Genomic DNA, 47,832 nt, shown 5'->3' on the forward strand with positions numbered 1-47,832 from the left:
GAAGATCGCGCCGTTCTCGCCCTTGAGCCCACCCGTGCCCGCCGTGTTGTTGCCGGCATATCGGTCGCGGCGCGCGCGCATCCCCTGGAGCGCTGCGCGCGACCGGGGGACGTCGCCGCGGTCGCGGTGCTGGTCGAGGCGGGCCGCCACGCCGCGGCGCGCGCACCGGCGACGGCGGCGGAGCGGTTCGGCGCCGCGCTGCGGCTCCTGCCCGAGACGGCGGAGACGCTGCCGAGTCGGCTCGAGTTGCTGGTCGGCCTCGCGCAGGCGCGGGCGGCGACCGGGCAGCTCGAAGCGGCACTCGAGTCCTTGGACGCGGGGTTGTCGCTCGTCGGCCCGGAGCTCGCGCCGGTGCGCGCGCGGCTCGTCGCGGGCTGCGCGATGTGCGAGAACCTGCTGGGCCGGCACGCCGCGGCCCACGCGCGGCTGCTGAGCGAGCTGGCCGAGTTGGGCGAAGGCTCGTTCGCGGCCGCCGACCTGGAGGTGGAGCTCGCCGCCGACGCGCTCTACGACAGCGACTTCGCGGGCGTCGTGTCGTGGGCGCGGCGCGCGCGGACGACGGCGCTCGAGGTCGGCGTGCCCGGCTTCGCGGCCGTGGCGACGGCGCTGGAGTGCTTCGGCGCGCTGGGGCTGGGCGAGATCGCGGCCGCGCAGGCGCTGCGGGCGGACGCGTCGGCGCGGTTGGACGCGCTGGACGACGGGTCGCTGGCCGGGCGCCTGGACACCGCGTACTACCTCGGCTTCGCGGAGTTCTTCTGCGAGCACTACGACGACGCCATCCGCCACTTCCGCCGCGGGATCAGCGTCTCACGCGCGAGCGGCCAGGGCCAGTTCGTGATCCCGATGACGATCGGCCTCGCGCACGCGCTCGAGGTGCGCGGCCGGCTGCACGAGGCCGCCGAGCACGCCGACGCCGCCGTCGAGGGCGCGCGGCTGTGGGGCAACCCGCAGATGCTTTGCTTCGCCCTGACCGCCGACGCCTGGGTGAGCGCGCTGCGCGGTGAGCTCGACCGCGCGCGCTCCGCGGGCGCCGAGGCGCTGGCACTGCTCGACGGGCTCGACGAGAGCGTCCTCTCGCGTGCCACCCGCGTCCACGTCGCCGCCGCGCAGCTGGAGGCCGGCGAGCCCGAAGGCTGCCTCACCGCGATGAGCGCGGGCGGCGCGCCGGAGTTCCGCGGCGTCGAGCCGGGCCGCCGCGCGTGGCTCTACGCGATCCTCGCCCGGGCGGAGCTGGCCCTGGGCCGTCCGGAGGCCGCGCGCGACTGGGTGGTGCGCGGCGAGGCCGCCGCCGAAGGCCTGGGCCTCCCCTACGCCGAGGCCTCGGTCCTCTGTGCCCGCGCCCAGCTCGAACATAAAGGCCCTGGGTCTTTATCTTCCGCGGAAGTTAAACGTCCTGGACGTTTAAGTTCGGCGGCGGAGCTCGCGGACTCGGTCGGGGCGGTGATCCAGGCCTCCCGAGCGCGGCTGCTCGCGGGCCAGATCACCGGGGACGTCGCGTTGCTCCAGCGCGCGGAGTCCGACCTCGCGGCGTGCGGCGCGATCCGCCTACGCGACGAGGCCGCGCGCGAGCTCCGGCGACTCGGTGTGAAGACCGGGGCGCGGCGCCGGCGCGCGACCGGCACCGACGGGCTCGCGGCGCTCTCCGGCCGCGAGCGCGAGATCGCCGACCTCGTCGCGCTCGGCCGGACCAACAAAGAGATCGCGGCCGAGCTGTTCCTGTCGGAGAAGACGATCGAGAACCACATGACGCGCGTGTTCACCAAGCTCGGCGTGTCGCGCCGAGCAGAGGTGGCCACGGTCGTGGGTCAAGACCGGACTTAGTCCGGGGGTGCGGGCGGCTCTTCCTGCGGCGCGGGCGGCTCGTCCTCCGGCGCGGGCGATTCGTCCTCCGCTGCGGGCGGCTCGTCCTCGGGTGCGGGCGGCTCGACCAGCCGTGCGGGCTGCTCGGCCTGCTTGATCGAGAGCGACAGCCGGCGGCGATCCGCGTCGATCTCCAGGATCCGGACCTTGACGTCGTCACCCGGCCCGACGATCTCCCGCGGGTTCTCCACGTGCTGCTCCGCGAGCTCGGAGATGTGCACGAGACCCTCGACACCCTCCAGGATCTCCACGAACGCGCCGAACGCGACCACCTTGGTCACCGAGCCCTCGAGCTCGTCACCCACGTGGTAGGTGTCCACGACGCGCTGCCACGGGTCCTGCTGGGTCTGCTTGAGCCCCAGCGAGATGCGCTGGCGCTCGCGATCGATGTCCAGGACCTTGACCTCGACCGTCTGGCCGATGGTCAGGATCTCGCTCGGGTGGTTCACGTGCGACCACGAGAGCTCGGAGATGTGGATGAGCCCGTCGATGCCGTCCAGGTCCACGAACGCGCCGAAGTCGACGATGTTCGAGATCTGGCCCTCGACGATGAGCCCCGGCTGCAGGCGGTCCAGGATCGCCTCACGCTGCCCGCGGCGTTCCTCTTCCAGCACCGCGCGGCGCGAGAGGACGACGTTGTTGCGCGAGCGGTTGAGCTCGACCACCTTCGCCTCGATGGTCTGGCCCAGGTACTCGTCCAGGTTCGCGACGCGGCGGATGTCCATCAGCGACGCGGGCAGGAAGCCGCGAACGCCGAGGTCCACGATCACGCCGCCCTTGACGATCTCGATGACCGCACCGCTGACCGGCTCGCCGGATTCGACCGCGGCCTCGATCTTGCGCCAGGCACGCTCGAAGCGAGCGCGCTTCTTGGACAGGATCAGGCGGCCGTCCTGGTCTTCCTTGGTGAGGACGAGCGCGTCGATCTCCTCGCCGAGCTCCACCTCCTCATTGGGGTCGACCGACTTGCGAACGGAGAGCTCGTTGCTGAGGATGACCCCTTCGCTCTTGTAACCGACGTCGACGAGAACCTCGTCCTTGTCGATCCGGACGACCTTGCCGGTGACCACGTCGCCCTCTTCGAAGGGGACGATCGTGGCGTCATAGTTGGGGACGAGCCTGCCGTCGATCTCGAGCAGCAGCCCGTCTGAGCCCTCGACCACTAGGGCTTCAGGGATCTGCGGTGCTTGGAGTGAGGCTTCCATCGGGGCACGCAACGATAGAGACTCTCCGGCAGTTCGGGAGTGCTCGCGAGCCGTCGGGCCCCAGGAGTAGCGTCCGCGCCCATGTGGAAGCTGCGTCGCGAAGGTCAGATCATCGCCCCGGACGAGCGGTTGCCGATGCCGGCGATGTTCGGTCTCGGCGCCCAGCACGTGCTGGCGATGTTCGGCTCGACGGCGATCGTGCCGGTGCTGATCGACTTCCCGGTCAGCACCACCCTGCTGTTCTCGGGCATCGGCACGTTGCTGTTCGTGCTGATCACGGGCAACCGCGTTCCGAGCTACACGGGCTCGAGCTTCGCGTTCATCGCGCCGGTGATCGCCGCCAGCGCCGAGGGCGGTCCCGAGCAGGCGCTGGGCGGCATCGTCGCCGCGGGCGTCGTGCTCGCGCTGCTCGGCCTCCTGATCGACCGAGCCGGCTACCGGATCGTCGAGTTCCTGCTCCCACCCGTCGTGACCGGCGCGATCGTGGCGCTCATCGGCCTCAACCTCGCGCCCGTCGCCAAGGACCAGTTCTCCCAACAGGCCGGGATAGCCCTCTTCACGCTCGTCGCGATCCTGCTGGCCACCGTCGCCCTGCGCGGCCTCGCGCAGAAGCTGTCCGTCTTCCTCGGCGTCGCGGCGGGCTACGTCTTCGCCGCGATCCTCGGCAAGGTCGACTGGACCGCCGTCCACGCGGCGGACTGGGTCGGCTTCCCGGACTTCATGTCGCCGAGCTTCGACCTCAGCGCGATCCTGCTCGTCGTCCCCTCGGTCGTGCTCGTCCTGATCGCCGAGAACGCCGCGCACGTGAAGGCCGTCGCCGCGATGACCGAGCGCGACCTGGACCCGCTGATCGGCCGCTCGATCGCCGCCGACGGCGCGGCCACCACGCTCGCCGGCCTGTTCGGCGGCGTCGGCACCACCACCTACGCCGAGAACATCGGCGTGATGGGCCTCACCCGCGTCTACTCCACGCTCGCCTACATCATCGCCGGCTGCATCGCGATCGCCCTGGCCCTGCTGCCCAAGTTCGGCGCGATCATCTCGGCCATCCCGGTCGGCGTCCTCGGCGGCGCGGTCACCGTCCTCTTCGGCCTCATCGCCGTGCTCGGCGCCCGCATCTGGATCGAGGCCCGCGTGGACTTCCGCGACCCCGTCAACCTGGCCACGGCCGGCGTCGCCCTCGTCGTCGGCGCCGGCGACTTCACGCTGAACTGGGGCGACTACACGTTCGCGGGCATCGCGCTCGGCACGATCGCGGCGATCGTCATCTACCAGGTGCTCCGGCCGCTCGGCGAAGAAAGGTCTTCCCCTCCCATGGATCCAGGGCCAGGCCTGGGGTCCCGATGAGCGCCTCCTCGGCGCCGGTCCAGCCCTCGATCTCGACGACGATCGGGTCGCCGGTGAAGTTGCCGAGCACGAGCAGCTCCTCGCCGTCCAGCGAGCGCGTGAAGGCGTAGACGCGCTCGTCGTCCTCCAACCGCATGGTGAAGTCGCCGCGCGCGATGACCGGGAGGGAGTGACGCAGCTCGATCAGGCGGCGGTAGTGGTGGAAGACGGAGTCGGGGTCGGCGACGGCCGCCTGCGCGTTGATGGTGTCGTGGTTCGGGTTGACCGGGATCCACGGCTCGCCGAAGGTGAAGCCGGCGTGGCGGCCGGCGTCCCACTGCATCGGCGTGCGCGCGTTGTCGCGGCCCATCTTGCGGAGCGCGAGCAGCACCTCGTCCGCTGACGCGCCGGCAGCAACAGCCTCCGCGTAGTGGTTGAGGGACTCGATGTCGCGGAAGTCCTCGATCGTGTTGAAGCGGGTGTTGGTCATGCCGAGCTCTTCGCCCTGGTAGACGTAGGGCGTTCCCCGGTGCAGGTGCAGGACCGTCGCGAGCATCTTGGCCGCGACCACGCGGTGCTCGCCGTCGTCGGCGAACCGTGAGACCGCCCGCGGCTGGTCGTGGTTGTCCCAGTACAGGGAGTTCCAGCCGACGTCGGCCAGGCCGGTCTGCCAGCGGCCGAGCGAGCGCTTCAGATCGAGCAGCTGCAGCGCGTGGATGTCCCACTTGGAGTCCGGGCCCTGGTCGAGGGACACGTGCTCGAACTGGAAGACCATGTCGACCTCGCGCCGCGCAGGATCGGTGTAGAGCCGGGCCTCCTCGACGGAGACGTTCGGCATCTCGCCCACCGCCAGCAGCCCTTCCCGCCCCGAGAACACCTCACGGTGCATCTCCTGCAGGAACTCGTGGATGCGCGGGCCGTTGAAGTACACGTCGCGCTCGAGGTCCTTGGAGATGAGGTTGATGACGTCCATGCGGAAGCCGTCCACCCCGCGCTCGAGCCACCAGCGCATCATCGCGTGGATGGCTTCGCGGACCTCCGGGTTCTCCCAGTTCAGGTCCGGCTGCTTGCGCGAGAACAGGTGGAGGTAGTACTCGCCGGACGCCTCGTCGAACTCCCACGCCGGGCCGCTGAAGAACGACCGCCACTCGTTCGGCGGCGTCTTGCGCCACCAGTACCAGTCGCGCTTCGCCGGGTCGCGGAACCACGGGTGCTCGTCCGACGTGTGGTTCACGACGAGGTCGATCACGAGCTTCATCCCCCGTGCGTGCAGCCCTTCCAGCAACGCGTCGAAGTCGGCGAGGGTCCCGAACATCGGATCGACGTCCTGGTAGTCGCTGATGTCGTAGCCGTTGTCGTCCTGCGGCGAGGGATAGAACGGCGACAGCCACACGACGTCGACGCCCAGCTCCGCGAGGTAGTCGAGCCGGCCGATCACCCCGCCCAGATCACCGATCCCGTCACCGTCGGAGTCCGCGAACGACCGCGGGTAGATCTGGTAGACGACCGCGCTCTGGAACCACGACATGCGGCGGAGACTACGGCTCGAAGCGGAACCGGCGCACCGCCACGAAGAGCCCGACCGCCGTCCAGATCGCGATCGCCAGCAGGTCGCTGCCGTGGAGCTGGGACCCGCTCGTCCCGGGCACGAAGCACGAGCCGAACGCGTTGACGATGTGCGAGAGCGGGAAGAAGTGCGAGACCTTCACGAGCCAGTCGGGCGCGCCGTCCAGCGGGAACCAGATGCCGCTGATGAACGAGATCGGCAGGAAGGTCAGCTGCGCGACGGGCATCGCCTGCTCGGCGTTCTTCACCAGCGACGAGACCGCCACGCCCAGCGACGACAGGCACGCCGCGCCGAGCACCAGCGTCAGCAGCGCCGCGGGCAGCGTGCGCGCGTAGATGTCCACCCCGAACGCCGGCACGGACACGACGAACAGCAGCACGACCGCGCCGATGCCGGTGAGCATCGCGCCGGTCACCCACGAGCCGAGGTAGATCCCCATCGGCAGCGGCGTCGCGCGCACACGCTTGAACAGCCCCTGGTCGCGCGCGGTGGAGATGCCGAGGATGAGCGACGTGTAACACGCCGCGACAAGGCTGAAGATCGCGATCGCCGGCGTGTAGAACTGCGCGAAGCGGATCTTCTCGCCGTAGGCGTCGACCTCCGCGTTGCCGTTGAGCGCGCTGAAGAGCACGATCAGGATCAGCGGGAACGCGAACGTGAACACCAGCGCGCGCGGGTTGCGCAGCGTCAGGCGCATCCGGGTGGTGACCCACTGCTGCGTGAGGGCGATCATGCGGTCAGCTCCAGGTAGACGTCTTCCAGGGTCGGGCGGCCGACCGACAGGCCTTCGAGCTCCACGTCGTGGGCGGCGGCCCAGCCGAGCAGCGGCGCGAGGTCACGCGTCGGCGCGGACGAGGTGAAGGTCGCGATCCCTCGTTCCACGCGCGCACCCGCGGGCAGCGTGATGCCGGGCACGACGCGGAAGGACACGACGGTCGCCTCGCGCCCGAGCTTGTCGGGCGTGTCGTTGGCGATCACGGTCCCGCGCGCGAGCACGACGACCCGGTCGGCGAGGTGCTGCGCCTCGTCCATGTAGTGCGTGGTCAGCAGGATCGTCTTGCCGAGCTCGCGCAGGCCGTCGATCAGCTCCCACGACTGGCGCCGCGCCGCGGGGTCGAAGCCCGTCGTCGGCTCGTCGAGGAACACGAGCTCCGGGTCGCCGATGATGCCGAGCGCGAGATCTAGCCGGCGGCGCTGGCCGCCGCTGAGCTCCCGCGCCTTCGCCTCGCCGCGCTCCTCGAGCCCGACCAGGCCGAGCACCTCGTCCACGTCGCGACGCTGCGGGTAGGCGGCGCCGTAGAGCTCGAGCGCCTCGCGCACCCGGATCTCCTGGTCGAGCCCGGTCTCCTGCAGGACGACGCCGATCCGCTCGCGGAAGCCCCGTTCGCGCCGCGCCGGATCGAAGCCGAGCACGGAGACCGCGCCCGCATCGGCGCGCCGGTGTCCTTCGAGGATCTCGACGAGCGTCGTCTTGCCCGCGCCGTTCGGTCCCAGCAGGGCGAGCACCTCGCCGCGGGCGACCGTCAGGTCCACGCCGTCGAGCGCTACGTGCTCGCCATACGCCTTGCGCAGGCCGCGAACTCGGACGGCGTCGTCTCCCAAGCAGGGGGTCCGGGGGGCGGCAGCCCCCTGGGAGATCTCAAATGTCATGGCTGAGAGCATCGGTTTTGCAGGCCTCCTCGTCATCGGCGTCCGGGTCGAACTTGCGCCTCCACCCGTGGGTGGAGCGGGGATCAACCCTCGCGCCCATGAAGGAACCGCCGATGAGCCCTACCGTTCTGCAACGTGAAGGACGGACCGCCCATCGCGCTGAAGGCCATCGGGTTCATCGCCGCAGCGGCGGTGCTCGGCTCGACGCTCTTCACGGACCCGAAGCCGGGCCTCAGCGGCGACGGCCTGCTCGTCGCGTTCGCCTTCGTGCTGATGTTCGCCGGCCTCACGCTGGCGTTCCCGACGGTGCTCAAGCGCCCGGCCACGCGCCTCCCCGGCCTGGTGCTGACCGGCGTCGCCACGCTCATCTTCGCCTCCGTCCAGCCCGACAGCGCGGGCTACGCGGGCGTCTACTTCGTCGTCGTGATCGGCGGCATGGCACTCGGCCCGCGCGCCGCCGCGGTCATCTGCGGCGGCACGGTCGCGGGCATCGTCGCCATCCAGCTCATCGAGGGCGAGAGCCTGGCGCTCATCTCCGGCTTCCTGTTCAGCATCGCGCCGTGGTTCTTCGTCATGCGGCTGATCCGCCGGCTGATCGCGCGCACGGATGAACTGGCGGAGTCCCGCGCCGCGCACGCCGAGTCCGCCGCGCTGGCCGAAAGAGGCCGCGTGGCCCGCGAGCTCCACGACGTGCTCGCCCACAGCCTCTCCGCCCTCGCCCTCCAGCTCGAGGGCGCGCGGCTGCTCGCGCAGAGCAAGGACTCCGACCCCGAGGTCGTCGAGAGCCTGCAGCGCGCGCACCACCTGGCCACCAACGGGCTCACCGAGGCCCGCCAGGCCATCTCCGCCCTCCGCGGGGACGACCTGCCCGCGATCGAGGACCTCGCCGCCACGTTCCCCGGCGCGACCTTCAAAACCACCGGCACGCCCCGCGAGCCGACGTCCGAGGCCAAGCTCGCCCTCTACCGCACCGCCCAGGAAGCCCTCACGAACGTGCGCCGCCACAGCGCCTCAGAGCGCGTGGAGCTGAGCCTCGCCTACGCGCCCGACGGCACCACGCTGACGGTCAGCGACCATGGCGAGCACGCCCCGACCTCCAGCGGCCGCGGCTACGGCCTGACCGGCATGCGCGAGCGCGCCGAGCTGCTCGGCGGACGCCTGAACGCCGGCCCGACCCACGACGGCTTCCGGGTGGAGCTATGGCTGCCGGCGTAAGGGTCCTGCTCGCCGACGACCAGCGAGTGGTCCGCGAAGGCCTGGGCACGCTCCTCAACCTGCTCGAGGGGATCGAGCTCGTCGCCACCGCCGCCGACGGCGAGGAGGCGCTCCAGCTCGCGGCCGAGCACAACCCCGACGTCGTGCTGATGGATCTGCGGATGCCGCGCATGGACGGGACGGAGGCGATCCGGAGACTCGCCGCGCGCGGCACCGCGAGCATCGCCCTGACCACCTACGCCGACGACGCGTCCGTGCTCGGCGCGCTCCGGGCGGGCGCGCGCGGCTACCTCACCAAGGACGCCGGCGCGGAGCAGATCAAGGCGGCGGTCGAAGCGGTCGCCCGCGGGGAGGCGGCGCTGGACCCCGCGATCCAGCACCACGTCCTCGCCGCCGTCTCGACCCCCGCACCGCAGCAGGAGCTTCCGGACGAGCTCACGCCGCGCGAGGCCGAGGTGCTCACCCTCATCGCCGAAGGCCTGACGAACAGCGAGATCGCCGCCCGGCTCGTCGTGTCCCCCGCGACCGTCAAGAGCCACGTCAACCACCTGTTCGCCAAGATCGGCGCGCGCGACCGCGCGCAGGCCGTCGTCTACGCCTACGCGAACGGGCTGGCGAGCACGTAGACCTCGAGCCACGCACCGCCGGACTCCTCGAGCAGCTCGGCGGCCCGCGCGCGCATCCCCGCCGCCCGCTCGGCGTCCGCGAACGCCGCGAGCGCGTCGAGGAAGAAGCCGATGCTGCCGGTGTCGGACACGCGCACGGCGAGCTCGAGCCCTTCCGAGAGCGGCGCCGGATCGTGCTCCAGCACGGCCAGGTTGTAGAGCGAGATCAGCAGCGGCAGCGTGTCGTCGACGGCCCGGGAGATCTCCAGCGCCTCCCGCACGAGCGCCAGCGCCGCCGCGGGGTCGGGCGCGATCCGCGCGCGGAAGTTGAGCATCGAGGAGAGGAACCACTCGTCGCCGAGCGTGCGATAGAGGGCGATGCTCTCGTCGATCAGCGCCCGCCCGCGCCCGGGATCGCCGTCGAGCCCGGTCAGCAGCCCGAGCGCGCCGGCCGCGATCGCCACGCCCGCGTCGTCACCGGCCTCGCGGTACAGGTCGAGACCTTGGGCGAGCCACGGCCGTGCCGACTCGGTGTCGCCGACGCCCAGCGCGACCATGCCCGCGCCGCTCAGCGCGCGAGCCCGCGGGAACGACGCGAGCGGCCCGCTGCGCCGCGCCATCTCCGTGAACCACCCGACGCCCTCCTCGACGTGGCCGTAGAAGTACCAGAGCATCCACAGCCCCCAGCCCATCTCGACGGCGGCCTCGATCTCGCCGCGATCCAGGTTCCAGCGCAGCGCGGCCCGCAGGTTGTCGTGGTCGTCCTCGAAGCGCCGCAGCCACGCAAGCTGGTCCGGCCCCTTGAGCGCCGCCTCGCCCGCAGCGGCAAGGCGGGTGAAGAACGCGGCGTGCGTCGCCCGCACCGCATCGGCGTCGCCGCGGATGGCGAGTTGCTCGAGCGCGAACTCGCGCAGGCTCTCGAGCCGCGAGAACCGCGGCTGCCCGTCGCGCTGCTCGACCCGCACCAGGCTCTGGTCGACCAGCAGCTCCAGCCCGTCGAAGACCTCGCAGCCGTGCTCGACGAGCGCCTGGGCCGCCTCGAGGTCGAAGCCGCCGGCGAACACGCCGAGCTGCGCGAACAGCCGCTGCTCGGCCGGCCGCAGCAGGTCGTAGCTCCACGCGATCGTGTCCCACAGCGCCCGCTGGCGCTCCGGCGCGTCCCGCGCGCCCGACTTGAGCACGGCGAAGCGATCCTCCAGCCGCTGCAGCAGCGTCTTGACCCCGAGCACGCGCACGCGTGCGGCGGCCAGCTCGATCGCCAGCGGGATGCCGTCCAGCCGGCGGCACAGCTCGAGCACGTCCGCCGTGTTCTCGTCGGTCAGCGCGAAGCCCGGCTGGAGCGCCTGCGCGCGCTGCACGAACAGCTGCACCGCGGCCGCCCCGCTCCACCCTGACGGCAGCGGCGGCACCAGGTACTGATGCTCGCCGCGCACGTGCAGCACCGTGCGGCTGGTGACGAGCGCCTTCACGCGCGGCGCCGACTGGAGCAGCTCCGTCACGAACGGGGCCGCGGACGCGACGTGCTCGAAGTTGTCCAGCACGAGCAGCAGCGACCGCGTGCGGACGTAGTCGAGGAGCTCGTCGTGCTGCGGGCGCCGGCCCTGGCTGCGCAGCCCGAGATCCCACGCGATCCGCGCGACGATCTGCTGCGGGTCGCTGATGCGCGTGAGGTCGACGAAGCACGGGTCGCCGCCCTCCGCGGCGAAGCGGGTCGCGACCTCGAGCGCGAGCCGGGTCTTGCCGATCCCGCCGGGCCCGAGCAGCGTCAGCAGCCGCACGTCCTCGCGCGCGAGCACCGCGCCGATCTCGTCGCACTCGCGCTCCCGGCCGATCAGCGGCGTCAGCGCGGCCGTCGGCAGCACGCGAGCGGGCTTGGCCGCGACGACCGGCGGCCCGTCCGGCTGCGCCTCCAGCAGCGCCCGGTGTGCGGCCAGCAGCGCAGGGCTGGGGACGGTGCCGAGCTCCTCCCGCAGCAACGTGCGCACGCGCTCGAACGCGAGCAGCGCCTCGGCGACGTTGCCGCGGGCGCGCAACACGTCGAGCAGCGCGACCCAGGCCGACTCGCGAAAGGGCGCGAGCTCGACCGCCACACGCGCCGCGCGCTCGGCCTCGGCCGGCTCCGGGCTCTCGCGCGCGATGACCTCCAGCGCCTCGACCCGCACCTCCTGGAGGCGGTCGCGCTCGCCGTCCAGCCACGGCGACTCGACGCCGGGCAGCAGCTCACGCGTGAGGATCGCGTCGGCGCGGCGCGCACCCTCCAGGTCGGTGGTGCCGGCGAGCGCCGCCTCGACATCGACCTCCGCGTCCTCCGGCAGGACGAGCCGCAGCTCGGAGCGGCCCGTGATCCGGTCGGGGCCGACGATCCGGCGCAGCCGTGAGAGCGGCGGCGCGAGCGCGACGGGCGAGTACGGCGCGCCGTCGCCCCAGACGGCGGCCTCCAGCTCGTCACGCCGAACGGGCCGGTCGCGGTTCAGCACGAGATAGCTGAACAGCAACCGGCCCTGATCTCCGCGGAGCTCCTGATCGACCCGCTTCCCGTCGAGCTCGATCAGCAGCTCACCGCACAGCTGTATCCGCGTCCGCGCCACGCGGGAGCACAAGCTACCTGCCGCGGACGTCGTGATTGGCGCGGAACACGCCGGCCGGGTCGAGTACGTCCTTGATCACCTGCAACTTGGCGTAGGTGGCCGCGTCGTAGAAGCGCGCCGGGTCGGTCCGCTCCTCGACGAAGTTCCCGTACGCGCGGCCGCCCGCCCACGGCGCCATCGCGTGGGCGAGCCGCTGCGCCGACACGTGCCCGGCGGCCCCGAGCGCGGGCGTGGCCGCGATGGCGACGCCGTAGAGCAGGAACTCGCCGTCGAGGTGCGTGAGCGCGCCTCCGCCTCGCGCCCGGCGGCCGACGGCACCCCCGAGCTGGCGCAGCTCGCTCGCGACGAGGGTGCTGCCCGAGCCCGGGCCGGCGGCGCCGACGAACGCGCTCACGGCGTCCTCGTCCAGCGCGCCGAGCATCGCGCTCGCCGAGACCGCGGGCGTCGGCCCTTCCGGGTCGGCGTGCAGGCGCGAGAGCGCGGCGGCGGGGAGCGTCGCGAACGTGTCCAGCTCGGGCCGCAGGTCCCGCAGCGGCGCGAGCAGGTCACGGCGCTCGTCGAGCACGGCGCCGTCGATCGCGACCAGGTTGCGTCCGCGCAGCGGCTCCGGGATCGTCGGCAGGTCCGGGAGCTGCAGGATCCGCGCGGCGCTCGTGACCGCGTCGGGCGCTTCGGCGGCCCACTCGACCCAGCGGTTCAGGACGCGTTCGCTGTGCGTCCAGTCCCAGGCGAGCCAGCCGGCGTACGCGTGGGTCAACGGCAGCAGCTCGAACTCGAGCGCCACCACCGCGGCGAAGCTCCCACCGCCGCCGCGCAGCGCCCAGAGCAACTCGGGCTCGTGCTCGGCGTCGGTACGGACGAAGTGACCGCTCGCCAAGACGACCTCGGCGGCGACGATCCGGTTGGCCTGCAGGCCGTACCGGCGCGCAACCCAGCCGAGCCCGCCCGACAGCGAGTACCCGACCACGCCGACGTCCGGCGAGGAGCCGTGCAGCGGGTACAGGCCGTGCAGCGCGGCCTCCGGGACGACGTGGTCCCAGAGCGCGCCGCCCTGCACGCGGGCGATCCTGCGGTCGGCGTCGATCGTCACGCCCTGCATCGCGTCTGTGCGCAGCAGCAGCGTGTCCGAGAGGTCGCCGAGCGGCGCCGGGTTGTGGCCGCCGCCGCGCAGCGTCACCCGGAGGCCGCGCTCGCGGGCGACCGCGATGGCGGCGCCGACGCCGGCGACGTCCGTAGGGCGAGCGATCAGCGCCGGGCGCTGGTCGACGGCGACGTTCCACGACATCCGCAGCGTGTCGTAGTCGGGGTGGCCGGGGTTGACGATGGTGGTCGTGAAGGCAGAGAGCATCGGAGTGGGTCCTTTAGGCCTGCTGCGCGGCAACGGCAGCGCGCGGGCCGGTCGTGCGGAGGAGGAAGAAGGAGGCGACGGCGCCGAAGGCGGCCACGCCGGCGCCGACGAGCAGCACGTGCTGGAAGCCGCTCACGAAGTCGGCGGGCGTGACGAGCGTCCCGAGAGCGGCGATGCCGATGGCGAGGCCGGCCTGGCGGGCCGTGTCGTGGATGCCGGTCGCCAGGCCCGCCTGGTGCGGCGGGACGTCGAGCGACAGCGCGCTCGCGGTCGCGTTGAACAGGCCGGTGCCGGCCATCGCGAGCATGAAGCCGGGCTGCATGTCCAGCCAGGTGGAGTCGGCGTCCACGACGGAGATCAGCGCCATCCCGACGGCCACCAGCGTCATGCCGACCACGATCAGCCTGCCGGGCGCCAGGCGCGGGGCGAGCTTGGCCGTCAGCGCCGCGAACAGCAGGTTCATGAACATGCCGGGCACGAGCGCGGCGCCGGCCTCGACGGGCGAGTAGCCGAGCACCTCCTGCAGGTAGAGCATGATGTAGATGAAGGTCGAGAACAGCCCCGCGGAGATCGCCGTCGCGGCGAGCTGGGCGGCGGCGAAGCCGCGCTGGCGAAAGAAGCCGAGCGGCATCATCGGCGCGCGGCTGGTGGCCTCGATCACGACGAACGCGACGAGCAGCGCGACGCCGCCGGCGAGGGCGACGACGACCTGCGTCTCACCCCAGCCGTGCTCGGCGGCGCCGAGCAGGCCGTAGACGAGGCCGAAAAGCCCGGCGACGAGCGTGACCTGGCCGGCCCAGTCGATCGCGGGCGGGTTCGGGTCCCGCGACTCGGCGAGTTTGGTCGCGGTGATCGCGAGCACGACGAGGCCGATCGGGACGTTGACGATGAACACCCACTCCCAGCTCAGCGCCTCGGTCAGCAGGCCACCGACGACCGGCCCGAGCGCGAACGACGCGCCGATCGTGGCGCCGTAGGCGGCGAAGGCGCCCGTGCGCTCCTGCGGGGTGCGGAACACGTCGCTGAGCAGCGCGAGCGTGACGGCGAACATCAGCGCGGCGCCGAGGCCCTGCACCGCGCGGGTGGCGATCAGGAGCTCGATCGAACCGGACGCCGCGGCGGCGGCCGAGCTGACGGTGAAGACGATCACGCCGAGCGTGAAGAGGCGCCTTCGGCCGAAGCGGTCGGCAAGGGACCCTGCGGTCAGGACGATGCTGGCAAGCGCCAGCGTGTACGCGTCGAGCACCCACTTGAGGGCGTGCAGGTCGGTGTCCAGGTCGGCCTGCAGCGTCGGCAGCGCGGTGTTCACGACCGCGATGTCAAGCATCAGGATCGCGGTGGCGGCAAGCACCGCGGTCATGGTCCAGCGTTGGAGCGTGGTCATCTCGTGTCTTTCGAAGGGGGTGAGTTGGCGGTGTCACCACCTTCCGCCGGGCGCGTTGCGCGGCAGTTGCGCCGACGTTGCACGGTCGCCCGCGGCGACGTGGCACCGGACCCGCGATCCGGCGCCACGTCTTTGCCGCGGTGAGCGCCTCCGTGCAGCCCGGCCTTGCGAACGGGCTGGCCCGCCGCGGGGATGCGACGGGCCTGACCAACACGGAGTCGCGGCTTTGGGGCCCTACGCCTCCTGGGGCACCGGGACGAGCCCGGTCGTGCCCGGCCGGAACAGGTAGAGCGAAGCGAGGGCGCCGACGCCACCGATCGCCGCGCCCGCCCACATCACGTCCTGGAGGCTGCCGACGATGTCGGTGACGCTGACGAGCGTGCCGAGCGCCGCGATGCCGATCGCCACGCCGGCCTGGCGCGCCGTGTCGTGGATGCCCGTCGCGAGCCCGGCGACGCGCTCGGGCACGTCGAGCGCGACCGCGCTGACGGACGGGTTGAAGAGCCCGGTGCCGGCCATCGAGACGATGAAGCCGAGCTGCAGCTCCAGCCACGTCATGTCCGCGCTGATCATGAGCGCGCTGATGACCATGCCGAGCGCGGCGAGCCCGAGGCCGCCCGAGATCAGCACCACCGGCGCGACCTTGGTGGCGATCTTGGCCGTCGCCGCGGCGCAGAACAGGTTCACCATCGTGCCCGGGACGAGCACGAGGCCGGCCTCCATCGGCGAGTAGCCCTTGACCTGCTGGAGGAAGATCATGATGTAGATGAAGGTCGAGAACAGGCCCGCGGAGATCGCCATGGCGGCGAGCTGGGCGCCCGCGAAACGGCGGTTGCGGAACATGCCGAGCGGGACCATCGGGGCGCGCGAGGTGGCCTCGATCGCGACGAACGCGACGAGCAGGCCGGCGGCCGCCGCCAGCGCGGCGACGACGTGGCCGGCACCCCAGCCGTCCTCGGCCGCGTTGAGCAGGCCGTAGACGAGGGCGAACAGGCCCGCGACGAGCGTGACCTGGCCCGGGATGTCGATCTTCGGCGGGTTCGGGTCGCTCGACTCGACGAGCTTGGTCGCCGTGATCGCCAGCACGGCGATGCCGATCGGCACGTTGATCAGGAACACCCATTCCCAGCCGAGGGCCTCTGTAAGGAGGCCACCGACGAACGGGCCGAGCGCGAAGGACGCGCCGATCGCGGCGCCGTAGGCCGCGAACGCGGTCGTGCGCTCCTGCGGGGTGCGGAACGCGTGGCTCAGCAACGCGAGGGAGACGGCGAACATCAGGGCGGCGCCGAGGCCCTGGACGGCGCGCGCGGCGATCAGGAACTCGATCGAGCCGGCGGCGGCCGCGGCGGCCGAGGAGAGTGTGAACACGATCACACCGATCAGGAACAGCCGGCGGCGACCGAAGCGATCGGCGAGCGAGCCGGCCGTCAGCACGACGCTCGCGAGCGCGAGCGTGTAGGCGTCCAGCACCCACTTGAGCGCGTGCAGATCGGTGTCCAGGTCGGCCTGCAGCGTGGGCAGCGCCGTGTTCACCACCGCGATGTCGAGCATCAGGATCGCGGTGGCCGCGAGCACCGCGGCGAGAGTCCATTTCTGTAGGTGCGACATGACACAGAACCATCGACGGCGGTCGTTGTCCGCGCCTTGCCGCTACCTTGCCAAAGGAGGTGCGGTTACCCGACGCCTTCTATGGTGTCTACCTATATCTGCCGGGCGGCTCGTCCCCGCAAGGCGTTGACCCCGACGAAGGGACGGACCCGCATGGCGTCCAGCTCCAAGAAGCGAACGACTTTCGCCAAGCTCAACCGTGAGCAGAAGGTGCGCGAGAAGCGCGCCGAGAAGAACGCCCGCCGCGAAGCGCGCAAGACCGAGCCCGTCGGCTCGACCGCGCCCGCCGAAGAGACCGTCGTGAACGACCTCGACAACGAGATCGATCTCGACAAGCACCCCGCCGTCACCGGCGAGCAGATCTAGCCGATCGAACGCGGCAGCCGGCTTCGCCGGCGCCAAGCGCGATCGGGGAGAGATCGCTTCGCGGATCTCTCAGCCGATCTGCGGCGCACGCGCCCACCGGCCAGGAGCCGGTGAGCGCGTCTTCACGCCGGGACCGCTCTACGGAGTGGTCGTCGAGAGCGTGAACGTCAGCGTCTTCGCGTACGTCCCCGTACGCAGCGCGTCGTTGGCGTTGATCCGCTGGGCGAAGCTCAGCGTGACCTCGTCGTTCGACGCCGGGGCCGGATAGGTCAGCAGCGTCGACGGGATCGTCTTCGGCTCAGCGCCCACGCCCAGCGGCGAGGTGGCGCTCACCTTCAGCGGCTCCGGCAGCGCGAACGTGCCGTTGACCAGGTGGCCCGGGTTGGCGCCCGAGTCGGCCACCGACAGCGTCGCATCCCCGGCCGTGGAGGTCACGGTCGCGAGCTGCTTCGCGGTGTAGTCGGCCGCCTTGCCCGGGACGAACGTGCCGAACACGGGCGGAGCGGCACCCAGCGAGAGCGCGAGCGTCGCGGGCACGGTGCCGCCCACGGTGCCGACCTCGCTCTTCTCCGGGTCGATGTAGTTGGCGACGAACTTCTTCGGGGCGGAGATGTTGCCCGCCGCGTCGATCGCGCGGTACTCGATCACGTGCTTGCCGTACGGCAGGCGGCCGTAGTTGAGCGCGTCGATGTCGGTGCCGGTCACGGAGAACTGGAACGGCGCGTTGGCGTCGGTCGGCCAGCCGTAGAAGTTCTGCCAGCCGTCGCCGTCGACGCGGTACTCGGTGACGACGTAGCCGGGCTGGTCGTCCGTGGCCGTGACCTTGAACGAGAACGGACCCTCGAAGATGTACTCCGGGATCTCGGCGCCGGGCTGCGACAGGGTCGCCTTGGGCGTCGAGGTCGTCACGGTCGGGACCGCGTCCTTGGAGTCCACCGTCCACGTGCGGGTCGACTCACCCACCTTCGCGACCAGCGTGTGGGTGCCACCGCCGAGGTTGAGGTCGGCGAGCTTGAGCGTGCGGCCGTCGGCGGGCGCCGTGACGGGGGCGCCGTCCAGGGTCCACGCGACGGTCGGGACGCCGCCGTCGGCCGGCTTGGAGACGACGACGTTCGCGACGTCGCCGCGGCCGATCGCGCGCGCGTTCTGCGTGCCGCCGGTGATCGTCGCCGGCTCGGCCGTGCCGGCCGGGTTGGTCTCGTCCTTGACCGTCCAGGTCAGGACGCGGCGCAGGGCGGTGCTGCTCTGGATCGCGGGATCGCGGACGAACGACGTCGGGTCCGAGATCGTGGCCGTGACCGTGTGGGTCTGGCCGGGCGTGAGCAGCAGGTCGCCGAGCTTGAGCGTGCGGCGGTTGGCCGAGCTCGGAACCGCGGTGCCGTCAAGCGTCCACGCGACGTTGAGGTCATGGTCGACGGGCTGGACCGTGTCCAGCCAGAGCGTGTCCTTGTTGCCGACCGGCGCGGCGGTCGGCGTGGAGCCGTCCACCAGGTTCACCCGCGCGGCGATCCGCTGGGTCATGATCTCGAGGCCGACCTGGTCGTAGTAGTAGCCCAGCGACTTCATGATCGAGTGCGCGCTCGGGCGGTAGACGCAGTCGGCGAAGTACAGGCCGCCGGCGTAGCGGTCGATGATGCCGCCGGACAGGCTCGGCTCGCCCAGCCAGCGCCACCACTTGCGCTGCGTGGCCTTCATCTGGTCGACGGTCATCAGCGTGTGGTGCGCCGAGGACGGCTCGCCGCCCGTGTAGCAGCCGCCGTACACGCCGCGCGTGTAGTAGTCGTACTCGTCCTGCAGGTTGCCGAGCGAGTGACCGATCTCGTGCGGGCTGATCAGCGCCGACATCGAGTTGCCGCCGGTCGCCGTGGCGTTCGCGCCGCCCGCGCCGCCGTAGGTGCTCGAGTTGCCGATCGCGAGGCGCTGCGAGACGCCCGGCGCGAGCGCCGTGTAGCGCTGCAGCGCGCTGTTGTTGACCGTCACGAGGCGCTGCACGCTGCCCGCGTTGCAGCCGCCCCAGAAGCCCATGCCGAGCACGGTGTCGCGCCGCGGCGACGTCAGGCTCGAGTCGCAATCGATCCCCGACTCGGCGGAGATGATCTCGATCATGTAGACGTTGATGTAGTTGCGGTAGCTCTTGTACGGCTCGATGCTCCACATCACGTTGAGGTGCTTGTCCACCTCGGCGCGGAACTTCGGCAGGTCCGCCTCGGTGTAGCCGTCACCGGCGATCACCAAGTTGAAGCGGTTCGCCGCCGGGCCCGTGACCTGCAGCGGCACGACCTTCGCGCTGCCGACCCCCGTCGGCGGAATCGTCTGCGCGCGTGCCGACGGCGCGGCCGCCAGCAACATCAGCACCAGCGGCGCGGCCCACAGCGCCATCCTGGCCAACTTCCTCATCCTTGCAACCCCTCTCGTGAACTACGGATAACCCAGCGCGGAAGTTAACGGTGGGGTCCGCTTAGATCACCGGCCAGCTGTCGAAAGCTGGCTGAACGAGGGGCTTCAGCCGACGAGCTGCAACTGCGGGCGTCGTGACTCGTACCGGGTCGCGACGCCCGCGAGGATCTCCAGCATCGCCTGCGTGGCGGGCGTGCGGTGGGCGTCCGTCGCGGTCGCGGCGTAGACCTCACGCACCGGCGTCTCGCGCCCGAGCGAGCGGATCACGATGTCCTCGCGCACGCTCGTCAGGCCGAGCTCGGCGATCAGCGACACGCCGACGCCCGCGGCCACGAAGCCCTGCATCGCGGTGTAGTCGTCGGTCTGGAAGGCGATCCGCGGCTCGAAGCCGGCGATCGCGCACGCGCGGTTGATCAGCCGGTTGCACTCGCAGTCGGTGGTGCCGGCAATCCACGGGTCGTCCGCCAGGTCGGACAGGCGCAGCGCGCGCTTGCGGGCGAGCGGGTGGTCCTCGGGCATGGCCACGAACATCGGGTCCGAGAGCAGCTGCTGGCGGGCGATGCCGTCGACCTCGTCGCGGACGCGCGAGTCGAACCCGAGCGCCAGGTCCAGCTCGCCGCTCTTGAGCAGCGGCGCGGAGTCCTCGGGCTCGGCCATGATCAGCGACAGCTCGACGCCCGGGTGCTCGGCGCGGAAGGCCGCGATCGCGAGCGGCATCAGCGAGGCCGCGGCGGACTCGAACGCGGCCAGGCGCAGGCGGCCGCCGCGCAGGCCGGCGATCGCCTCCAGCTCGGCCTCGGCCTCGTTGAGCCGGGCGACGATCGCGTCCGTGTGGCGGACGAGTGCCTCGCCGGCCTCCGTGAGCCGGATGCCGCGCGCGTTGCGCTGGACGAGGGAGCAGCCGGCTTCGCGCTCGAGGGCGGCGATCTGCTGGCTGATGGCGCTCTGCGTGAACGAGAGCGACTCCGCGGCGGCGCTGAACGAGCCGCGGACGGCGACTTCGCGGAGGACCCGCATACGGCGAACGTCAAGCATCAGTGGTTCTTATACCACGCACAGCGAAAGGTCATTTGAACTGATGGCCGGGAATGTCCACTATGGATCTCACGTCCTGCCCAGCACCACCGTTCAAGGAGACACACCATGTCCGCTCTCGCCTTCAATCTCGCTCCTACTGTCGTCATCCGAGCCGCCCGTGGCTCTGACGGGCCCGCGCTCCGCCGCCTCGCCGAGCTCGACTCGCACGAGGCCCTGACCGGCGATGTCCTCGTCGCCGAGGCGGACGACCAGATGGTCGCCGCGCTGTCCGTCGACACCGGTGACCGCGTGGCCGATCCGTTCGTCCGCACCGCGGACGTCGTCGACCTGCTGGCCTACCGCGCCCGGGGCCTCCGCACCTCGTGACCCCGCCCGCGACCCGGACGGATTCTGGCGGGCCCCGCCCGCCGCTGCCGGCCCCCGGCAGGCACACCCGTACCACCAGTACGAGCACGCCTGCCGGTAACCGACAGCGACGACCGTTGCTGCCACCAGCGATCCGCCCGAGCCACGGACGGGATCACGCGTGACGGCGATTGAGGCATCCGCGCGGGACACGCTCGTCCCCAGCGAGTCCCACGCGGATGCCGCTCCTCCTTGGAAGGTCTGGTCGGCGCTCTGGATCGTCTACATCGTCTGGGGCTCGACCTATCTCGCCATCGCGCTGATGGTCGAGACGATCCCGCCCCTGCTCGGGGCGGGCACCCGCTTCATGCTCGTCGGCCTGATCCTGCTGCCGATCCTCGCGTGGCGGAAAGGCAGCCACGTCTGGCGTCCCTCGCGCGCGGAACTGCTGTCGGCCGGCTTCGTCGGCCTGATGCTCCCCGGCGCGAACGCGGTCATCTCGGTCGCCCAGAAGACCGTGCCGTCCGGCCTCGCCGCGCTGCTCGTGGCTTCGATCCCCCTGTGGGTGATCCTGCTGCGTCGCGCGAGCGGTGAGAAGATCTCGTGGCAGTCGCTCGGCGCCGTGCTCGTCGGCTTCGGCGGGCTCGTGCTGCTCCTGCACCCCGAGGGCGAGGCGACGATGATCGGCCTGCTCGCGTGCGTGTTCGCCGCGTTCATGTGGGCGCTCGGCTCGTTCTCCTCCCCGCGCATCTCGCTCCCGCGTGACCCGCTCATCTCCACCGCCTGGCAGAGCCTGCTGGGCGGCATCGCCGTGTTCGCGTCCGGCGTGGTCACGGGCGAGCTGCCCGACGTGCACTTCGACGAGTTCTCCGGCCGCTCGATCGGCGGCCTCCTCTACCTGATCACGTTCGGCTCGCTGCTCGCGTTCACGTCCTACGCGTGGCTGCTCCAGAACGCCCCGATCTCGAAGGTCTCCACGTACGCGTACGTGAACCCCGTGGTCGCCATCGCCCTTGGTTGGCTTGTTCTCAACGAATCGATAACCCCAACCACACTTCTAGGCGCTGGAATCATCGTTGCCTCTGTCGCACTCGTGATCCGAGTGGAAGCACCGAAGACAGAGAAGACGTAGGTCCCCGACCGGACCCACACCCAGAGGCGCGGGGCACTCGTCCTGCTGGCGCAACGAGTGTTCCGCGCCTCTTCCCCTTTTCTAAAGGCCCTGGGCCTTTATCTTTCCGCCGATGCGCGTAGGCATCCAGCTCCCCGAGGTCGAGCGTGAAGTCCGCTGGCCCGAGTATCTCGCCATGGCCAAGGCCGCGGAGGAGGTCGGGTTCGACTCGATCTGGGTCGGCGACCATCTGCTGTACGACGGTCCGGAGCGGGCGCCGTGGGAGGTCTGGACGATGATGAGCGCGCTCGCCGCGGTCACGCAGCGGGTCACGATCGGGCCGCTGGTCGCGTGCGCGGCGTTCCACCCGCCGGGGCTGATCGCCAAGATGGCCGCGACGATCGACGAGATCAGCGGCGGGCGCTTCACGCTCGCGCTCGGCGCGGGCTGGAACCGGCGCGAGTTCGACGCCTTCGACATCCCGTACGACAAGCGCGTCTCGCGCTTCGAGGAGGCGTTCACGATCATCCGCCACCTGGTCGCGGGTGAGCGCGTGACGTTCGACGGCACGTTCCACAAGGCCGACGACGTCGTGCTGCTGCCCACGCCGCACCGCCCGGTGCCGCTGATGCTCGGCTCCAACGGCCCGCGCATGCACGCGATCGCCGCCGAGCACTGCACGAGCTGGAACACGTGGTGGGAGGACTACGGGAACACGCCGGAGGGTTTCGCGGAGCTGCAGGCGCAGTTCGCGCCGCATCTGGAGCGGAGCGCCTGCATGTTGGTGCAGCTCGACGGTCAGCCCGAGGAGCGCAAGCCCACGGTGCCGGCGGTCCCGGAGGCGCGCTTCGCGGCGCACCTGCGGGAGCTGGGCGAGGCCGGCGCCGACGAGGTGATCGTCGTCGCCAGCCCCATCACCGAGCGTTCGATCCGAACGCTCGGCGAGGCACTGCCGGGCCGCTAGGCGACGGGCTCGGCGACCTTCTCTTCCTCGGCGGGCTTGGCCTTCTTGGCCGGCTTCTCCGCGCCGATGAGCTTCTGCGCCTGACGCTCCGGCGTGATCACGACGACGTCCCAGGCCAGGCCGAGCTTCTTCATCAGGCCGATGACCATCTGCGACGGGTCGATCTCGTACCACTTGAGGCCGTGCGCGGCGGAGCGCGGGAAGGCGTGGTGGTTGTGGTGCCAGGACTCGCCGAAGGACGGGATGGCGAGCCAGAAGACGTTGGTGGAGTGATCCTCGACGTCGAAGCGGCGCTTGCCGAAGAAGTGGCAGACCGAGTTGACCGACCACGTGACGTGGTGCTGGAGGAAGATGCGCACGAAGCCGCCCCAGATGAGGCCGGTGAGCGCGCCCATCAGGCTCCAGCTCAGCAGGCCGCCGAGCACGGCCGGGATGGCCAGCGAGGCGCCGACGATCAGCGGGAACTTGCGGTTGAGGATGCGCATGCCGCGATCCTCGACCAGGTCCTTGGCGTACTTGCGGGCGCGGGCCTGGCCGTGCGTGCGCCAGAGCCAGGCGGTGTGGGCGTGCCAGAGGCCCTTCAACGTGCCCATGGCGCTGCCGTCCTCACCGACGTGCGGGGAGTGCGGGTCGCCCTCGGTGTCGGTGTGGGCATGGTGCTTGCGGTGGTCGGCGACCCAGTCGATGACCGGGCCCTGCACGGACAGCATCCCCATGTACGCGAAGGCGTACCGGGTGAAGGCGTGCGTCTGGAACGCCCGGTGCGTGAGCATCCGGTGGAACCCGACGGTCACGCCAAGTCCACTGACGAGGTACATGAGTACAAAGACGGCGACGTCGGACCAACCGAGCCAGTCCCCTCCCCAGAGGAGCGCGACTGCAACGGCGGTGACGGCGAACGGGATGAAGACTGCGGCCATGTTCACACGGCGCTCGAGAGCGGTCATGACATGAAGGCTACGAATAGCGGGGATCGGTTTCTTCCCCGCAGCCCACGGATAAAGCCGTCAGAATTTGTAGCTAAGCCTCAAAAGGACGCTCGAAGAGGGTGCTTAGCACGATCTGCGTCTGTGTCCTAGTGACACCCGGGTGGTCCCGGATGCGCTCGAGCGTCTCCTCCAGGTGCGCCGTGTCGCGCGCCCGCACGTGGACGACCGCGCTCGCCTCGCCCGCCACCGTGTAGGCCGCCTCGACCTCCGGGTGGCGCTCCACGGCCTCGCGCACCTCGGCCGCCGGCATCCGCCCCTCGCAGAACAGCGACACGATCGCGTGCGTGGTCCAGCCGAACCGGCCGGGGTCCACGCGGGCGGTGTAGCCGCGCACCACTCCCTCGGCCTCGAGCTTGTCGACGCGCCGCTTGACCGCGGGCGCGGACAGCGACACCCGCAGCCCGATGCTCTGGAAGGACCGCCGCGCGTCCTGCCGGAGAAGCGCAACGATCTGCCGGTCCACGTCGTCCATTCGGCGGTAGCTTGCCACATCTACGCAACGGATCGGCATTGAGTGCGCGCCTCAACCGGCGGATCATGAAGCCATGTCGACTCAGCCGATCGTCGCCCCGAGCAAGACCGAGGACTTCATGCCGCTCCACGGCATCGACCACGTGGAGTTCTTTGTAGGCAACGCGCTGCAGGCGGCGGCGTTCTGGGTCCGCAGCCTCGGGTTCAAGGAGGTCGCGTACGCGGGGCTGGAGACCGGCACCCGTGATCGCGCCTCCCACGTGCTCGAGCAGGGCCGGATCCGGATCGTGCTGACGGGTGCGCTCGTGCCGGGCCACGAGATCGGCGAGCACGTCGCGCGCCACGGCGACGGCGTGAAGGTGATCGCGCTCGGCGTGCCGGACGTCGACCACGCCTACCGCGAGGCCACGGCCCGCGGCGCCCGCGGCCTCGAGGAGCCCCGCGACGTCAGCGACGACCACGGCACCGTCCGCCGCGCGAGCATCGCCACCTACGGCGACACGATCCACACCTTCATCGACCGCAAGGGCTACAAGGGCGCCTTCCTGCCCGGCTACGCGGAGCGCGCGGTCGACACCGGCGACGCCGGCCTGCTCGCGATCGACCACATCGTCGGCAACGTCGAGCTCGGCCACATGGACGAGTGGGTCAAGTACTACGAGGACGTCTTCGGCATGCGGGAGATGCTCCACTTCTCCGACGAGGACATCTCGACGGAGTACTCCGCGTTGATGTCGAAGGTCGTCACGAACGGCAACGGCCGCGTGAAGTTCCCGCTCAACGAGCCCGCCGAGGGCAAGCGCAAGTCGCAGATCGACGAGTACCTGGAGTACTACGGCGGCGCGGGCGCGCAGCACATCGCGGTCGCCACGCGCGACATCGTCGGCACGGTCGAGCAGCTCAAGGCGCGCGGGATCGAGTTCCTCAACACGCCTGACACCTACTACGAGGAGGCGCCGGACCGCGTGGGCGAGATCGCCGAGGACTTCGAGGACCTCAAGCGCCTCGGCATCCTCGTCGACCGCGACGACGAGGGCTACCTGCTGCAAATCTTCACGAAGCCGATCGGCGACCGCCCGACCGTCTTCCTCGAGGTGATCGAGCGCCACGGCGCGCGCGGGTTCGGCGACGGCAACTTCAAGGCGCTGTTCGAGGCCATCGAGCGCGAGCAGGCGCTGCGCGGCAACCTGTAGGGCATGCTCGCCCTGCTCGATCAGCTCCCCGGTGACGTCGTCTACTCGCCGTACGGGCTGCAGCGAGCGCTGAGCGTGGTGCGTGAGGGCGCGACGGGTGAGACCCGGCGTGCCCTGGACGCGTTCACGCTGCCGCCCGAGGTGCCGGGCGTGCTCTCCGCGCAGGCGGCGTGGCTCGCGCCGGGCTACGCGGCGGGCCCGAAGCTCACGCTCGACGTCGGCCCGCTGGACCTGGACACGATCAACGCCTGGTCGGACGAGAAGACGCACGGGATGGTCCCGCGCATCCTCGAGGAGCTCGGTGAGGACGAGATCGCCGCGATCACCGACGCCGAGTACCTGAAGGCGAAGTGGCGGCAGCCGTTCCAGAGCACCGAGCGCAAGCCGTTCGAGGGCGCCGGCGACGTCGACATGATGTCCGTCGAAGGGCGCTTCGAGCACGCCGAGGACGCGATCCGGCTCGAGTACGCCGAGCACGACCTGCGCTTCGTGGCGATGCTCGGCGAGTGGCACGAGGTCGCGTGGCAGCGGGGGCCGGGCACGGTCGAGCTGCCGCGCTTCACCACCGAGAGTTCGCTCGACCTCGACAAGGTGCTCGGCCTGCACATGCCCGTCGGGCACGACCTGGACGAGCTGATCGTCGGGCCCGGCAAGAAGGGCTTCAGCCGGATCATCCAACGGGCTCGCGTGGACGTCGACGAGGAGGGCACGACCGCCGCCGCGACGACCGCCGTGACCATGCGCGCCGTCTCGATGCCGATGAACCCGTTCCATCTGAGCTTCGACCGGCCCTTCACGTGGGCCATCGAGCACGCGCCGACCGCGACCGTGCTGTTCGCGGGGCGCGTGGTGAAACCGACCTCGAGGAGAGACTGATGCGCTACGCGTCCCTGGGCCGCATCCCCGCCAAGCGGCACGTGCAGTTCCGCGACGAGCAGACCGAGAACCTGCTGGTCGAGGAGGTCATGGGCTTCGAGGGCTTCTCGGGCAACGAGTCGATCCTCTACCACCTGTTCTCGCCCTGCCGGGTGAAGGAGGTGGGCGCGTTCACGCCGATCGTGCTCGAGGAGTGGGTGCCGGACACGCACGTGCACCGGCTCACGCACTCGATGGCGATGGGGCCTTCCGGGGACTCCGTCCTCGGAAGGCGCGTCCTCCAGTACAACGGCGACGTCGAGATCGGGATCTGCGTGCCCGAGCGCGAGGCCGACTACTTCTACCGCGACGGCGAGGGCGACGAGGTCATCTTCGTCCACGAGGGCTCGGGCGTCGTGGAGACGATCTTCGGGACGCTCGCGTACCGCCAGCACGACTACATCGTGCTCCCGCGCGGCACGACCTACCGCTTCCGCTTCGACGAGCCCCAGCGCTGGCTGACGTTCTACACGCCCGGCGAGATCGAGACGCCGAACCGCTACCGCAACCGCTACGGCCAGCTGCTCGAGCACGCGCCGTTCTCCCAGCGCGACTTCCATCCGCCGACCGAGCTCGTCACGCACCGCGACCGCGGCGAGCACCACGTCAAGCTCCGCGTGCGCGGCGGCTACCAGGACTACGAGCTCGACTACCACCCGCTCGACGTGATCGGCTGGGACGGCTACGTGTACCCGTACACGTTCAACATCCACGACTTCGAGCCCAAGGCCGGCCGCCTGCACCAGCCGCCGCCCGCGCACCAGACTTTCCAGGGCCCGAACTTCGTGATCTGCTCGTTCTGCCCGCGGATGCTCGACTGGGACCCGATGGCCGTGGCGCTGCCCTACCACCACTCCAACGTGCAGAGCGAAGAGGTCATGTACTACGTGGACGGCGACTACGCCGCGCGCAAGGGCGTGGAGATCGGCTCGTTCACGCTGCATCCCTCGGGGCTGCCGCACGGCCCGCAGCCGGGCACGGTCGAGAAGTCGCTGGGCATCAAGGAGACGTCGGAGCTCGCCGTGATGTGCGATACGTTCCGGCCCTTGAAGCTGACGACCCTGGCGCGCGAGCTCGACGACCCGAGCTACGCCTACTCCTGGTACGAGGACCCCGTTGGCGCGTAGCTTCCGCTGGCAGGACGGTGAGCGGCTGATCGTCTTCGGCGAAGGCGCGGCCGCGCACGCCGTCGCGACGCTCGGCGGGCCGGGCTACACGCTGCTGACGACCGAGCGGGCCAAGGAAGCCGCCCCCGGGGTGGTGACGGCCGCGGGCGAGGTCCACACCGTCCCGTCCGGGCACGTGGACGACCTGGCCGCCTCGCTGCTGGACGCGGTGAGCGGCGACCGGATCGTCGCGCTCGGCGGCGGACGGGTGGTGGACGTGGCGAAGGCGATCGTCGCTGCCCAGGACGCCGGCGCCGGCGGCGCGGCCCACGGCGCGAGCGGCGCCTTCCCGGGCGCGGGAGCGGCCGCTGCCCACCGGGCCTTCGCCGGCCCGCTGCGCGCGATGGCCATCCCCACCACCCTGTCGGGGGCGGAGATGACGCGCATCCACCGGCATGCGGCGGGCGTCGCCGAGTCCACGCCGCGCGTGCGGCCGGCCGTCGTGATCATCGACCCGGCGCTCGCGGCGTCGCAGCCGGTCGCCGAGCTCGCCGCGAGCTCGCTGAACGCGCTCGGGCACGCGGTCGAGGCGCCGAGCGTGATCAACGCCAACCCCGTCGCGACGCTCGCCGCGCACGAGGCCGCGCGGCTACTGGCCGCCGGCTGGCAGGCCGACGAGCCCGACCGCGAGGCGCTCGCGCTCGGCTCGCTGCTCGCTGGATACGCGCTGGACAACACGGCGCTCGCGCTCCACCACGTGCTCGCGCAGACGCTCGTACGCGTCGCAGGGCTCGCCCACGGGCCGGCCAACGCGGCGGTCCTGCCGGTGACGATCGGCGCGCTCGCGAAGCGCACGCCGGACGCGATCGCGGCGCTCAACGCCGCCGTCGGCGAGGACCTCGTCCAGGTGGCGTTGCGGGTCCGCGAGCGGACCGGGGCCGGCGGCCTGCGCGACCTCGGCGTCGAGCCCGCCGTGCTGGCCGCGTGCGCCGACGCCGCGGCCACCCGCCCGCAGCTGAAGCTCACGCCCCCACCGGCCGACCGCGTCGAAATTCTCGGTCTTTACGAGAACGCGCTCTAACTCACACCGGAAAGTGGGGTTTAGTTTTCCCCGGAGAGGTCGATGATCAGAGCAACATGCACGTACTCGGGGAACCACACGCCTGGGCCTGGCCGCCCGTCGGAGAGGTCGACGAGCCGGCCCGCACGCCCCTGTGGCTGATCCGCACGCTGGCCGCCGCGCTGGCGTCCGAGGACCAGACGAGCCTCGAGCATCAGCAGCACGTCGCGCGCCAGATCGCGCGCACCGCGGAGGAGCTCGAGCGCTCCCTCGCCGACGCCCGTTAGCCTCCGCGCATGGACATCACCGGGCGCGTCGCACTCGTGACCGGCGCCTCCGTCGGCTCCGGCCGTGCGATCGCACAGCGCCTGCTCGACGCGGGCGCGGACGTCGTCGCCGCGGACATCGGGCCTGACCCCGGCCTCGGGCGCTTCGTGGCGCTCGACGTCACCCACGACGCCGCGCTGATCGTCGCCATGGACGAGCTGCGGCCGACGATCCTCGTCAACAACGCCGGCGGCGGCGGGCACCTGCCGCCGCACTTCCCGGAGGCGACGGTCGACGCGTGGAGCGCGATGCTCGCCCTCAACCTGCGCGCGCCGATGCTCGCCACCCAGCACATGCGCTCCGGCGTCGTGATCAACATCGCCTCCTCCGCGGGCGTGGAGGACGGCCCGCACCCGTCACCCGAGTACAGCGCCGCCAAGGCGGGGCTGATCCGCTTCACCACCGCGCTGCGGATGCCGGGCGTGCGCGTGAATTGCGTCGTCCCGGGCTGGCTGCTCACGGACCGTGCGCGTGAGGAGCTCGCGGCCATGACGCCGGAGGAGCGAGCGGCGGCCCCGGAGCCGATCCCGCTGGAGCGCCTGACGGAGGCCGTCGTGGCGCTGATCGTCGATGACGCCCGCTCGGGCGCCGTCTTCGAGCTCCTCTAGGTGAGGAGGATGGCCATGGTGTTGGCCACGAAGAGCACGGCGAAGATGATCGTCCAGCGATCGAGGTTCTTCTCCATCAGCGAGCCACCGGAGGTGCCGCCCGCGACGCCGACGCCGAACGCGCCCGACATGCCCGCGTCCTTGCCCGAGTGCAGGAGCACCAGGAAGATGACGCCGACGGCGAAGAAGACCTGAATGACGCTGAGAACCGTGTTGACCATGATCGGCTGCCTAGGGTAGCGGCTCGATTTGGTCGAGCCGCTTCAAAATGTCGACGGCCTCGGCTCGGAGCGTGCGGTCCAGCGCTTTCCAGTCCGTTTCGCTCAGCTTGCCCGTCCGATAGTCCAGCTCGGCGTCGCGGATCTCGCGGTACTTCGCCTCGCGCAGCGCGTCGAGCTCGGCGCGCTCGGCCTCCAGGCGCTCGTCGGCGAAACGGGCCTTGCCGCGCAGCGGGCCGGTGACCGCGAGCACGGCGCCACCGACGACGGCGAGGATCAGCAGGAACTCCATGGCTACGCCGGGACGCTCTCGGTCTCGGGCTCGCGGACTTCCTTGCCGACGCGCGCGGCGTACTTGGCGCTCGCGATCTTCGTCAGCCCACGCTTGGCCGGCCAGCCGGCGAGGATGCCGCCGAGCACGGCGATCAGCGAGCCGATCCAGATCCAGGTGACGAGCGGGTTGACCTCGAGCCGGAAGCGGGCGGGCGGCGGATTGTCGGCGTAGGCGTCGGTCAGGCCCTGCAGGGCGACCGCGAGGAACTCGTTCGCCTGGTCGTCACTCAGCTCGTCGGCCGCGTTGCCGAAGACCTTGTCGCCCTCCTCGATCTGCGGGCGCAGCTTGGCGATGTCCGGCGCGACGGCGGCCCAGGTGTCCTTGCCCAGCGACGCGTCGAGCGCGACCTCCGTCGTCGCCTCGCCGTCGAAGAAGCGGCTGACGGGCCCGAGCGACGTGTCCTGGGACGGGAAGTAGTCCTTGGACGTGTGCATGATCTTGCCGTTCACGCGCAGCTCGGCGCCGAAGACGATCCGCTCCAGGCGGCCGTTGGGCGCCGCGACCAGCTCGCTCGTCGGCTTGACGTAGGTGAACTCCTTGCCGCCCACGGTCGCGCTCTGGCCCGGGTTGAGCGCCACGTCGCGCACGTCCTTGAACGACGAGGACGCGGCCACGCCGACGAAGATCACGACGATGCCGACGTGCACGACGTAGCCGCCGTAGCGACGGCGGTTGCGCTTGATCAGCTGCGCGAGCGCGACGGGCACCGACTCCTTCGCCACCGCACGGCGCGCGCGGGTGCCGCGCCAGAACTCCTGCATCACGGTGCCGACCACGAACGCACCGAACGTGAACATGATCAGCGCGGTCACGGACTCGGTCACGCCGAGCGCGAGCAGCACCACGAGCACGACGACGCCGAGCAGCGCCGGCCCGCCGAGGTTGCGCTTGAGGTTCGCGGCGGTCGCGCGGCGCCAGGCGATCACCGGGCCGATCGCGGCCAGGAGCACGAGGATCAGCGCCAGCGGCACGATGAAGCGCTCGTAGACCGGCGGCCCGATGTTGCGCTGGCGGCCGGTGAAGGCCTCCGCGATCAGCGGGAAGAACGTGCCCCAGAAGACGACGAAGCAGAGCGCGACGAGCACGAAGTTGTTGAGCAGGAAGATCGCCTCGCGCGAGAGCAGCGAATCCAGGCGGTGCTCGGACTTCAGCGCGTCCTGGCGGCTCGCGACGAGGAAGATCGACCCCGCGATCATCACGGCCAGCAGGATCAGGAACGGCAGGCCGAGCGTGGAGGCGCCGAACGCGTGGATCGAGTTGAGCACGCCGCTGCGCACGAGGAACGTGCCGAGGATCGCGAGCACGCCCGTGCCGAGCACCAGCGAGACGTTCCAGGTGCGCAGCATCCCGCGCCGCTCCTGGATCATCACGCTGTGCAGGAACGCGGTGGCCGTGAGCCACGGCATCAGCGACGCGTTCTCGACCGGGTCCCACATCCAGTAGCCGCCCCAGTCGAGCTCGTGGTAGCTCCAGCGGGCGCCGAGCACGATGCCGAAGCCGAGCGCGCACCAGGCGGCGAGCGTGAACGGGCGGGTGGAGCGGATCCACTCCGCGTCCAGCCGCCGCGTGATCAGCGCCGCGATCGCGAACGCGAACGGCACCGCGAACAGCGTGTAGCCGCTGTAGAGCATCGGCGGGTGGATCATCATCCCCGGGTCGCGCAGCAGCGGGTTCAGGCCCGCGCCCTCGGCGACGATCCGCTCCGCCCGCGTGAACGGCGACTCGCCGAACAGCATCACGCCCGCGAAGAACGCGGCGAAGCCGAGCAGCACGGCGGTCGCGTACGGGGCGAGCGCGCGCAGCTTGTGGCGCGTGATGAAGAGGATGATGCTCGACCACAGGCCCAGCGAGAACAGCCACAGCAGCAGCGAGCCCTCCTGCGAGGACCACATCGCCGTCAGGCGGTAGAAGAGCGGCGTGGTGGTCGAGGAGTGCGACGCGACGACCGCGTACTCGAAGTCCGAGCGCACGAACGCCGCCTCGAGCAGCACGAACGCCACCGCGGTCGCGCCGGCCATCGCGTAGGCGGCGCGGCGGCCGGACGCGACGAAGTCACGTCGCTGCGCCCGCGCGCCGTAGAGCGAGGCCGCGATCCCGTACAGGGCGGCCGCGAACGCGACGATCAGGCAGGCATGCCCTGCGTTGATCACGTCAGGAGTCGGTCTTGTCCGCCGTGAACTTCGACGGGCACTTCGTGATCAGGGTGCCGACCTGGCCCACATAGACGTCGCCCTGCTTGACGACGTCGATGACGATCTCGCGGTCGGCCCGGAACGGATCCGGCAGGCGCCCGGCGTAGGTGACGGGCACGGAGACCGTGCCGTCGCGATCGCGGACGCGGAAGTACGTCGTCTCGCCCTTGGTCTCGTAGCCCTTGACCACTTTCCCGACCAGCTGGTACTTCGCGCCGGGAGTCGGCGTGGCGTTGACCAGCTCGGACGGCTGGCGGGCCTCGGTCGAGGCGGAGAAGCTCGTCAGCGCCAGGGCGCCGGCCAGCAGAACGGCCGCGCTCAGGGCCACGACGAAGCGAATGGTGCGCTTCCGTGACGGATCCACAGGAGCAGTATGCCGCGCCCGTGACGCGAACGGCGCTAACGACTCTCAACACCGGAAGCTGAAACCTCTGGGCAGACCTGCCGTTAACAGGGCTCAAGGGATGCAGATCACCAGTTCATTGACCACAGCTCGTCGTCGCTCTCGCAAGCGCGGCAAGAACGCCACCACCCCCGGCCGGGAGCGCAACAAGCGCGCCAACGCCAGCCAGGACGCCGCCACCTACAGCTGCTCGTGCGGCTACATCTTCAAGGCCGCCGTGACGACGAACGTCGGCTGCCCGCACTGCGGCACCGACCAAGCCTGGTAGGCGCTCAAGCGGGGTACTCGAGGCGCCGATGAGCGCCTCGATGCCACCTTTCGCGCCTGAGCCGCAGTCGCAGTACCTCCACGGCACGCCGTACTCGAGTTGGCGCCGCCGCGTCGCCGCCTACCTGGTCGACTTCGTCGTGCTGCTCGTGGTGTACGTCGCGCTGCTCGCCGCCGCCTGGGTGGTGACCTACGTCGTGACCGACGACGACGGGACGGCCGAGACCTGGTCCGTAGTCGCCCTGTGGGCGCTGATCCCGATCGTCACGCTCCCCTACTACGCGCTCACGATGCGCCGGCGCGGCGCACACAACGGCCAGACGTGGGGCAAGCAGGCGCTGAAGATCCGCGTCGTGCGGCAGACCGGCGAGCCGGTGACCGCCGGGTTCGCGCTCCTACGCGAGATGCTGGTCAAGAACCTGCTGATGGGCCTGTGCGGGATCGTGCAGCTGATCGACTTCGCGTGGCCGATCTGGGACGACCACCGGCAGTCCTGGCACGACAAGATCGTCAGCACGTTCGTTGTGCGAGCCTGAGGCGCGTGGCCACCGCCGACCTGACCGTGATCGCGCTCGGACGCGCCGACGTGAGCGCTTCCGTCTACATCGCCGCGATCCAGCGCCGGCTCGCGGAGCAGAACCGCGTGAAGTACGTCATGCACGCGATGGGCACGTCGCTGGAGGGGTCGACGGCGGACATCCTCGCGCTGGTCGGCGAGCTGCACGCCGTGCCGTTCGAGCAGGGCATCCCGCGGGTCTACACCGTGCTCAAGCTCGACGAGCGGCGCGACCGGCCGGACCAGACGCTGGCCGACAAGGTCGCCTCGGTCGAGCGGCGGCTGTCGGCGTCGTGACGGCGCCGGTCTTCGACCCGCCGCCGCGGGCCACGCTCCCACCGTTCGCGAGCTTCGGCGCCCGTGCGCTCGCCGGGATCGTCGACGCGCTTGTCATCGTCGTGCCCGTCAGCGTCGCGCTGCTCGTCCTTTCGGCCGTTCTTGGCGACGACGTCTGGAGCGTCGGGGTCGTCCCGTTGGCGCTCGTCGCCGCCGCGCTGTACTACCCGCGCACGATGGGCCGGACCGGCTCGCTGGAGGGGCAGACCTGGGGCAAGCAGATCGCCCGCATCCGCGTCCTGCGCGTCGACGGGCAGCCCGTGACCGCCGGCACCGCGGTCCTGCGCGACGTCTTCGGCAAGTGGCTCATCTTCACCGTCCTCGCCGTGATCGCGATCTTCATCCCGACGCTCGTGAACTTCGTGCTGCCGCTGTTCGACAAGCACAAGCAGGCCCTGCACGACAAGATGGCTGCCACGGTTGTCGTTCGCGCCGACCTCGCGTAAAGTTCTTCTCTGTGATGCACCGCCTTCACATCTTCGCCACGACCCGCTGAACGGGTTTCAGGCCGACGCGCCTGGAGCCCGCTCCCCGTCGTGTCCTTTTCTTGCGAATTGATGTGGAGATCCTCCGTTGCCATCTCAGCTCACCCGTGCGCGGGTGCTTGCGCAGTACCGCGGCCACTGGCTGGTCGCTTCCGAAGCAGATGAGCCGCCGCAGCTCCTGACCGCCCGCGGGCGGTTGACCGAGACGCCGATCACCGGCGACTGGGTCGGCGTGGACGAGGGCGGCGCGATCGCGCACGTCTACAACCGCACCGGGACGATCATCCGGCGCGTCCCGGGCGAGCAGGGCAAGCCCGTCTCGGCGCAGATCCTCGCGGCGAACGTCGACCTGGCGCTCGTCACCGAGCCCCTGCCCGAGCCGAAGGCCCGACGGCTCGAGCGCTTCGCGGCGCTGGCGGCGGCCGGCGGCGTGCCGGTCGCGCTCGCGCTCACCAAGACCGACCTCGTCGACGACGGCTACTTGACCGCCGCGCAGCTCGCGCGCCGAATGGGCGTCGCGGACGCGTTCGACGTGAGCGCGGTGACCGGCGAGGGCATCGACGCCGTGCGGTCGCTGCTCACGCCCGGGACGACCGCCGTCCTGCTCGGCGCCTCCGGCACGGGCAAGTCCACGCTCGTGAACGCGCTCCTCGGCGAGGACCGGATGAAGACGGGCGAGGTCCGCGCGTCCGACCGCCGTGGGCGCCACACCACGGTCACCCGCGAGCTGCTCACGCTCCCCGGCGGCGCGCAGCTGATCGACACGCCGGGCATCCGCGTGGCGGGCCTGTGGGACGGCACCGGCGAGTCCTTCGCCGACGTCGACACCCTCGCGGAGCACTGCCGCTTCGTGGACTGCGAGCACCGCACCGAGCCGGGCTGCGCCGTCCGCGACGCGATCGACCCGGAACGGCTGGCCGCCTGGCGCAAGCTCCAGCGCGAGCTCGCGTGGGTCGAGGACCGCCGCGCGGCCCAGCGCCAACGCGACGAGTGGCACAAGCAGATCACGCGCCACATGCGCGCCAACCCCAAGCGCTGAAACACGCAAGCGCCCCGCTTCGGCGGGGCGCAAAGCGGCGGACGGGACTCGAACCCGCCACCTACGGCTTGGGAAGCCGTCGCTCTACCAGATGAGCTACCGCCGCGTGGATTCGCAAGCCTAGCGCAGGGCGCGGGTACCCTGGGGCCGGTGCGTATGCGCGTCTTCTGGCCGGTGACTCTCGCGGCCGCTCTGCTGGTCGGCCTGCTCGCTTATGGCGTGTTCTCCAAGGGTGGGGACACGACGCTCGACGAGGCGGTCGCCAAGGGTGAGCGGCCGATGGCCCCCGTGGCCTCGCTGCCCGTGCTCGGCGCGGACGGCAGCTCCTCCCTCGCCGACTACAAGGGCAAGGTCGTCGTGCTCAACGTGTGGGCTTCGTGGTGCGACCCATGTCGCGAGGAGATGCCGCTGCTGCAGAAGACGCACGAGAAGATCTCATCTCAGGGTGGGATGGTGCTCGGCGTGGACACGCAGGACGCGTCGACGAAGGCGCTCGAGTTCCTGAAGGAGGTCAAGGCCTCGTTCCCGAGCGTGCGTGACCGGGACCGCGAGTACGGGCGCGAGTTCGGCGTCAACGGCTATCCGGAGACGTTCATCATCGACCGCAAGGGCCGGATCGCGGCGATGCAGCGCTTCCCCGTCGACCAGGCCTGGCTGGACAAGCACCTCCCGAAGCTGCTAGCAGAGACAGCGTGAAGTCCTTCCTCCTCGTCCTCCTGGCGGCGCTGGCGCTCGCGGCGCCCGCGCAAGCCCAGCAAGCCTCGCTCCCCGACATCGAGGACGAGGTCATGTGCGTCGAGTGCGGCACCGTGCTGAGCGTCTCGAACTCGCCCGTGGCGATGCAGGAGCGCCAGTTCATCCGCGACCAGATCGAGCTGGGCAAGAGCAAGGCCGAGATCAAGGCCGCGCTCGTGGACGAGTACGGCGAGGAGGTGCTCGCCGACCCGGGCACCGGCGGCTTCAACGCGACGCTGTGGCTCGTGCCGATCCTCGTCGCGCTGCTCGCGCTGGGCGGGATCGTGTTCGCGGTCCGCAAGTGGCGCGGCCGCACGCCCGCGACGGAGCCCGAGCTGCCGCCGCCGCTGAGTGACGAGGACGCCCGCCGCCTGGACGCGGAGCTGAGCCGATGACCGGCGGCGTCGACACCACGATCATCGCCGCGTTCGCGGTCGGCTTCATCTCCTTCATCTCGCCCTGCGTGCTGCCGCTGGTGCCGGGCTACCTGAGCGCCGTGTCCGGCTACAGCCTCGCGGACATGAAGTCCGGCGACCGCGGCCTGGCGAAGATCCTGCTGCCCGCGATCGTCTTCTGCCTGAGCTTCACGGCGGTGTTCGTCGCGCTCGGGATGACCGCGACCGGCCTCGGCTCCACGCTGCAGGACTCGCGCGGCACGCTGGACAAGATCGCGGGCGCGATCATCATCGCGCTCGGCGTCTTCTTCCTGCTCACGCCGTTCATCCCGCGCCTGAACAAGGAATGGCGCCCGGACGCGCTGATCAGCCGCGCGGGCTCCGGCGGCCCGCTGATCGCCGGCGCCGCGTTCGCGGTGGCGTGGACGCCCTGTGTCGGCCCGACGCTCGGCACGATCCTGAGCGCCGCCGCCACGCAGGACACGGTCGGCAAGGGCGGCATCCTGCTCGCGTTCTACTCCGCGGGCCTCGCGGTGCCGTTCCTGCTCACCGCGATCGCGTTCACGCGCATGACCACCGCGTTCGCCTTCCTGCGCAAGCACTACCTCGTGATCACCGCGCTCTCCGGCCTGATCCTGATCACGATGGGCGTGATGCTCTACACCGGCGAGCTCGCGAACCTGAACATCAAGGCCCAGGAATGGTTGGACGACCTGGGCCTGAACTTCTTCAAGTCCGTTTGACCTTCACGGTCTGACTCATCGTGGTCGGGTGGATGAGGCACGTGAGCTTGTACGTGCCGGGCACGGTCGGCGTGAACGAGTACCGCCCGCGCGTGTTCCCGAGGTAGCTGGAGGAGAAGCCGCGCGGGCCGTTGGCCACGGTGACGCTGTGCGGCTCGTAGCCCGTGAACTCCCAGGTGAGCTTCTGCCCCACCCGCGCCGTGAGCCGCGGCTTCGCGAAGAACTGGTCGCCGACCTCGAGCCGCCGGCCGTCGAACGCGCGCCAGCGCCCACGCGGCGCCAGCAGCTGCGGTACGAGGCGGTCGAACACGTACGGCGCCGCGGTGTCGTAGACCGGCGGGACCGTCACCTCGCGCAGGTCGGTCGGCATCGGGCCGCACGGCGTGACGGTGTCGTCGCGGACCAGGTGCAGCGCCCAGAAGCCCATCGCGGCCACGTGGAGCTGCGCGTTCGAGTGCACCGCCTCGCGCTCGAGCGTCTCCCCCGCCGTGACCGGGATGCCCTGCAGCGTGCGGAACGTGCCGTTCGCGATCGGTCCCGGCTCGTGCAGGATCGGGCGGATCGTGTTGTAGGGATGGTCGTCGGCGCCGTAGTACGCCTTCGCGTCGAGCAGCGTCCGGCCGCAGGTGACGCTGCGCAGCGTCTGGTTGAGCGCCCCGCCGTGATGGTGGGAGCCGCCGCCGAGGATGCGTCCGTTGAACGGCACCGTCCACGTCGAGCGGTCGCTGAAGGTCGAGCCCGGCGCGCCGCCGCCCGGCACGTCGTAGGCCATGCCGTTCATCAGATGCGCGCAGTTGCCGACGGTGATCGGGTACAGCGGCTCGCGCGGCTCGGTCGTATACCAGACCTTCGTGCGCACGAAGAAGCGCTTGGACCGCTGGTAGTGGTTCATCACCATCGTCTGCAGCGTCCAGCGCGGCGCGCTGCCGTCGTGCATGACGTTCTGGATGCCGTAGCGCGCCCGCTGCTCCGGCGGCCACGCCGCGTCGAAGCGCCCGTTCGGGTGCTCCTCCCCGCGCCCGGCGATGAAGCCGCCGCCCAGGCAGCCGCCCGGCCCCGGGTCGACCCGTCCGCCCGCGTAGTAGAGGAAGTGGTGGACCATCATCTTGTCCACCGGCAGCGGCTTCGCGTCCGGGCGCTTGGAGTCCACGAGCGCCATCTCCTGGAAGCCGAGGATGGACCCGGGCTGCGCCGGCGCGGCCTTGCCGTCCGGCTTGAGCTCGACCGTCTCGGTCCGGTGGACGTACGGCAGCGAGTCGATCGGCGGCGAGTAGAGCGTCAGGAGCTGCTCACCCGCGCTGGCGGGCGCTGCGCACAGCAGCAGGCCCAGCAGCGCCGCGAGCAGCGGTCTCATCGCGCGCTGATGGCCTCGCGCAACGCGACGAAGTCCGCGTCGCTGACCGTGACGGACAGCAGCTGGTCCTGGGTGCCGGCGTAGATGACGACATCGTCGCCATCCCGGTAGCCGCCGACGACATGCCCCGCCTGGGGGCGCGTGGCGCGACCCTCCTCGGCGAGGATCGTGAACGTCTCGATCGCGGCCCGCAGGTTCGCGGCCGGGATGAAGACGCACTGCGGCCCGTTGCAGAGCACGAGGCCGCGGTTGTCCGCGTGGATGTACGGCGTGGGCAGTTTCGCGTTGACGGTGATCATGGCCTACATGGACTCGGGAGCGGACACACCGAGCAGCGTAAGCGCTCCGGCAAGTGTGCGTCGCGTTGCCACGCTCAGCGCGATCCGGAACGCGCGCAGCTCGGCATCGGATTCCTTGAGCACGGGCGAGTCGCGCCAGAAGGCCGAGAAGGCCTGGGCGAGCTCGAGCGCGTAGGTCGCGATCCGGTGCGGGGCGCGCCGGTCGGTCGCCTCGCGCACCTCGCCCGGAAACGCGAGCACGCGCCGGACGAGCTCGCGGTCGGCGTCGTTGAGCCCGGCCGCCGTGGCCTCGCTCGCGAGCGCCGCTTCGACCTCGCCCGCCTCCAGGTTGCGCATGATCGAAGACAGCCGCGCGTGCGCGTACTGCACGTAGTAGACGGGGTTCTCCGGGTCCTGCTTGGAGGCCAGCTCGAGGTCCAGGTCGATCGTCGAGTCGTGCGAGCGGCTGAGCATGAACCAGCGCGTCGCGTCGACGCCGATGCGCTCGATCAGCTCGGTGAGCGTGACGAAGTCGCCGGCGCGCTTGGACATCTTCGCCCGGTCGCCGCCCTCGACGATGTGCACGAACTGCAGGATCGGCACCTCGACGCGCTCGGGGTCCTCCCCCAGCGAGCTCGCGATCGCCTTCAGGCGCGCGATGTAGCCGTGGTGGTCGGCGCCGAGCACGTAGATCGCCTTGTCGAAGCCGCGGCGGAACTTGTCCTCCTGGTAGGCGACGTCGGCCGCGAAGTACGTCGGCGCGCCCGTGGAGCGCTTGAGCACGCGGTCCTTGTCGTCGCCGAACTCCGTCGTGCGCAGCCACAGCGCGCCGTCGGACTCGTACAGGTGGCCCTGCTCGCGCAGCCGGTCGAACGCGATGTCGATCGGTGACGGGCTGCCCTCGTGCAGTGAGCCCTCGAGGAAGTACGTGTCGAAGTCCACCCGGTACGCGTGCAGCGTCGTCCGGATGCCCTCCATGATCAGGCTCGAGGCCTCGGCGCCGAGTTCCTCGTCGGAGCGCTCGGCGGCGTTCGGGATCTGCTCGGCGAGCGCCTTGACGTAGTCGCCCTTGTAGCCGTCCTCGGGCACGTCCTCGCCGCGGGCGAGGGCGCCGACGGAGGCGCCCAGCCGGTCGATCTGGCCGCCCGCGTTGTTGAAGTAGTACTCGCGAGCGACGGCGTGGCCGGACAGCTCGAGCATGCGGGCGAGCGCGTCGCCGTACGCGGCGTGGCGCGCGCTCGCGGCGGTCATCGGGCCGGTCGGGTTCGCGCTGACGTACTCGACGTTGACGTTGAGCTTGACCTCGGGCTCGCCGTGACCCCAGCCGTCGCCGGCCTGCAGGACCCCGCGCGTGGCGTCGACGTACCAGGCGTCCGCGAGGAAGACGTTCAGGAACCCCGGGCCGGCGACCTCCACGCGCTCGACGCTGGCCCCCAGGCGCTCGCTGAGCTTCACGCCGAGGCGCTCGGCGACCTCCCGCGGCGAGGCGCCCAGCGCGGGCGCCAGCAGCATCGCGGCGTTGGTCGAGTAGTCGCCGAAACCGGCCTTCTTGGGGCGCTCGAGGCTTAGCCGGCCCTTGGGCGTCGGCTCGCCGTCGCGCAGGTCGCCGGCGGCCGCCTCGACGGCCGCCCGCAGGTCGTCGATGGGATGCACGCGTATGACGTTAGAGGAGGCGGAACACGCCGGCTGGGGGCAGCTGGTCGTAGTCCGGATCGCACATGCCGACGGGCGCGATCCGCACGGTCGCGGGGCGCCGCGCCGGGACCCACCGGCCGGCGACGACTCGGCGGCCGTCGACCGTCACCCGCAGGCGGCACGGGCGTCCGTAGCTCGCGCCGTCGTCCCACGTCGCTCTCAGCCGCCCGGGCCGCAGATGCAGGACCGGCCCGGCGCTCGCCACCCGCTCGCAGCCGGCCGGAATCCGCGGCACCGTTCCCTCGTCGGCCCATACCCGGTCGCGCCCCGCGCCGCAGCGGATCACGGCGCCGGCCTCGACGCTGAAGTAGTCGTCGCCGGCGCGGCCGATCAGCGTGTCCTCCCCCTGGCCGATGAGCTTGTCGTCGCCGGCGCCGCCGTCGATCCGGTCCTTCCCGAAGCGGCCTTCGAGGCGGTTGCCCTGCGCGTCGCCGATGAGGACGTCGTCCCCGGACCCGCCGATCGCGCGCTCCAGGCTCTCGAAGACGTCCCCGTCAGGCCCGCGCCCGCGGGCGAGGTCGATCCGCAGGTCGTCCGTGCGGTCGAAGTAGTTGGCGGTGTCCGAACCGGCCCCGCCGGAGACGACGTCCGGGACCGGCTCGCGCCCGTCGTGGCCGAGCAGGAAGCGGTCATCGCCTCGCCCGCCGCTCATCCGGTCGCGCCCTGGACCGCCGTCGAGCCGGTCGTGCCCCGGGCTCCCTACGAGCGTGTCGTCGCCGTCCCCGCCGACGAGGCGCGTCGCGGTCGTCGTCTCGAGGCGGTCGTTGCCCGGGCCGCCGTAGACGCTGCCGAGCAGGTCGCTGTGGTTGACCACGGTGTCGTCGCCGTCGCCGGTGTCCACGAAGAGGTCCTGCGACCCCGGGCAGCGCACGGCCGTCGGACTCTCCGGCACGCATTCCCCCGTCGGGGCGCCGGCCGTGTCGGTGATCCGGACGTCCTTGCCGGCGGGCTCGATCGTGACCTGGTTGCGCTCGCCGGGCGCGGCGGTGAAGGCGTACGCTCCGCCGAACTTCGGATCCCAGGAGCTGGTGATCGTGCCGGCCTGAGCGGGCGCGGCGAGGCCGAGGAACGCAGCGAGGACGAGCGCGGCCCGCGTCATCGCACCAGCCGGAAGCTCTGGCCGTGCATCGGCTCGCCGGATACGTCTCTGCAGCCGCGCGCGAGCGTGAACCGCAGCGTCGCGGGGTGGCGGACCCGCGTGGGGCGTCCGGCGGTGATCGGCGTGCCGCCGAGGGTGATCCGCAGCCGACACCCGTGCGGGTACCGGCGCGCGTCCCAGCGCGGCGTGACGGTGCCGCCCGTCAAGCGCAGCACGGGACCTCCCCCGCGCGCGCGTTCGCAGTCGGCGTGCAGGCGCACGACGCCCCCGATGGCGTTCACGCGGTCCAGGCCCGAGCCGCAGCGGACCTCGTGCGCGCCGACCAGCTCGAGGCGATCGTCTCCGGCGCCGCCGCGCACGTCGTCGCGCCCGCTGTCCTCCTCGAGGTAGTCGTCGCCGCCGCGGCCCTCGATTCGGTCGTCGCCGCCGGCCCCGTCGAGGTTGTTCGCCGCGTCGTCGCCGATCAGCACGTCGTCGGCCCTCCCGCCGGTGGCGTGCTCGATGCTCGTCAGCGTGTCGCCCTCTGGGCCGAGGTCACGCGCGAGCTCGATCCGCACAGGGGTGGCACGTTGGGTGTAGGTGGCCGTGTCCTGGCCGCCGCCGCCGTCGATCAGGTCCGCGACCGGCGCGGCGCCTTCGCCGTCGGCGAGCAACCCGTCGTTGCTCGGGCCGCCGTACAGCGCGTCCTGTCCCGGCCCGCCGTCGAGCAGGTTGTTCCCGGGCCCGCCGATCAGCGTGTCGTCGCCCTCGCCGCCGTTCATGCGTCCCCCGTCGCTCTCCAGCCGGTCGTTCCCGTGCCCGCCGGAGACTTCTCCGATCCGGCCGCCACGGTCGATCGCGGTGTCGTCACCGTCGCTGAGGTCGACGACGAGCCGGTACGCCTCCGGGCAGAGGCCTTCCGGGCACGCGCCGGTGACCGGCGCGCCCGCGTCGACGAGGCGAAACCCCTCGCCGACGGGCTCGACCGTGACCTGGTTGACCTCGCCGGGCGCGGCCGTGAACACGTACGTGCGCACCTCGACGCCGTGGTCCAGGTGCGTGCGGACCTCGACCGTGCCGGCCTGCGCAGGCGCGACGAGCAGCAGGAGGAAGAGGACGGTGAGCCGCTTCATGGCAGCAGCCGGAACGCCGTGGCGGTGTAGCCGTTCCCGAACGCGCCGCGGCAGCGCCGGGTGGGCACCAGGCGGACGGACGCGTCGCCACGCGCGCGCAGGCTCGCGCCGGTGAAGCGGCGCAGGACGGTCGTGCTGCGGTCTACGGTGGCGCGGATCCGGCAGGGTCGACCGTACTCGCCCGACCGCCAGCGCAGGATGAGCCGCGAGGGGGTGATGCGGAGGCTCGGGCCGGGGCCGACCAGCGTCTCGCAGTCGCGCCGGACGCGCGGCAGCCCGCGCTCGAGGTCGACGTCGACCTTGTCCTCACCTGCGCCGCAGCGCGCGTAGGCGCTGCCGCTGATGCTCAGCTGGAGGTAGTCGTCGCCGGGGCCGGCGTCAAGGCGGTCGTCGTCCGTGGTGGCCAGCGCGTCGTCGCCCGGGCCACCGACGGCGGTGTCGTCGCCGCGGTCTCCGTCGAGCAGGTCCGCGCCGTCGCGTCCGACGAGCCGATCGTTCCCGGCGCCGCCGTCGAGCTGGTTGGCGGCGCCGTCCCCGAGCAGGACATCCGGACCGTCCGTGCCGTTGACGTGCTCGATCCCGGGCAGCCGGTCGCCGTCGGGGCCGACGTCACGCGCGAGGTCCACGCGCACGCCGCGACGGCCGCCGAAGCGCAGGCGGTCGTCGGCGCCGTCACCGCCGTCGAGGAGATCCGTTTCGTGGTCGTCGTCGGTCAGGTCGTCCCCGCCGGCGCCGCCGAGCACCTGGTCACGGCCGGGGCCGCCGTCCAGGTCGTCGTCCTCCGGGGACCCCTCGAGCCGGTCGTCGCCCGCGCCACCGTCCAGGTAAGCGCTCGCCAGGGCGACGAGCCGATCGTTGCCCTCGCCGCCGACCACGCTCGCGCTGAACGCGGTACGCACGACCACGACGTCATCGCCGTCGCCCGTGTCGATCTGGACACCGATGTCGGCGGCCGAGCAGAGGACCGTGTTCGGCCCCTCCGGGGTGCAGCCGACGGGCGGCGCGGCAAGGTCCGTGAACCGTACCTGCCCCGTCGGCAGGCGTTCGACGGTGATGTCGTTGCGCTCGCCCGGCGCGGCCTTGAACTCCCACCACCCCATGCCCTGGTCGTAGCGGTTGCTGGGGTCCGGCGGCCGGATCTGCAGCGTCAGGGTTCCCGCCTGCGCCGGGGCAGCGAGGACGAGGGCGACGCTAGTGGTGATAAGGCTCGTTGGCCAGGATCTTGTGTGCACGGTAGAGCTGCTCCAGCAGAACAACGCGCGCCAGCATGTGAGGAAGCGTCATTGGTCCGAAAGACAGCTTGTGGTGTGCCCGCGGGAGTTCGATTCCGAACGCCCCGCCGATCACGAAGCACACGTCCAGGCCGCCCTGGCGGCGTTCCTCGACCCACTCGCTGAAGGCCTCGGAGGAGGCGGTCCGGCCGCGGCTGTCGAGCAGGCAGACGAAGGCGCGTTCGGGGATCCGCCGGAGCAGGGCCTCGTCGTCGGCGACCTCGATCACGTCCACGCGGGCGTACCGGGTGAGCAGCTTCGCGTAGTGGTCGAGGTCGTCGGCGAACGGGGTGCCCTTGGCTTTGCCGACCGCGACCACGGAGTAGTGCACGGTGTGGGATGCTAGGCCGGATGGCCTCAGACGACCGCGAACGGCACTTCAACCTGCACACCACGCCGGAGGTGATGGCGGGGGTGTACGCGAACTTCGCGACCGTCTCGCACTCCGACTACGAGTTCACGCTCACGTTCTCACGCGTGGACCACGAGGTGGAGGCCGACGAGGTGCCGGGTGTCGTCGTCTCGCGCGTGTCGCTGTCGGCGCGGGCGATGCAGGAGCTGATCGCGGCGATGGAGGACAACTTCTCCAAGTGGCAGACGCGGGAGGGCATCAAGCGCCTCCCGGAGACCCGTCCGGACTTCCGGAACGGCGAGTAGCTCCCAGCGCCTGGCCGATCCGCTCCATCGTCGTGGGGTGGGTCCCCATGAGCAGCTGCTGCCAGCCGGGCGGGTCGGGATCGCCGACGTTCTGCAGCGTGATCCGGCGTTCGAAGCCCACCATCGCGTCGGGCTCGTCCGTCATCCGCAGCGCGAAGTCGTCGGCGCGACGCTCGATCGCGCGTGAGAGCTGGTTGGAGATCAGCGTCAGCGCGGGCGTGGCGAGGGCCAGCGACAGGACGGCGGCGGGTACGGCCGTGGTGCCCGGCTGCGTGAGGCGCTCCGTCGCGCGCGCCACGACCAGCATCCCCAGCGGCGCGACCAGCGCCACGAACAGCAGCCCGCCCGGCACGTCGTTGAACTTGACGTGGCCGAGCTCGTGCGCGACGACGAGCCGCGTCTCGGCGGGCGTGAAGTCCTCCAGCAGCGTGTCGTAGAGCACGACCCGCTTCGTGTGGCCGAGCCCGGTGACGTAGGCGTTGGCGGCGGTCGTGCGGCGCGAGGCGTCGACCTCGTAGACCTCGCCCACTTCGACGCCGGCCTTGCGGGCGAGCTCGAGCACGTCGTCGCGCGCCGCGCCGGCCGGGAGCGGCGTGAACCGGTTGAACACCGGGTCCAGGAGGACCGGGCCCAGGTAGGAGAAGAGCACGGCGAAGCCGGCGACCGCGGCCGCGCCGGGCGCCCACCAGTCGCGGCCGAAGCGCCGCATCCCGACCACGAGCAGCGCGCCGCCGCCCGCGGCGAGCCCCGCGCCGATCGCCGTCGACTTCGCGGTGTCCGCCGCCCAGCCGCCCCAGGACTGCGTGACCAGCCCGACGTGCTTGGCGCGCTCCCGCGAGGCGGCGCGCAGCGGGAGCGCGGCGGCCGTGGTCGCGAGCGTGATCGCGGCGGCGGCCGCGGCGCCCGTCAACACCGGGCGACGACCGGCCCGAGGCGCGTAGCGGACGGCGAGGATCAGGATGCCGAGCTCGACGACCGTTCGCCCGCCGTAGAGCCACAGCTGCCCGGTGCGAAACTGCACGGCGCGGTCCAATTCGGCGTCGCTGAAGTAGGCTCGCACGTCCGCCTCGACAACCGGGTATCGCTCCTTCGGCCGCAGCAGGAGCACCGCAGCCTCCGCGACGACGATTGCGGCGACCACGGCAACGGGAAGGCGGAGCCTCTGCGGCACCGAATAGACGCTACGCCATGCAGGTCGCCATCTGTTCCGACATCCACGGGAATCGCCACGGCTTCGAAGCCGTGATCGCCGCTGCGCATGAAGCCGGCGTCGACGAGATGTGGTGCCTCGGCGACCTCGTGGGCTACGGCGCCGAGCCGGACGCCTGCGTCGCGCTCGCCGACGAGCACTGCTCGATCGTCCTCGCCGGCAACCACGACCTCGCCGTGACCGGCGCGCTCTCGCTCGAGGACTTCTCGCGCGGCGCGGCGCTCGCGGCCCGCTGGACGCGCGAGACGATCAAGCCGGAGACGATGGAGTGGCTGAGCGAGCTCTCCCCCGAGGGCACCGGCCAGGGCATCGGGCTGTTCCACGCCTCACCGCGCGATCCGGTCTGGGAGTACGTGCTCTCGAACCTGACGGCCGAGATGTGCTTCGACTCGACGGACTTCCGCGTCTCGTTCATCGGCCATTCGCACGTGGCGCTCTCTTTCACCCGGGTCGAGGGTGAGCCGGCCGCGGGCACGACGCGCCGGGAGGGGACGGAACTGGACCTGTCCGAGAGCGAGTGGCTGATCAACCCGGGTTCGGCCGGCCAGCCGCGTGACGGCGACCCGCGCGCCGCCTGGCTACTGCTGGATACGGACGCCAAGACCGCCGTCTTCCACCGCACCGAGTACGACATCGCGGGCGCGCAGGCCGCGATCCGGGCGGCGCGGCTCCCGGACTCCCTTGCCGAGCGACTGCAATACGGGCAGTAACCTCGATACGTCGATGAGACGCGCCTTGCCCCTCGTCCTCGCCGCCGCCTTCGTGGCGGGCTGCGGACAGTCCAACCCGGAGCTCATCCCGCAGTCCAACGCGTCCGCGATGGTCGAGGCCGCCGACGCGATCGAGACCGCCTGCGCCGCGGAGGACCGCTCGACGGTCCGGCGCCAGATCCGGCTCATCGAGCGCGAGATCGACGGGCTGCCGAGCGCGACCGACGACGCGCTGAAGGAGAACCTGACGGCGTGGGTCAAGCAGATCGAGGGCCGCGTGCAGGACGACTGCCGCGCGGAGTCGACCCCGACGCCGACGCCGACCGAGACGGCGACCGAGGAGCCGACGGAGACGCCCACCGAGACGCCGACGGAAGCGCCCACGGAGGAGCCGACGGAGACGCCCACCGAGGCCCCGACGGAAGCTCCGACCGAGGCGCCGACGGAAACCCCGGCGCCGACCGAGCCGCCCGTCGAGCCGACCACGACGCCCGGCGCCGAGGAGGTGCCGTAGTGGCGACGGAGCAGCTCTTCGCGGATCGCTACCGGCTGGAGCGCCGGCTCGGCGTGGGCGGCATGGCCACGGTCCAGCTCGCGTTCGACACGCGGCTGGAGCGGCTGGTGGCCGTCAAGCTGCTGGCCGAGCACCTGGCCGAGGACTCCGCGTTCATCACGCGCTTCCGTCGCGAGGCGTTGGCGGCCGCCAAGCTCGTGCACCCGAACATCGTCCAGGTCTTCGACTTCGGCACGGACACGCACAGCCAGCGCCAGTTCATCGTGATGGAGTTCGTGGACGGCAACTCGTGCGCCGAGCTGCTGCGCGACCGCGGGCCGATGGCGCCGCGCGACGCCGTCGAGATCCTCACCCAGGCCTGCCGCGGGCTGGACTACGCGCACCGCAACGGCGTCGTGCACCGTGACATCAAGCCCGGCAACCTGATGGTCAACAACGAGGGCGTCGTCAAGCTCGCGGACTTCGGGATCGCCAAGGCCGCCGAGCAGTCGGACATCACCAAGGTCGGTTCGGTGCTGGGCACGGCGGCCTATCTGTCGCCCGAGCAGGCGCGCGGTGAGCCGGCCGGCCCCGCTTCCGATCTCTACGCGCTCGGCGTCGTCTCCTACCAGCTGATCGCGGGTCGCCTGCCGTACGAGGCCGCCTCGTTGACGGATCTGGCTCGCCTACAGGAAGCGGGCGCGCCGCCGCGCCTCGATCTCGAGGTGCGCGACGTCCCGCCGACGCTCGCCGCCGCGATCGCCCGGGCGCTGGACCGCGACCCCGCGCGCCGCTACGCCGACGCCGCCGAGATGGAGGACGCGCTCCACGACGGCCTCGCGGGGATCGGCGACACGGGCTCCCTGGATTCGACGCGCGCGCTCCCGCCCACGGAGGACGCGACGCGGATGCTCGAGCGGACCCAGGCCGGCCCGCCGCCCGCGCGGCGCCGGCTGCAGCCGGTCGACGAGCCGCCGCGCCGCCCCGCGCCCAAGCGCCGCGCG

50 protein-coding genes and 1 tRNA gene are annotated in these 47,832 nt (G+C 71.4%); 26 read left to right on the forward strand and 25 right to left on the reverse strand.

Annotation, left to right across the window (positions count from 1 at the left end):
- Positions 1–1,821 (forward strand): LuxR family transcriptional regulator (locus tag OJ997_RS25720; RefSeq protein ID WP_270028155.1); only part of this gene is annotated, 1,821 nt, incomplete at its 5' end.
- On the opposite strand, the gene rpsA is transcribed toward OJ997_RS25720, so the two are convergent.
- On the reverse strand, positions 1,818–3,065 hold the full coding sequence (gene rpsA / locus OJ997_RS25725) for a 30S ribosomal protein S1 (protein ID WP_270028156.1): 1,248 nt from the start codon (positions 3,063–3,065) through the stop codon (positions 1,818–1,820). The genes OJ997_RS25720 and rpsA overlap by 4 nt on opposite strands.
- A gap of 81 nt (positions 3,066–3,146) precedes the next feature.
- Here rpsA and OJ997_RS25730 point away from each other — a divergent pair, with 81 nt between their 5' ends.
- Entirely contained in the window at positions 3,147–4,412 is a 1,266-nt protein-coding gene (locus tag OJ997_RS25730) for a uracil-xanthine permease family protein (RefSeq protein WP_270028157.1), read from the forward strand.
- Here the strand turns inward: OJ997_RS25730 and OJ997_RS25735 are convergent.
- The 3 genes from OJ997_RS25735 to OJ997_RS25745 are packed head-to-tail and all read right to left on the reverse strand — an operon-like array spanning position 4,330 to position 7,560.
- Positions 4,330–5,919: a glycoside hydrolase family 13 protein gene (locus OJ997_RS25735; protein ID WP_270028158.1), complete on the reverse strand. Its 1,590-nt coding sequence runs from the start codon at positions 5,917–5,919 to the stop codon at positions 4,330–4,332. The genes OJ997_RS25730 and OJ997_RS25735 overlap by 83 nt on opposite strands.
- Before the next feature lie 10 nt (positions 5,920–5,929).
- Positions 5,930–6,691 (reverse strand): ABC transporter permease, encoded by a 762-nt coding sequence (locus tag OJ997_RS25740; protein WP_270028159.1) that lies wholly within the window; start codon positions 6,689–6,691, stop codon positions 5,930–5,932.
- Positions 6,688–7,560 (reverse strand): ABC transporter ATP-binding protein, encoded by an 873-nt coding sequence (locus OJ997_RS25745; RefSeq protein ID WP_270028160.1) that lies wholly within the window; start codon positions 7,558–7,560, stop codon positions 6,688–6,690. The genes OJ997_RS25740 and OJ997_RS25745 overlap by 4 nt, the downstream gene beginning before the upstream one ends.
- Positions 7,561–7,743: 183 nt before the next feature.
- On the opposite strand from OJ997_RS25745, the gene OJ997_RS37835 reads away from it, so the two are divergent.
- A complete protein-coding gene (locus tag OJ997_RS37835) occupies positions 7,744–8,823 on the forward strand; it encodes a sensor histidine kinase (protein WP_270028161.1) in 1,080 nt (359 codons plus the stop codon).
- Positions 8,808–9,449 (forward strand): response regulator, encoded by a 642-nt coding sequence (locus OJ997_RS25755; RefSeq protein WP_270028162.1) that lies wholly within the window; start codon positions 8,808–8,810, stop codon positions 9,447–9,449. The genes OJ997_RS37835 and OJ997_RS25755 overlap by 16 nt, the downstream gene beginning before the upstream one ends.
- Here OJ997_RS25755 and OJ997_RS25760 read toward each other — a convergent pair.
- From OJ997_RS25760 to OJ997_RS25775, 4 genes are all read right to left on the reverse strand, one after another.
- Positions 9,422–12,016 (reverse strand): AfsR/SARP family transcriptional regulator, encoded by a 2,595-nt coding sequence (locus OJ997_RS25760; protein ID WP_270028163.1) that lies wholly within the window; start codon positions 12,014–12,016, stop codon positions 9,422–9,424. The two genes, OJ997_RS25755 and OJ997_RS25760, sit on opposite strands and share 28 nt — an antisense overlap.
- Positions 12,017–12,029: 13 nt before the next feature.
- On the reverse strand, positions 12,030–13,364 hold the full coding sequence (locus tag OJ997_RS25765) for an FAD-binding oxidoreductase (protein WP_270028164.1): 1,335 nt from the start codon (positions 13,362–13,364) through the stop codon (positions 12,030–12,032).
- A gap of 13 nt (positions 13,365–13,377) precedes the next feature.
- The gene (locus OJ997_RS25770; protein ID WP_270028165.1) at positions 13,378–14,748 is read right to left on the reverse strand and encodes an MFS transporter; all 1,371 of its coding nucleotides are present in this window, start codon (positions 14,746–14,748) and stop codon (positions 13,378–13,380) included.
- Between the two features lie 234 nt (positions 14,749–14,982).
- Complete coding sequence (locus OJ997_RS25775) at positions 14,983–16,323, reverse strand: MFS transporter (RefSeq protein WP_270028166.1); 1,341 nt, start codon at positions 16,321–16,323, stop codon at positions 14,983–14,985.
- Between the two features lie 186 nt (positions 16,324–16,509).
- Here OJ997_RS25775 and OJ997_RS25780 point away from each other — a divergent pair, with 186 nt between their 5' ends.
- Entirely contained in the window at positions 16,510–16,722 is a 213-nt protein-coding gene (locus OJ997_RS25780; RefSeq protein ID WP_270028167.1) for a hypothetical protein, read from the forward strand.
- A 138-nt stretch (positions 16,723–16,860) separates the two neighbouring features.
- On the opposite strand, the gene OJ997_RS25785 is transcribed toward OJ997_RS25780, so the two are convergent.
- On the reverse strand, positions 16,861–19,101 hold the full coding sequence (locus tag OJ997_RS25785) for a M64 family metallopeptidase (protein ID WP_270028204.1): 2,241 nt from the start codon (positions 19,099–19,101) through the stop codon (positions 16,861–16,863).
- Positions 19,102–19,224: 123 nt separating this feature from the next.
- Positions 19,225–20,136 carry a LysR family transcriptional regulator gene (locus OJ997_RS25790; protein WP_270028168.1) on the reverse strand — a complete coding sequence of 304 codons (912 nt, stop codon included), beginning with the start codon at positions 20,134–20,136 and terminating at the stop codon, positions 19,225–19,227.
- A 126-nt stretch (positions 20,137–20,262) separates the two neighbouring features.
- Between OJ997_RS25790 and OJ997_RS25795 the strand changes: the two genes are divergently transcribed.
- The 3 genes from OJ997_RS25795 (at position 20,263) to OJ997_RS25805 (ending at position 22,577) form a co-directional block, all read left to right on the forward strand.
- A complete protein-coding gene (locus OJ997_RS25795) occupies positions 20,263–20,523 on the forward strand; it encodes a hypothetical protein (protein WP_270028169.1) in 261 nt (86 codons plus the stop codon).
- Between the two features lie 160 nt (positions 20,524–20,683).
- Positions 20,684–21,634, forward strand: a complete 951-nt coding sequence (locus OJ997_RS37840; protein WP_270028170.1) for an EamA family transporter — start codon at positions 20,684–20,686, stop codon at positions 21,632–21,634.
- Positions 21,635–21,746: 112 nt separating this feature from the next.
- Positions 21,747–22,577 (forward strand): LLM class flavin-dependent oxidoreductase, encoded by an 831-nt coding sequence (locus tag OJ997_RS25805; RefSeq protein ID WP_270028171.1) that lies wholly within the window; start codon positions 21,747–21,749, stop codon positions 22,575–22,577.
- Here OJ997_RS25805 and OJ997_RS25810 read toward each other — a convergent pair.
- Positions 22,574–23,524, reverse strand: a complete 951-nt coding sequence (locus tag OJ997_RS25810; protein ID WP_270028172.1) for an acyl-CoA desaturase — start codon at positions 23,522–23,524, stop codon at positions 22,574–22,576. The two genes, OJ997_RS25805 and OJ997_RS25810, sit on opposite strands and share 4 nt — an antisense overlap.
- Positions 23,525–23,597: 73 nt before the next feature.
- A complete protein-coding gene (locus OJ997_RS25815) occupies positions 23,598–24,038 on the reverse strand; it encodes an Lrp/AsnC family transcriptional regulator (protein ID WP_270028173.1) in 441 nt (146 codons plus the stop codon).
- 73 nt (positions 24,039–24,111) lie between these two features.
- Here OJ997_RS25815 and hppD point away from each other — a divergent pair, with 73 nt between their 5' ends.
- The 6 genes from hppD to OJ997_RS25845 are packed head-to-tail and all read left to right on the forward strand — an operon-like array spanning position 24,112 to position 29,246.
- Positions 24,112–25,230 carry a 4-hydroxyphenylpyruvate dioxygenase gene (gene hppD, locus OJ997_RS25820; RefSeq protein WP_270028174.1) on the forward strand — a complete coding sequence of 373 codons (1,119 nt, stop codon included), beginning with the start codon at positions 24,112–24,114 and terminating at the stop codon, positions 25,228–25,230.
- 3 nt (positions 25,231–25,233) lie between these two features.
- Positions 25,234–26,106, forward strand: coding sequence for a serpin family protein (locus OJ997_RS25825; RefSeq protein WP_270028175.1), 873 nt, complete (start codon positions 25,234–25,236; stop codon positions 26,104–26,106).
- Complete coding sequence (locus OJ997_RS25830; protein WP_270028176.1) at positions 26,106–27,272, forward strand: homogentisate 1,2-dioxygenase; 1,167 nt, start codon at positions 26,106–26,108, stop codon at positions 27,270–27,272. The genes OJ997_RS25825 and OJ997_RS25830 overlap by 1 nt, the downstream gene beginning before the upstream one ends.
- Positions 27,262–28,332 (forward strand): iron-containing alcohol dehydrogenase, encoded by a 1,071-nt coding sequence (locus OJ997_RS25835; RefSeq protein ID WP_270028177.1) that lies wholly within the window; start codon positions 27,262–27,264, stop codon positions 28,330–28,332. Before OJ997_RS25830 ends, OJ997_RS25835 begins: the two co-directional genes overlap by 11 nt.
- Positions 28,333–28,388: 56 nt before the next feature.
- A complete protein-coding gene (locus OJ997_RS25840) occupies positions 28,389–28,598 on the forward strand; it encodes a hypothetical protein (RefSeq protein WP_270028178.1) in 210 nt (69 codons plus the stop codon).
- 9 nt (positions 28,599–28,607) lie between these two features.
- Positions 28,608–29,246, forward strand: a complete 639-nt coding sequence (locus tag OJ997_RS25845) for an SDR family NAD(P)-dependent oxidoreductase (RefSeq protein ID WP_270028179.1) — start codon at positions 28,608–28,610, stop codon at positions 29,244–29,246.
- Here the strand turns inward: OJ997_RS25845 and secG are convergent.
- Genes secG through OJ997_RS25865 form a run of 4 tightly spaced genes read right to left on the reverse strand, consistent with a single transcriptional unit; the run spans position 29,243 to position 32,318 of the window.
- A complete protein-coding gene (secG, locus tag OJ997_RS25850) occupies positions 29,243–29,467 on the reverse strand; it encodes a preprotein translocase subunit SecG (RefSeq protein ID WP_270028180.1) in 225 nt (74 codons plus the stop codon). The two genes, OJ997_RS25845 and secG, sit on opposite strands and share 4 nt — an antisense overlap.
- A 10-nt stretch (positions 29,468–29,477) precedes the next feature.
- Positions 29,478–29,756 carry a hypothetical protein gene (locus OJ997_RS25855; RefSeq protein ID WP_270028181.1) on the reverse strand — a complete coding sequence of 93 codons (279 nt, stop codon included), beginning with the start codon at positions 29,754–29,756 and terminating at the stop codon, positions 29,478–29,480.
- Between the two features lie 2 nt (positions 29,757–29,758).
- Positions 29,759–31,948: a heme lyase CcmF/NrfE family subunit gene (locus OJ997_RS25860; protein ID WP_270028182.1), complete on the reverse strand. Its 2,190-nt coding sequence runs from the start codon at positions 31,946–31,948 to the stop codon at positions 29,759–29,761.
- A 1-nt stretch (position 31,949) separates the two neighbouring features.
- The gene (locus OJ997_RS25865; protein ID WP_443732126.1) at positions 31,950–32,318 is read right to left on the reverse strand and encodes a cytochrome c maturation protein CcmE domain-containing protein; all 369 of its coding nucleotides are present in this window, start codon (positions 32,316–32,318) and stop codon (positions 31,950–31,952) included.
- 154 nt (positions 32,319–32,472) lie between these two features.
- Here OJ997_RS25865 and OJ997_RS25870 point away from each other — a divergent pair, with 154 nt between their 5' ends.
- From OJ997_RS25870 to rsgA, 5 genes are all read left to right on the forward strand, one after another.
- Positions 32,473–32,661 (forward strand): hypothetical protein, encoded by a 189-nt coding sequence (locus OJ997_RS25870; protein ID WP_270028184.1) that lies wholly within the window; start codon positions 32,473–32,475, stop codon positions 32,659–32,661.
- 40 nt (positions 32,662–32,701) lie between these two features.
- Positions 32,702–33,196, forward strand: a complete 495-nt coding sequence (locus OJ997_RS25875) for an RDD family protein (protein ID WP_270028185.1) — start codon at positions 32,702–32,704, stop codon at positions 33,194–33,196.
- A 5-nt stretch (positions 33,197–33,201) separates the two neighbouring features.
- A complete protein-coding gene (locus tag OJ997_RS25880) occupies positions 33,202–33,513 on the forward strand; it encodes an MTH1187 family thiamine-binding protein (protein ID WP_270028186.1) in 312 nt (103 codons plus the stop codon).
- The gene (locus OJ997_RS25885; protein ID WP_270028187.1) at positions 33,510–33,998 is read left to right on the forward strand and encodes an RDD family protein; all 489 of its coding nucleotides are present in this window, start codon (positions 33,510–33,512) and stop codon (positions 33,996–33,998) included. Before OJ997_RS25880 ends, OJ997_RS25885 begins: the two co-directional genes overlap by 4 nt.
- Before the next feature lie 127 nt (positions 33,999–34,125).
- Entirely contained in the window at positions 34,126–35,076 is a 951-nt protein-coding gene (gene rsgA, locus OJ997_RS25890; RefSeq protein ID WP_270028188.1) for a ribosome small subunit-dependent GTPase A, read from the forward strand.
- Between the two features lie 33 nt (positions 35,077–35,109).
- On the opposite strand, the gene OJ997_RS25895 is transcribed toward rsgA, so the two are convergent.
- Positions 35,110–35,182: transfer RNA gene (locus OJ997_RS25895), tRNA-Gly, on the reverse strand.
- Positions 35,183–35,232: 50 nt separating this feature from the next.
- Here OJ997_RS25895 and OJ997_RS25900 point away from each other — a divergent pair.
- The 3 genes from OJ997_RS25900 to OJ997_RS25910 are packed head-to-tail and all read left to right on the forward strand — an operon-like array spanning position 35,233 to position 36,949.
- Entirely contained in the window at positions 35,233–35,772 is a 540-nt protein-coding gene (locus OJ997_RS25900) for a TlpA family protein disulfide reductase (RefSeq protein WP_270028189.1), read from the forward strand.
- On the forward strand, positions 35,769–36,206 hold the full coding sequence (locus OJ997_RS25905; protein ID WP_270028190.1) for a cytochrome c-type biogenesis protein: 438 nt from the start codon (positions 35,769–35,771) through the stop codon (positions 36,204–36,206). Before OJ997_RS25900 ends, OJ997_RS25905 begins: the two co-directional genes overlap by 4 nt.
- Entirely contained in the window at positions 36,203–36,949 is a 747-nt protein-coding gene (locus tag OJ997_RS25910; RefSeq protein ID WP_270028191.1) for a cytochrome c biogenesis CcdA family protein, read from the forward strand. The genes OJ997_RS25905 and OJ997_RS25910 overlap by 4 nt, the downstream gene beginning before the upstream one ends.
- On the opposite strand, the gene OJ997_RS25915 is transcribed toward OJ997_RS25910, so the two are convergent.
- The 7 genes from OJ997_RS25915 to OJ997_RS25945 form a co-directional block, all read right to left on the reverse strand.
- A complete protein-coding gene (locus OJ997_RS25915) occupies positions 36,936–38,303 on the reverse strand; it encodes a cupredoxin domain-containing protein (RefSeq protein ID WP_270028192.1) in 1,368 nt (455 codons plus the stop codon). The two genes, OJ997_RS25910 and OJ997_RS25915, sit on opposite strands and share 14 nt — an antisense overlap.
- Positions 38,300–38,602, reverse strand: a complete 303-nt coding sequence (locus tag OJ997_RS25920; protein WP_270028193.1) for a hypothetical protein — start codon at positions 38,600–38,602, stop codon at positions 38,300–38,302. Before OJ997_RS25920 ends, OJ997_RS25915 begins: the two co-directional genes overlap by 4 nt.
- Before the next feature lie 3 nt (positions 38,603–38,605).
- Positions 38,606–40,234: an arginine--tRNA ligase gene (gene argS / locus OJ997_RS25925; RefSeq protein WP_270028194.1), complete on the reverse strand. Its 1,629-nt coding sequence runs from the start codon at positions 40,232–40,234 to the stop codon at positions 38,606–38,608.
- 10 nt (positions 40,235–40,244) lie between these two features.
- Complete coding sequence (locus OJ997_RS25930) at positions 40,245–41,375, reverse strand: calcium-binding protein (RefSeq protein ID WP_270028195.1); 1,131 nt, start codon at positions 41,373–41,375, stop codon at positions 40,245–40,247.
- The gene (locus OJ997_RS25935; RefSeq protein WP_270028196.1) at positions 41,372–42,487 is read right to left on the reverse strand and encodes a calcium-binding protein; all 1,116 of its coding nucleotides are present in this window, start codon (positions 42,485–42,487) and stop codon (positions 41,372–41,374) included. The genes OJ997_RS25930 and OJ997_RS25935 overlap by 4 nt, the downstream gene beginning before the upstream one ends.
- A complete protein-coding gene (locus tag OJ997_RS25940) occupies positions 42,484–43,587 on the reverse strand; it encodes a calcium-binding protein (RefSeq protein ID WP_270028197.1) in 1,104 nt (367 codons plus the stop codon). The genes OJ997_RS25935 and OJ997_RS25940 overlap by 4 nt, the downstream gene beginning before the upstream one ends.
- Positions 43,588–43,678: 91 nt before the next feature.
- Positions 43,679–44,089, reverse strand: a complete 411-nt coding sequence (locus OJ997_RS25945; RefSeq protein ID WP_270028198.1) for a 23S rRNA (pseudouridine(1915)-N(3))-methyltransferase RlmH — start codon at positions 44,087–44,089, stop codon at positions 43,679–43,681.
- Positions 44,090–44,109: 20 nt separating this feature from the next.
- On the opposite strand from OJ997_RS25945, the gene OJ997_RS25950 reads away from it, so the two are divergent.
- Positions 44,110–44,415: a DUF3467 domain-containing protein gene (locus OJ997_RS25950; protein WP_270028199.1), complete on the forward strand. Its 306-nt coding sequence runs from the start codon at positions 44,110–44,112 to the stop codon at positions 44,413–44,415.
- On the opposite strand, the gene OJ997_RS25955 is transcribed toward OJ997_RS25950, so the two are convergent.
- A complete protein-coding gene (locus tag OJ997_RS25955; protein WP_270028200.1) occupies positions 44,369–45,586 on the reverse strand; it encodes a M48 family metalloprotease in 1,218 nt (405 codons plus the stop codon). The genes OJ997_RS25950 and OJ997_RS25955 overlap by 47 nt on opposite strands.
- Positions 45,587–45,603: 17 nt before the next feature.
- Between OJ997_RS25955 and OJ997_RS25960 the strand changes: the two genes are divergently transcribed.
- The 3 genes from OJ997_RS25960 to OJ997_RS25970 form a co-directional block, all read left to right on the forward strand.
- Positions 45,604–46,335: a metallophosphoesterase family protein gene (locus tag OJ997_RS25960; RefSeq protein WP_270028201.1), complete on the forward strand. Its 732-nt coding sequence runs from the start codon at positions 45,604–45,606 to the stop codon at positions 46,333–46,335.
- Between the two features lie 13 nt (positions 46,336–46,348).
- Complete coding sequence (locus tag OJ997_RS25965) at positions 46,349–46,849, forward strand: putative periplasmic lipoprotein (protein ID WP_270028202.1); 501 nt, start codon at positions 46,349–46,351, stop codon at positions 46,847–46,849.
- On the forward strand, positions 46,849–47,832 hold a 984-nt coding region (locus OJ997_RS25970), incomplete at its 3' end, for a protein kinase domain-containing protein (protein ID WP_270028203.1). The genes OJ997_RS25965 and OJ997_RS25970, both read left to right, overlap by 1 nt.

Origin of the sequence: Solirubrobacter phytolaccae, from assembly GCF_027587195.1 — a bacterium.
Classification (GTDB): Bacteria; Actinomycetota; Thermoleophilia; order Solirubrobacterales; family Solirubrobacteraceae; genus Solirubrobacter; species Solirubrobacter phytolaccae.

Coding starts and splice junctions, on each gene's coding strand:
- OJ997_RS25770 (WP_270028165.1), bottom strand. CDS start 14,748: ATGACCACGCTCCAACGCTGGACCATGACCGCGGTGCTTGCCGCCACC.
- OJ997_RS25765 (WP_270028164.1), bottom strand. CDS start 13,364: ATGCTCTCTGCCTTCACGACCACCATCGTCAACCCCGGCCACCCCGAC.
- OJ997_RS25815 (WP_270028173.1), bottom strand. CDS start 24,038: ATGGACGACGTGGACCGGCAGATCGTTGCGCTTCTCCGGCAGGACGCG.
- OJ997_RS25780 (WP_270028167.1), top strand. CDS start 16,510: ATGGCGTCCAGCTCCAAGAAGCGAACGACTTTCGCCAAGCTCAACCGT.
- OJ997_RS25730 (WP_270028157.1), top strand. CDS start 3,147: ATGTGGAAGCTGCGTCGCGAAGGTCAGATCATCGCCCCGGACGAGCGG.
- OJ997_RS25735 (WP_270028158.1), bottom strand. CDS start 5,919: ATGTCGTGGTTCCAGAGCGCGGTCGTCTACCAGATCTACCCGCGGTCG.
- OJ997_RS25855 (WP_270028181.1), bottom strand. CDS start 29,756: ATGGAGTTCCTGCTGATCCTCGCCGTCGTCGGTGGCGCCGTGCTCGCG.
- OJ997_RS25900 (WP_270028189.1), top strand. CDS start 35,233: ATGCGCGTCTTCTGGCCGGTGACTCTCGCGGCCGCTCTGCTGGTCGGC.
- OJ997_RS25915 (WP_270028192.1), bottom strand. CDS start 38,303: ATGAGACCGCTGCTCGCGGCGCTGCTGGGCCTGCTGCTGTGCGCAGCG.
- OJ997_RS25930 (WP_270028195.1), bottom strand. CDS start 41,375: ATGACGCGGGCCGCGCTCGTCCTCGCTGCGTTCCTCGGCCTCGCCGCG.
- OJ997_RS25840 (WP_270028178.1), top strand. CDS start 28,389: ATGCACGTACTCGGGGAACCACACGCCTGGGCCTGGCCGCCCGTCGGA.
- OJ997_RS25845 (WP_270028179.1), top strand. CDS start 28,608: ATGGACATCACCGGGCGCGTCGCACTCGTGACCGGCGCCTCCGTCGGC.
- OJ997_RS25785 (WP_270028204.1), bottom strand. CDS start 19,101: ATGGCGCTGTGGGCCGCGCCGCTGGTGCTGATGTTGCTGGCGGCCGCG.
- OJ997_RS25940 (WP_270028197.1), bottom strand. CDS start 43,587: ATGGGGTGGTGGGAGTTCAAGGCCGCGCCGGGCGAGCGCAACGACATC.
- OJ997_RS25910 (WP_270028191.1), top strand. CDS start 36,203: ATGACCGGCGGCGTCGACACCACGATCATCGCCGCGTTCGCGGTCGGC.
- hppD (WP_270028174.1), top strand. CDS start 24,112: ATGTCGACTCAGCCGATCGTCGCCCCGAGCAAGACCGAGGACTTCATG.
- OJ997_RS25795 (WP_270028169.1), top strand. CDS start 20,263: ATGTCCGCTCTCGCCTTCAATCTCGCTCCTACTGTCGTCATCCGAGCC.
- OJ997_RS25825 (WP_270028175.1), top strand. CDS start 25,234: ATGCTCGCCCTGCTCGATCAGCTCCCCGGTGACGTCGTCTACTCGCCG.
- OJ997_RS25790 (WP_270028168.1), bottom strand. CDS start 20,136: ATGCGGGTCCTCCGCGAAGTCGCCGTCCGCGGCTCGTTCAGCGCCGCC.
- secG (WP_270028180.1), bottom strand. CDS start 29,467: ATGGTCAACACGGTTCTCAGCGTCATTCAGGTCTTCTTCGCCGTCGGC.
- rpsA (WP_270028156.1), bottom strand. CDS start 3,065: ATGGAAGCCTCACTCCAAGCACCGCAGATCCCTGAAGCCCTAGTGGTC.
- OJ997_RS25965 (WP_270028202.1), top strand. CDS start 46,349: ATGAGACGCGCCTTGCCCCTCGTCCTCGCCGCCGCCTTCGTGGCGGGC.
- OJ997_RS25960 (WP_270028201.1), top strand. CDS start 45,604: ATGCAGGTCGCCATCTGTTCCGACATCCACGGGAATCGCCACGGCTTC.
- OJ997_RS25950 (WP_270028199.1), top strand. CDS start 44,110: ATGGCCTCAGACGACCGCGAACGGCACTTCAACCTGCACACCACGCCG.
- OJ997_RS25740 (WP_270028159.1), bottom strand. CDS start 6,691: ATGATCGCCCTCACGCAGCAGTGGGTCACCACCCGGATGCGCCTGACG.
- OJ997_RS25875 (WP_270028185.1), top strand. CDS start 32,702: ATGCCACCTTTCGCGCCTGAGCCGCAGTCGCAGTACCTCCACGGCACG.
- OJ997_RS25830 (WP_270028176.1), top strand. CDS start 26,106: ATGCGCTACGCGTCCCTGGGCCGCATCCCCGCCAAGCGGCACGTGCAG.
- OJ997_RS25810 (WP_270028172.1), bottom strand. CDS start 23,524: ATGACCGCTCTCGAGCGCCGTGTGAACATGGCCGCAGTCTTCATCCCG.
- OJ997_RS25920 (WP_270028193.1), bottom strand. CDS start 38,602: ATGATCACCGTCAACGCGAAACTGCCCACGCCGTACATCCACGCGGAC.
- OJ997_RS25935 (WP_270028196.1), bottom strand. CDS start 42,487: ATGAAGCGGCTCACCGTCCTCTTCCTCCTGCTGCTCGTCGCGCCTGCG.
- OJ997_RS25805 (WP_270028171.1), top strand. CDS start 21,747: ATGCGCGTAGGCATCCAGCTCCCCGAGGTCGAGCGTGAAGTCCGCTGG.
- OJ997_RS25755 (WP_270028162.1), top strand. CDS start 8,808: ATGGCTGCCGGCGTAAGGGTCCTGCTCGCCGACGACCAGCGAGTGGTC.